The following is a 57,671-nucleotide window of genomic DNA, read 5'->3' on the forward strand; positions in this document are numbered from 1 at the left end:
CGTATTGCTTCCGCTTACGGTAGCGATATTGACCCACTTGCTGCTGTTTCCGGCCCTTCGATAGATCTTGTAGCCGGAAGCATTTGCAGCTCTTTTCCATTTGAAGACGATGCCGGCAGGACTGTTGGAAGTGCCGGATAACCCGGGCGTGGTAAGCTTTACCGTTGTAAGGGACGCGGAACGGAACTGGTATACGGCTGACTGTACTTCATCAGTCTTTTTCCATTCAGCTTTCTGATAAACATACTTCTGGAAAAAGATATACATGTTATAAGTTGCGGCTTTGTTTATTCCTTTGGCAGATCCGATCCGCCATGTAGTATTCTTCCTGTTATCGGTTGGATTTGGTGAAGTACTCCAGTAAACCGGCACCCACTTCACATCTCCGGGCCCGGGATTTGTATTCGTAGTTCCCGCACCGGTCACGGTAAAATTATAATATTTATTCGGAGTAAATTTCAACGGAGAATCCAGCCCTCTGACGACACTTTCTCTGACATCCGGTATAGAAGGTGTATAGGTCGGTGTCGGCGTTACACCGTAATCCGGAGGTGCAGATGTAAGTGTAGGTTCAGGTGTCGATGTCACATTGTAAGCTGGACGAATCCCTCTGGAATTCAGTCTTAACTTTTTCAGTCCGCTAGTTCTGCCATCCGTGCCCAGTACCTTAAGATACAGATCAAATTCTTTCTCTATATCCAGATTCTTAAGATATATCACAAAGCTTCTGTTTGCGGTAACCACCACACGAGAGCTACCCATATCAAGCTTCGGAACAACAGATGTTCCGTCCTTTTTTCTCGCTACAGCTTTGTAGTAGCAGGCTCCGTTTGCATCAACTTTAAGTGTCACATTTACAGAACTGCGGCTTACCCATTTTTCTCCGGTCCATTTTACGTTTATTTTTGGCACCGGTGTTGGTGTCACTGTCAGTTCAGGATCCGCTGTCGGTGGCACTGTCGGTTCCGGACCCGCTGTCGGTGGCACTGTCAGCTCCGGAGCTGACGCTGACATAGCTTCTGCGTTTTCTTCTTCCATACTGTCTCCTGCTTCTTCAGGTATCAGTTCTGTCAATAATACTTCCGGATCATCCTCACTGGAGATTTCTTCTGAAACTCCTTCCTCAGCTCCGCCGAAAGCATCCTCGCTGTTCTCCGCGTTTTCCACATCTTCCATGGTTGCATCGGAAGAGTTATCCACCATTTCCTCAGAAATATCCTCACTGTCTTCTGTAGGCTGCTCAGTATCTCCCACAGGCTCTGTAGTTTCCTCTGCGGAAAACAGCTCCTGGCTGTCCGCAGTATTTTCTGTGATTTCTGCATCACCGCTGCCAAACTCTGCAGCCATACCGGTTGCCGGAAGCACCGTCACACAAAGCGCGGCACTTAAAAAAAGTGCCAGAACTTTTTTCTTCATTTACCTTCCTCCTTTTCTCCGTGAGTTACATATTTGTTATGTCAAGGAGATATTCGCACTCCACACAGTATTATTTTTCAGAAAGTGGGGCTGACTGAAACTTGTACTGTACAGACTGTATCTTATCCGTAGACTGCCATTTGGAATCCTTGCAGGTATATTTGCGGAAGAAAACATACAGATTAAAAGTTCCCTCCTGGTCGATTCCTTCCTTGGAACCGATCTTCCAGGTGCTTCGGATCCGGTTGGAATTCGGATTCGCAGATGTGCTCCAGTAAACAGGCACCCACTTAATGTCTCCGTTTTCCGGATCCTCATTATCGGTACCGGCACCGATAACCTTAAAATCATAAAATGTATCCGGGTAGAATTCCAGAGGAGAATCCAGCCCCTCTACCGTACTGTCCTCTGCCTTTGGTTTGGATGCTTTATGTTTTTTCTCAGAATCTGTTTTTTTCGCCGGGCGGCTGTCCTGATCCAGCTCCATCCGCTTCAGATCACTTAATTTCCCATTCTCATCCTCAATCTGGATATACAGATCAACTGCCTGGTCTGTATCCAGGTCTGCAAGTGTGATCCCGAACTCTTCATCCTCACTGATCAAAACCTCATCATTCACGGTATTTCCGGTCTCGATCTGAGGCACCTGGGGATTTCCGTCTTCCCCCCGCTCTGCCCATTTATAATAGCAGACGCCGTTAACGGCTGACGTAAGCGTTATCTCTGCCTGGGAATAGCTGTCCCATTTAAATCCTGTCCATTGTATTTCTGACTTTTGGGAATCCTTTGTATTGTTTTCTCCGGAACTCAGTTCCAGGTCCTCCACAGTCTGTTCTTTTATGGTGTCACCACTGTTAAATTCCGCTGCCATACAGGTAGCCGGTATCATGGTCATACCAAGAGCTACACTTAAGATCACCACAGGAAGCTTCTTTTTCCATTCTCCTTTCGCATATGTCTTCATTATATAATTCTCCCCTATTGCTTGCAACAGAAAAGAAGCCTGATTTTGCTGTGACATAAAAGGCTCCGGAAACCTGCCGATTTCTCACACAGATTCCCGGAGCCTTCCATTCAATATTCAGTTGTGATAATAAAATCCCCTATCAGAACTCTGGTTCGATCAGTCCGTAAGTATTTCCTTTACGTTTATAAACTACGTTAACCTGCTCTGTCTCAGCATTAAAGAATACAAAGAAATTATGTCCGAGAAGCTCCATCTGTACGCATGCATCTTCCGGATACATTGGTTTGATCCCGAATTTCTTGGTACGGATGATCTTAACTTCCTCATCCTCTTCATAATCCTTATCAAGGTATGCCTTCTGGAAGTTTGTGGATTCCTGCTGCTTGTCAACGATCTTGTTCTTGTATTTACGAAGCTGACGCTCAATTACCTCTTCAACCAGATCGATGGATACATACATATCATTGCTTACCTGCTCGGAACGGATAATGTTACCTTTCACAGGGATCGTTACCTCGATCTTCTGGCGATCCTTCTCAACGCTTAAGGTTACTGAAATCTCAGTTTCAGGAGTGAAATACCTTTCAAGTTTACCAAGCTTGTCCTCAACAGCTGTTTTAAGTCCTTCGGTTACTGCTATATTCTTTCCACTAATAATAAATTTCATGACTTCCATCCCCTTTGCTGTTTTATGTTGCTATTATAACATATTAAATTGAATTTTAACATCACTTTTCAAAAATTTCATAAATTTTTTCCAAATTTATTCGATATATTCCTTCAAAATGTTTTTTTTGTCGTGAATGCGCAACTATTAGAGTATTTCATCTAATTAATTCATTACAAATGTATATCTGCACACCAGTGCCAGAAGATTGATGGGACAAAAGCATCTGCTTCACTATTTGTATATACTATTTCATTTTAGCCAGAGCTTCAAAGGGTATACTTCCGCCAAAAATATCCAAAGCACTGCCAACAGTCACATCCAGTCTGCCCTGACCTGCTTTTCGAAGCTCTTCAATATCTGCCATAGAACCCACACCGCCTGCATAGGTCACCGGATGGGCTGTATACTGTCCCAGAAGCTTTGCAAGCTCTGTTTCCACACCTCGGGCCTTTCCTTCCACATCCACTGCATGGACCAGAAATTCGTCGCAGAAGCTTCCAAGCCTTTCCATCAGCTCCGGTGTCACGATCTCTTCTGTAAATTTCTGCCATCGGTCTGTGACAATATAATATTTGCCATCTTTTTTGCGGCAGCTCAGGTCAAGTACAAGATGTTCTTTCCCTGCAGCATCACGGATCTTCTCCAGATTTTCCCAGGAGATCACTCCGTTTTTAAACACATAGGAGGTTACGATCACGTGGCTGGCGCCAGCCTCCAGATATTCTGCCGCATTCTCCGGGCAGATGCCGCCTCCGATCTGAAGCCCTCCGGGATATTTTCCCAGAGCCTGAAGTGCCTGGGCTTTCGTTGCTTCATAGTTCGGGGAATCCTTTCCGTTCAGAAGGATCACATGACCGCCCTTTAATCCTGCCTTCTTATAAAGCTCTGCATAGAATGCCGCATCCTGCTCTGACACAAAATTTTCTGCCGCCTGATCCCCCTGATCCTTCAGGCTTCCTCCTACGATCTGTTTTACCTTTCCGTTATGTATATCAATGCATGGTCTGAATTTCATAATCCTGTCCTCCATTTTCTTTCCATGCACTGATAATAGCATCTGAAACAGTTTTATGCAATGCTGTGGTAAAATATCTGTTATCTTCCTTCTACCGCATTTCCCACTGCGTTTCCGATATCATCCACTGCATTACCTACGCCGTCGCCAAGGTCCTTTACACTGTCACCCAGCTCACCGGATACAGTTCCGTCATTTTCGTTTCTGTCAGCATCCGCAGCTCCGGGTGCTGCTGTCCCGTTATTTCCATTTCCTGCAGGCGTCACGGTAATATTTCCATCGGACATCTCATTGTTATCCGTGCCGGAATCCTTAATGCTCTCTCCATTGTCCTTCACACCGTCATTGTCTGCTTTTTCTTCCATAGTTTCATCTTCTGCGGCAGTATTTTCGTTTGTATCTTTTTCCTTATCCTTCGTGTTTTTATCTTTTTCATCCACTGTTTCATCCGCATTGTTTACCTCTGTGCCGCAGGCTGTAAATGTACACAGAGACAGGGTAAGCAAAGTACCAAAAAGAATCGCCTTCCATTTTTTCATATGATCTTCTCCTTTTTCTAAAAAATTCTGTATTCCTAATATGGCACTTTTTCCGCTATCCTATTCTGGGAAAAATTTCAAAAACCGCAATTTCATCAAAAAAAGACGGGGTCCGATCTTACACGAACCCCGTCTGTATTACCTGTATTTTATTCTGTTGCGGCTCAATCTGTCAGAATCAGCCGATCACGTCACTCATATCATAACGTCCTGCCGGTTTGCCGGCAAGGAATTTGGCTGCTTCTACAGCACCTTTTCCAAAAATAGCCTTGGAATATGCAGTATGCTTGAACTCGATCACTTCGTCCTGACCTGCAAAAATTATCTCATGCTCACCTACGATAGTTCCACCGCGAACTGCGGAGATACCGATCTCCTTATCATCGCGTTTTTCACGTTTCTGGCTGCGGTCATATACATAATGATACTGATTATCCATAGCTTCATTAATGCTGTCTGCCAGCGCAAGTGCAGTACCACTTGGTGCGTCTAATTTCAGGCGGTGATGCTTCTCTACGATCTCCATATCAAAGCCTGCAGCTGCAAGAACCTTAGCTGCGTCCTGAACCAGCTTCAGAAGTGTGTTGATACCAAGAGACATGTTTGCGGATTTCAGCACTGCTACCTTTCGGGATGTTTCTTCCACTTTTGCAAGCTGCTCCTGGCTTAAACCGGTACTGCATAGAACAACCGGGATCTGGCGTGCCGCGCTGTACTCAAGAAGCTTGTCTGTTGCCTTTGCGGAAGAAAAATCAATGATCGCATCTGCCTCTACCTGACATGCGTCAATATCGGTAAATACCGGATAGCTGTTTTTTCCCTGATCTGCAATATCAATACCTGCTACGATCTCAGCATCCGGATCTTTCTCCACAATGCCGCTGATGACCTGGCCCATATGTCCGTTGCAGCCGTGCATGATGATTTTTACCATAGTATATTCTCCTTTACCTTTCGCTTACAGTCAGATCATTTAGCAAGCTTAAGGCCGAATTTCTCGATCTCTTTTGCAAGAGCTGCCTTTGTGTCCTCTTCCATCTCGCAGAGCGGCATACGAAGCGGCCCTACGTTCATTCCCATAAGGTTCATAGCTGTCTTAACAGGAATCGGGTTTACTTCGCTGAACAGCGCATTGATCAGCGGAAGAGCTTTCAGCTGATCCTCTGTTGCTCCCTTGGTGTCGCCGTCGAAATATTTCATGACCATGTCATGTGTAAACTTCGGTGCAACGTTGGAAAGTACGGAAATAACTCCAAGTCCGCCAAGAGAAAGAATCGGAAGTACCTGATCATCATTTCCGGAGTAAAGCTCAAGCTGTCCGTCTGCCAGAGACATCATCTTGGCGATCTGGGAAAGATCTCCTGTTGCTTCCTTGATTCCGACAATGTTCTTTACATTCTTTGCAAGGTAAGCTGCTGTAGCCGGCTGGATGTTGCAGCCTGTACGGCTCGGTACGTTGTACATGATGAGCGGAGTTTCCGGAACTGCATTGGCAATTGCTGTGTAATGAGCGATAAGACCCTTCTGTGTAGCCTTGTTATAGTAAGGTGTTACAATAAGAAGAGCGTCTGCGCCATAGGAAGCTGCTTCCTTGGACATCATGATCGCTGTCTCTGTACAATTGGAACCTGTTCCTGCGATAACAGGCACACGTTTGTTAACTTTATCAATTGTGAACTTAATTGTCTGAAGATGTTCTCCGTGTGTCAGAGTAGAAGATTCTCCTGTTGTTCCACAGATAACGATGGCGTCTGTGCTGTTCGCAATCTGATCCTCAAGGATCTCCTCAAGTTTCTCAAAATTCACTTTACCGTCTTCATGCATAGGTGTTACGATTGCAACGCCTGTTCCTTTAAAAATTGCCATTTGTCTTCCTCCTTCTTTCTTCTGTGAAATATTACTTATTCCCGTTCCTGGTCAGTCAGCTCTGTTGTTATCGTGGTAATACTATCCACATAGGGCTTCAAAGCATCCGGAAGCCAGCGTCCGGTCATAATTATATGCATACTTTCATCCTTCTGCTTAAGCATATCGATGATCGTCTCAACTGGAGCGATTCCTTTATCCATAAGCCCGAGGATCTCATCCAGCAGCAGAAAATCACACTCTCTGGTAGCAATTACCTTCCGTGCGAAATTAAGGCCATTGAGAATATTGGTTCTCTCTTCTGCCTTTTCCTGCTCACTCAGGTCATTATAGCAGGTGTCCATTTTTTCGAAACGGAAAATCTTGAAATCAAAATTATCCAGTTCCTCAAGGAAATCCAATTCTCTGCGTTCCCTGCCCTTGAGGAACTGTATGATGATCACACTTTTTCCCTGTGTAGCAAAGCGCAGCCCCCGGCCTACAGCCAGAGTTGTCTTTCCTTTCCCGTTCCCGCAATAAACCTCTGTTATTTCTCTTTCCATGATTTTTCCTCTTACTGTTAGTGAAACCGGTAATTCCCCATTTTTCTAATTTTTTTAATATTACCGCAGATTGGCTGGAAATGCAAGTGTTACCTTAATGTTCTCACCACTATTCCAAAATATATCCAATGTTACTCAACATATTCCAATTTACTCACCGAAACTTCATAGGCAATCCTTTTTTCTGTTTCGTTTTCACTAATCCGTTTCATGTACTCCCTGCTCTGGATCCTGCCCCAGATCAGTACATGCCCGCCTACTTCAAAAGCAGAAGCATATCTGGCATTTCTTCCCCAGCATATACATGGTATGTAATCGGATTTTCCGTAAGGTCGATTGACTGCCATCAGAAGATCTGCGATTTCTCTTCCCAACGGTGTTTTTCTGTATACAGGCGGTTTACAAATATATCCGTCCAGAAAGATCTGATTGACCGGCACAGTTTCTTCTTCCTCCCCCACAAACTTCACTTCCCGGGCAAAGACTGAAAGCACAAGCCGGTTTCTCTTTTCTTCATGACGGTTATAGGATCGGAACTGTCCGTGGATCTCGATATATTCTCCCACATAATCCTGTGTGATATCGATCAGCCGCTCAGACACCATCACCGGGATCCTGTCCTCCGAATCGCTGAGACGTTTTACCAGGATATCCATCATGTAAAATCCTTCTCCAAAGACCTGATGGCTGAAAGTAAACCCCGTAGCGATCCGTCCCATAACGGATACCTGATTGTTTTCAATAATTTTATCTGCCATAATAAGTAGCTCTCCTTCCTCTTCGTGTATTTCGTCTATATCAATCTATGTGTATTTGCGGTATAATATGCCTGAAAAATGAAAAACCAAAAATATTTTTTTATGTCTTGTAATCTCACAAAAATGTGATAGACTATAAATTTGGACATCATTTTTAACAAAAAAGATTACTTATATATGGAAAGAAAGGATTTGGATTATATGAAGACCAAGCGTGAAGATGTTCGTAACGTGGCCATTATCGCCCATGTCGATCACGGTAAAACAACACTTGTTGACGAGCTTTTGAAACAGAGCGGTGTTTTCCGTGAGAACCAGGAAGTCCAGGAACGTGTCATGGACTCCAACGATATTGAGCGTGAGCGCGGCATTACGATTCTCTCCAAAAACACCGCAGTTCATTATAAGGATGTAAAAATCAATATCATCGATACTCCAGGTCATGCGGACTTCGGCGGCGAGGTAGAGCGTGTGCTGAAGATGGTAGACGGCGTTATTCTTCTTGTGGACGCCTTCGAGGGTGCCATGCCTCAGACTAAATTTGTACTTCGTAAAGCTCTCGAACTGAACCTGCATGTTATTGTCTGCATCAATAAGATCGACCGTCCGGAAGCACGTCCGGAGGAGGTTGTCGACGAGGTTCTGGAGCTTCTCATGGATCTGGACGCATCTGACGAACAGCTGGACTGCCCATTCCTGTATGCCTCCGCAAAAGCCGGCTATGCAGTTCGTAACCTTGAGGACAAACCTGAGAATATGGCTCCGCTTTTTGAGACCATCCTTGATGCGATTCCTGCTCCGGAGGGAGATCCGGACGGAGATACGCAGGTTCTTATCAGCACCATCGACTACAATGAGTATGTAGGCCGTATCGGTGTCGGTAAGGTTGAGCGCGGAACCATTTCCGTGAACCAGGAGCTGATGCTTCTGAACCATCATGACCCTGACAAACACGAGCGCGTAAAGATCAGCAAACTCTACGAATTTGACGGACTGAACAAAGTTGAAGTTAAAAGCGCTACCATCGGAGCTATTGTTGCAATCTCCGGTATCGCGGATATCCACATTGGAGATACCCTCTGTGCAGGAGACAACCCGGAGTCCATTCCGTTCCAGAAGATTTCCGAGCCAACAATCTCCATGAACTTCCTTGTAAACGACAGTCCTCTTGCAGGACAGGAAGGTAAATACATCACTTCCCGTCACCTTCGTGACCGTCTCTACCGTGAGCTGAACACAGACGTCAGCCTTCGTGTAGAAGACACCGATACAACCGAGTGCTTCAAGGTTTCCGGCCGTGGTGAGCTTCACCTCTCCGTTCTTATTGAGAACATGCGCCGTGAGGGATACGAGTTTGCAGTCAGCAAACCGGAGGTTCTCTATCACACAGACGAGCGTGGACGTAAACTGGAGCCGATCGAAATCGCATACGTTGACGTTCCGGAAGAATTTTCCGGTACTATCATCCAGAAACTCAGCGAGCGTAAAGGTGAGCTTCAGGGTATGAGCACAGCAAGCGACGGAACTGTACGTCTCGAGTTCTCCATCCCCTCCCGTGGACTGATCGGATTCCGTAACGAATTCCTTACCTCCACCAAGGGTACCGGTATCCTGAACACCATGTTTGACGGATACGCACCATACAAGGGAGACTTCCCGTACCGTAAACAGGGTTCCCTCATCGCTTTCGAGGCAGGCGAAACTGTTACCTACGGTCTTTTCTCTGCTCAGGAGCGTGGTACTCTCTTTGTCGGACCTGGCGAGAAGGTTTACAGCGGTATGGTCATCGGACAGAACGGAAAGGCCGAGGATATCGAACTGAATGTCTGCAAGACCAAGCACCTTACCAACACCCGTTCCTCTTCCGCTGACGATGCACTGAAGCTTGTTCCGCCAAAGATCTTAAGTCTTGAGCAGGCCATTGAGTTCATCGACCAGGATGAGCTTCTTGAGGTAACACCGACAAGCCTTCGTATCCGTAAACGTATTCTGGACTCCAGAGACAGAAAACGTGCCGCATTCCGCAAAAGCTGATCGAACCTGGCTATCATTTACTGTTGAGCAGAAACCTTTTACAGTAATTCGGCGCAAAGCCACATAGTGAATGCGGATGCTTTTATCCGCCTGACCTATATTTATATAAACTGCCATATGGGAAGCATTTCCTGTATGGCAGTTTTTTTTCTGCATTTCTGAAAAAAATCACGATAATTTCCGCCTAATTATTCTGAAATTTTAAATAATTTCAAGTTTTTTGATTTCTTATGTTATCACGCTTTACTTTGCTACAATATTTTTGTGAATTTTTTATCAAAATTACTCCGTATTTTTGTGAATTATTCATCGAATTCTCTATTGACGTCTGAAATCAGTTAAATTATAATGTGCGCATGATCATTTGACAAAAGTTTAACGTTAATGTTTTAACCACATGTTGCGTTTTATCTTTTGCCCGCCCTTCATATGTGTGCATGTTTTTTGTCAGTGCTGACAATTTTTTAACATGTTCTTTGTGCACAGTGCTGAATTTCAAAAATTTTTTTTAAGATTTTTCCAATAATTCAGCGTTCCGCAAAGTAAAATTTACAGTATTTTCCCCTAATTTTTTGTTCGTCATTTTGCACATAGCGACAAAATTCAGAATTTGCGTTTTTTTCAGAATTTTGATACTATATCAGTATCAAAGCTGAAAATTCAATCAGATTGAATCAACAACGAAACGCAACGCGGGGACTTACAAAAACTCTGCAGCATCTGCCGGCGAAAAAAGGATAAGCCCGCAGGACCACAGACCATTATCATATGAAAACAGGAGGATTCCACATGGCAAAGAAAGAAACTATCCCTACCATCATCGACACTCCAGAAGCCCTGACCGCGAAAATGGCTGCAATGAAAGAGGCACAGAAGATCTTTGCTACCTACACACAGGAGCAGGTCGACAAGATCTTTAAGGCAGCTGCTACTGCTGCTGACAAGATGCGTATCCCACTTGCCAAAATGGCTGTTGAGGAAACAGGCATGGGTATCATGGAAGACAAGGTTATCAAGAACCATTACGCAGCAGAGTATGTTTACAATGCATATAAGAACACTCAGACATGTGGTGTTGTAGAAGAAGACAAGGCATACGGACTCAAGAAGATCCTGGAACCTGTAGGACTGATCGCTGCAGTTATCCCTACAACCAACCCGACCTCCACAGCAATCTATAAATCTCTTATTTCCCTGAAAACCCGTAATGCGATCATCATCAGCCCGCATCCGCGTGCTAAGAAATCCACTATTGAAGCTGCAAAAGTTGTTCTGGAAGCAGCTGTTGCCGCAGGTGCGCCGGAAGGAATCATCGGATGGATCGATATCCCAAGCCTTGACCTTACCAACATGGTAATGCAGAACGCAGATATCATCCTTGCCACCGGTGGTCCCGGAATGGTCAAAGCAGCTTACTCCTCCGGTAAACCGGCTGTTGGTGTAGGACCCGGAAATACACCTGCCATTATTGATGACAGCGCAGATATCCGTCTTGCAGTTAACTCCATCATCCACTCCAAGACCTTTGACAATGGTATGATCTGTGCTTCCGAGCAGTCCGTAACTGTTCTGGAGAGCATTTATAAAGAAGTGAAGGAAGAGTTCCTTTACAGAGGATGCTACTTTCTTAAAAAAGACGAGATCGAGAAGGTCAGAAAGACCATCCTTATCAACGGTGCACTGAATGCCAAGATCGTAGGACAGAAGGCTGCTACTATCGCTGAAATGGCAGGCGTTACTGTACCGGCTGAGACCAAGATCCTGATCGGTGAGGTTGAGTCCGTTGATATCAGCGAAGAATTCGCACACGAGAAGCTTTCCCCTGTACTTGCCATGTACAAGGCCAAGAATTTTGACGATGCTGTTGCAAAGGCTGCGCAGCTCGTTGCAGACGGCGGCTATGGTCATACCTCTTCCCTCTACATCAACGTAAATGAAACAGAGAAGATGGATAAATTCGAAGCAGCTATGAAAACCTGCCGTATCCTTATCAATACACCTTCTTCCCAGGGTGGTATCGGTGACCTTTATAACTTCAAGCTTGCTCCATCCCTTACTCTTGGCTGCGGTTCCTGGGGCGGTAACTCCGTATCCGAGAACGTTGGTGTCAAACACCTTCTCAATACCAAGACTGTTGCTGAAAGGAGAGAGAATATGCTCTGGATGAGAACACCGGAAAAGGTTTACTTTAAGAAGGGCTGTATGCCGGTTGCTCTTGATGAGCTCGGTACTGTTATGGGCAAGAAACGCTGCTTCATCGTAACAGACTCCTTCCTCTACAAGAATGGCTACACCAAACCGATTGAAGATAAACTGGATCAGATGGGCATCGTTCATACATGCTTCTCTGATGTAGCTCCTGACCCGTCTCTCGCTTCCGCCAAAGCCGGTGCCAAGGCTATGACAGCCTTTGAGCCAGACTGCATCATCGCTCTTGGCGGCGGTTCCGCAATGGATGCCGGCAAGGTTATGTGGATGCTTTATGAGAATCCGGACGCTGACTTCTCCGATATGTCCATGGACTTCCTGGATATCCGTAAGAGAGTTTATACATTCCCGAAGATGGGTAAAAAAGCTTACTTCGTAGCGATCCCAACCTCTTCCGGTACAGGCTCCGAGGTTACTCCTTTCGCCATCATCACAGATCAGGATACCGGCGTTAAATGGCCACTGGCTGATTACGAGCTTCTCCCGGATATGGCGATCGTAGATACCAATAACATGATGAGCGCACCGAAGGGACTTACCCGTGCTTCCGGTATCGATGTTATGACACATGCCATTGAGGCTTATGTTTCCATGATGGCTTCCGATTACACCGATGGTCTTGCACTGAAAGCGATCAAGCTTGTATTTGAGTATCTGCCGCGTGCATATAAAGATGGCAATGACGTAGAGGCCAGAGATCATATGGCTAACGCTTCCTGCATGGCAGGTCTTGCATTCGCCAATGCATTCCTCGGCGTTAACCACTCTCTCGCTCACAAGCTCGGTGCTTTCCACCACCTGCCACACGGTATCGCAAACGCAGTTGTTCTTCTGGATGTTATGCGTTACAACAGTGCTGAGGTTCCGACTAAGATGGGTACTTTCCCACAGTATCAGTATCCGAAGACACTTGCACGCTACGCTGAGATCGGACGTTCTGTAGGTCTTACAGGCAAGAACGATGCAGAAGTATTCGAAAAGCTTCTTGCTAAACTGGATGAGCTTATGAGAACTATCGAGATCCTGCCGACGATCCGTGATTACGGCGTAGATGAGAAACATTTCCTGGAAACTCTGGATGAGATGTCCGAGCAGGCCTTCAATGACCAGTGTACCGGTGCCAACCCGAGATATCCGCTTGTATCCGAGCTGAAAGATATCTATCTGAAAGCTTACTACGGAGAAATGCCAAATAAAGAAAAGAAAAAAGCCAAATAAATGTGGAACATCCTTTTAATGAAACACAGTCGGGAGTCTATTCACTCCCGGCTACGTTTCATTTGCTTATTCCCTCTTACAAAAGATCCCCGATACAGGGCTGCATGAACAGACTGTACCGGGGATCTTTTATTCAACTGCTTGGTAATGATCGTTTATTTCAAGCCATACTCTGCTGCAAGTTTTTTAAATTCAGGAAGAGAATTCACAATTGTCTCATAGGATACACAATATGCAAGTCTCACATAACCGGGGCATGCGAAGGAGCTTCCCGGTACCATAAGGATGTTATATTTCTTACCGGCTTCACAGAAGGCTTTTTCGTCTTCAACCGGAGATTTTACAAAGAGATAGAAGGCACCCTGTGGTTTGATGCACTCAAATCCGCATTCTTTCAGGCCATTATAAAGTGCCTGCCGATTTTTATCATAAGCTGCAAGATCCGTCTTGGCGTCTACACATTTTGCAACTACCTTCTGGATCAGGGACGGTGCATTTACACAGCCAAGTGTACGGTTTGCAATGGTTGCTGCAGAGATCAGCTCTTCGCTTCCGTCTGCCTCATCAGGGATCACCAGATATCCGATACGTTCACCCGGAAGGGAAAGAGATTTGCTGTAGGAATAGCCTACAACAGTATTGTTATAATATTTCGTCAGGTATGGGACCTCCACGCCATCATAAGCCAGCTCACGGTATGGCTCATCGGAGATCAGGTAGATCACAGTTCCGAACTCTTTCTGTTTTGCTTCCAGGATTGCGGAAAGCTTCTTGATCGTTTCTTCTGAATATACAACTCCGGTAGGATTGTGTGGGGTGTTTACGATAACCGCTCTTGTCTTCGGTGTGATCTTCTGCTCAAACTCAGCGAGATTTGGCTGGAAAGTTGTGGTATCTGGAGAGATTTCCACAAGGACACCATCATAATTGCGGACATATGCACCGTATTCCAGAAAATAGGGTGCAAAAACGATCACCTCTTCTCCAGGATTCAGGATTGTTTTCAGGATCACATTCAGTCCGCTTGCAGCGCCGACGGTCATGATCAGATTCTTTGCGGAAAATTTTGTATCGAAACGTCTGTTGAGGGATTCTGCGATGGTCTGGCGTACATCCTCAAAACCTGCATTGCTCATATAGCCGTGAAGAATAGTCGGATCCGTAGTGTTTACAAGCTCGATAATTGCTTCGCGGACGCTGTCCGGTGCCGGTACACTTGGATTTCCGAGACTGAAATCAAAAACCTTGTCTGCGCCGTATTTCGCACGGAGGCGGTTTCCTTCCTCAAACATCATACGGATGGCGGAATTATTTTTTACGTAGGGTTTCATTTTTTCTGATATCATTTTGTGCTCTCTCCTTTTATCCGATTTTACAGGGTTTCATATCATTATTTCTACCATAGTCAGAATCTGTTGTACTGTCTACAATTTTACCCCGTCTTGCTTCAGCGTGTCAATACTTTGTCCAGGTAAAGTGCTTCATATTTCCTATGGACAATGCTAGTGTACCTGTTTGTCTTCCGGTTTCGTTCGCACGATCCATACTGACAACGTGCTTCCCACCAGCGCGATCACGAATCCGGTCAGAACATCTGTCGGATAATGGACACCCAGATACAGTCTGGAAAATGCCACCAGTGCTGCCAGGACTACTGCCGGGATTCCGAATTTCTTCGGAAGCATCCGGAGCATTACCAGAGCAACGGCAAAGGATGCTGTGGTGTGACCTGACGGAAAAGAGAAATCCTTCGGTTTGGTGATCATAGGGATGAGAGCTTCGATTTCCGCAAAAGGCCTTGGTCTTGCCACTATATTTTTGAGAAGCAGGTTGGTAACGATTGCCCCGAAGATCAGGGACAAGGCTGCCGCATAGCCTGTTTTTCTTGTCTTTGGAACAGCAAGAAGAACAACTGCACAGAGGATCCAGAACCATCCTCCGTTTCCCAGAAATGTAACAGATTTCATAAATGGTGTCAGCATATCCATTCTTAAATATCGCTGGATCAGGAGAAGGATTTCTCCGTCCAGCTGTTGTATTGACTGTAAAATATTCATATACCTCTTACTGATCAGACGCTACCGCAATCTGCTTTGCCAGCTGTTCATAGCCATGCAGCTGCCCGGCAGTTTACCTGGTCAGATCAGCTTTCTCCTCTTTCTTTATTTTTCATTTCTTTATTTTTCAGCAGACAGAGCAGCTTTCTTTTATATTTCTGCATCTGCAGCTGTCTGATTTACTTATTATCTATTATACTGTATTTTTCTTGATTTTCTGATAACAAAAGCTAAATATTTTATAAATAAAACGCCCCTGCACTGCCGAAATTTCACACAGTACAGGGACATCTCCTTTCCGTTACTTAAAACTTTCTATATAAACTTTTCTTTTTCTTTCAGGATGGCTGCGCTTTACGCTCCGCGCTCTGCCTCCCGCTCCTTATAATGATGTGCCTCCTCCAGCATCATATCTTTCACCTTCATCAGTCGGATCTGGGTACTTCTCTCGTTCTCATCCAGCTTCATGGTGATGTATTTGATGTTTGCCTGTGCTTCCGGTATGATGACATGCTCCAGGGCATTTACACGACGCCTTGTTTTTTCGATCTCGGAAGCCATAAGCTGACAGGCCTTTTCCACTTCTGCCAGACGAAGCATATCCGGCAGGATGTCTGCCAGGGATTTTACCGCTCCGTCCAGATCACTGGATGTAAAAGCAAAGCCATAGGAATAGATATCGTTAGCATCCGGTGTTCTTGTTTTGTATTCAAAAACAGGAATATCCACACTCATGACATTCTTTTTTCCGGTTTCCAGATAAACTTCCTGCTTGGGAGCCATCAGTGCCGTATTCAGCGTCTCCTCCGACATTCCTGCTTTTGCAATGACAAAATTGGTGTTGGCGCTTCGGATACCGGCTTCTACTTTTTTTCGCAGCTCCATATTCTCCCGTACCAGATCCAGGAACTGTCTCATCAGCTCGTCCCGCTTATCCTTCAGAAGCTTATGGCCACGTACTGCAGTCACCAGCTTCTTTTTCTGCTTCGTAAGCTCCATACGGGTAGGATTCACCTGTGTTGATGCCACAAATCATCCCCCCTTTATACTTTTCCGTAATACTGATCAAGGAATTTGTCATCGATACGTTTCAGCTCGCTTCTCGGAAGAATGGAAAGCAGCTTCCAGCCGATGGCCAGTGTTTCCTCAATATCACGGTTAGCCTGATAGCCCTGGGAAACATATTCCTTCTCGAAAGCATCTGCAAATTTTGCATAAATCAGGTCAATATCGGAAAGAGCTGCCTCACCAAGAATGGTCATCAGCTCTTTGGCCTCTTTACCACGGGCATATGCGGCAAACAGCTGGTTCATGGTGTTTGCATGGTCTGCTCTTGTCTTGCCTTCACCGATACCCTTATCCTTCAGTCGTGACAGAGACGGAAGAACATCGATGGGCGGTGTGATTCCCTTACGGTAAAGCTCACGGCTCAGGATGATCTGTCCCTCTGTGATGTAACCGGTAAGGTCCGGGATCGGATGGGTCTTATCATCCTCGGGCATAGTCAGGATCGGAACCATGGTGATACTTCCTGATTTTCCTTTCTGACGGCCTGCACGCTCATAAAGAGAAGCAAGATCTGTGTACATATATCCGGGATATCCACGACGTCCCGGAACCTCCTTACGAGCCGCGGAAACCTCACGGAGCGCATCCGCATAGTTTGTGATATCCGTAAGGATTACAAGAACGTGCATGTCTTTTTCGAAGGCAAGATATTCAGCCGCTGTCAGTGCCATTCGCGGAGTAGCGATACGCTCAACAGCCGGGTCATTTGCCAGGTTCACAAACAGAACAGTACGATCTATAGCTCCGGTTTCCTTAAAGCTCTCTACAAAGAAGTTTGACTCCTCGAAAGTGATACCCATGGCTGCAAATACAACGGCAAACTGCTCATCTTTTCCGCGTACCTTCGCCTGTCTTGCGATCTGTGCTGCAAGCTGTGCATGGGGAAGACCGGATGCGGAGAAGATCGGAAGCTTCTGTCCACGTACCAGGGTGTTCAGTCCGTCAATCGCAGATACACCCGTCTGGATAAACTCCTCCGGATAGCTTCTGGCCGCCGGATTCATGGGAAGTCCATTGATATCTCTTCTCTCTTCCGGAAGGATCTCCGGGCCGTCATCAATGGGACGTCCCAGTCCGTCAAAAACACGGCCCAGCATATCGCCGGATACACCAAGCTCCATGCTCCGTCCCAGGAAACGTACCTTGCTGTTGGAAAGGTTGATACCCGTGGAGCTCTCAAACAGCTGCACCAGTGCATTGCTTCCGTCGATCTCCAGAACACGGCATCTTCTTGTTTCGCCATCGGCAAGCTCGATCTCACCAAGCTCGTCAAATGCCACATCTTCAACGCCCCGTACCAGCATCAAAGGGCCGGCAACTTCCTGTATGGTCCTATATTCTTTTGGCATTTTACAGGCCCTCCTTTTCCAGAAGTTCTGCAGTCTCTGCTGCAAGCTGGCGGGTTACCTTCTCATACTCTGCTGCCAGCTGATCTTCTTTTGTATATTTATAACGGCCGATCTGCTCACGTACCGGAAGCTTTACGATATCATTGATATCCGCACCCTGTTTCAGCGCATCCAGTCCCGCATCATAAAATGCAAGTACCAGACGCATCATATTGTGCTGTTTTTCCAGAGATGTGTAGGTATCGATCTCGTGGAAAGAGTTCTGGTGGAGGAAATCCTCTCGGATGGAACGGGCTGCTTCCATTTTCAGTCGGTCACCCGGAGAAAGCGCATCCATACCTACCATCTTTACGATTTCTTCCAGCTCTGCCTCTTCCTGAAGAAGGGTCATCATTCTCTGACGGAGCTTCATCCAGTCATTCGCTACATTTTCGTCAAACCATCCGCCAACGCTGTCCAGATACAGAGAATAGCTGGTCAGCCAGTTGATCGCCGGGAAATGACGTTTGTATGCAAGGTTTGCGTCCAGTCCCCAGAATACCTTTACGATTCGAAGTGTAGCCTGGGAAACCGGCTCGGAAATATCACCACCCGGAGGAGATACGGCACCAATAGCGGTCAGAGCGCCTTCTCTTCCATCTTTTCCATTACAGATCACGTGTCCGGCACGCTCATAGAACTGTGCAAGACGGGAACCAAGATATGCAGGATAACCTTCCTCGCCTGGCATCTCCTCCAGTCGTCCGGACATCTCACGGAGAGCCTCAGCCCATCTGGAAGTAGAATCTGCCATCAATGCTACGGAATATCCCATATCACGGAAATACTCCGCAATTGTAATACCTGTATAGATCGACGCCTCACGAGCTGCAACCGGCATATCTGAGGTATTGGCGATCAGAACCGTACGCTCCATCAGAGACTGTCCTGTTTTTGGATCCTTCAGCTCCGGGAACTCGTTCAGAACGTCTGTCATCTCATTTCCACGCTCACCGCAGCCGATATAGACCACGATATCTGCCTCAGCCCATTTTGCAAGCTGATGCTGGATAACCGTCTTGCCGCTTCCGAACGGGCCGGGAACTGCTGCCACACCACCCTTGGCAATAGGGAACATGGTATCAATAACACGCTGTCCTGTTACCAGAGGCTTGGCTGGCGGAAGTTTCTTCTTATATGGACGGCCACGTCGTACCGGCCAGTGTTGCATCAGGGTCAGCTCTTTATCGCCGTCTGCTGTGGAAAGAACTGCAACGGTCTCATCCACGGTAAACTCGCCGGATTTAATTTCCTTCAGAGTACCTTTCATATTGGGAGGTACCATAATCTTCTGTGTAACAACGATAGTCTCCTGAACGGTTCCAAGAACATCGCCGCCCTCCAGCTGATCTCCCACCTTCGCAACTGGAATGAAATTCCATTTTTTATCCCGCTTCAGGGCAGGAACCTCAACGCCTCGTTTCAGGTTGTTGCTGCCTGCTACCTTCATGATGTCATCCAGCGGACGCTGGATTCCATCGTAAATGCTTGTAATAAGGCCAGGACCAAGCTCCACGGAAAGGGGCACCTCCATGGACTCTACCGGTTCTCCCGGACGAAGTCCTGAAGTCTCCTCATATACCTGTATGGAAGCCTCATCTTCATGCATCTCAATGATCTCACCGATCAGACGCTGGCTGCTTACACGAACCACGTCATACATATTTGCATCCCGCATACCCTTGGCAATTACCAGCGGTCCTGCCACCTTCTTAATGGTTCCTCTGCTCATCTGAACCAATCACCTGCTTTCTTGTCACTCATTACTGAAAAGAATATCGGAGCCAACTGCCGTCTCCACGGATTTCTTTACATTTTCGATACCTGCACCTGTATTTCCGGAAATTCCGGGAATCTGAATGATCGCAGGCATCAGCTCCTCACTGTATTTACTGATCTCTGCGGAAAGCTGGGCCGCCAGCTGTTCCGTAATATAAATAACCGCATATTCACCGGCCACCAGACGGTTAAGCTTCTCTTTACCTTCTGCAGGATCCTCCACCGGAAAAGTATCAAGGCCAAGAGCCGCAAACCCGTAAATGCTGTTATAATCACCTAAAACTGCGATCTTATACATACATTTCCCTTGCCCTTTCCCGGATAAACTCTTCCGGAAGGCCGCTGCGCTTTCCGGTGAGAATGATCCGCACCGTCTTGATCTCATTTTCACGGGCAAGCACATAAGCTACCAGCGGTCCCAGTGAAAATGAATTGTACAGCTGAGGGCGGATGGTCTCCATGATCTGGTTATCACACCATCTCTCAAAAGCGGAAGCTGATTCCGCCAATGCCAGAGCTCCGTCCCCATATTTCGTTTCTGCCAGATAACCCATGATCTGATCCATTCCGCTTACTGCCGCGTGGATCAGTCTTTCCTTATCCAGTGTGTCACATTCTGCCATGGCTTTTTTCATAAAGTCCGAACTTTTTCCTGTTTTGCAGGCACGGACTGCGATCCGGATATCTGCTACCGCTACCGTGGATTCCGCATACTGCCGGACGATCTCTTCTTTTGACCGTTCTCCGGCTTTTTTTATGGCATCCAGTGCTGCCCTGTCTACGATAATATCCGCAAGCTGTCCGTCTCTTGTGTGCAAAAAGGTCTCATAGGCTTCTCTTGCCGCTTCCCGCATATCCTCAGGAAAACGATCATATTCCTTATCTGTCAGGAATTTCACCATATCCTCTCCGTCAATGGAACAGTCGCTGAAAAAAATATTCGGCGCTGCCCCTTGCAGGATGCTTGCCTTCACAGCCGCTTTCAGGTTATGGAAAAGATCCTGATAGGAAAGAACAGAAAACACAGATCGGTCCGCTACCAGCGAATCCATGATCTCCCAGATCTTTTCTCTCTCCCGAGAAAGAATGGCGTCCGCACCGGCTGCAGGATCACCGTTTCCCCAGCCCTTCTCTGTAAGGATCTGAAGGCACTGCTGCTCATCCTGACATGCCAGAAGCTGCTCGATCGCTGCCTGATTCAGAAGTCCGGTCTCCAGAACACGTATCCGCGCCACCGCATAGGCATAATCTTCACCAAACATCATTCACGCCCTCCTTTTTGCGATGGTGTTTTACGCAAACAAAATCTTTCTTACCTGATCCAGAAGCTCATCCCGCTTCTCTGCGAACATGGCATCAATGGAACAGTTTTCCTCAATGCCGCCGTATATCAGGATAAAACCTCCGTCTATGTTTCGGGTTTCACCGGAAATTTCCAGCACACCACCCTTTTTCTGTGCCAGGCTCTTTATTTCCTCACGGAAACCTGCCGGCATACGTTCCAGATCCTTTTTTGAAAAACAGATCTCTCCTTCTCTTGGAAGAAGATATTTCTCAGCCATATTCTTAAGGATCCCAAAATATTTTTCTTCATCCAGATTCTTCACACGGTCACAGGCATCTGCGATCACATTTCCGATCAGCTCCTGCTTGGCTGCAAGAACTGCGGTACGCTTCTTCATATCTGCAGCGGAAGCTGTCCGCTCTTCATAGCTTTTCACCTTTGCCCTGGACTGTTCTTCTCTCTGCTGCCGGATCTTATCTGCCTTTTCTCCGGCTTCCCTGAGGATCTCTGCGGCTTTTTTCTCCGCATCACTGATCATAACGGCTGCAGAAGCATCGGCCTCTTCAAGAATCTGGCTTACCATCTTCTCTAATCCTGTCATGCTCTGCCCTCCTGATGAATCAAACCTGAATTCCGCTGACTGCAAGAATGGAGATCAGAAGAGCCAGAATCGCATATGTCTCAACCATTGCAGGGAAAAGCATGGCTTTACCGAACTGCTCCGGTTTCTTGGCTACAATACCGATGGAAGCTACGGAAGTTTTTCCCTGATGGATCGCAGAAAGAAGACCTGCGATAGCGATCGGAAGACAAGCCACAAAGATCATAAGACCGGTTTCCAGGGAAATATCAGCAACACCTCCGCCCAGGATACCAACCTTGGAAAGTGCAAGGAATGCTACCAGCAGTCCGTAAATACCCTGCGTACCGGGAAGAAGCTGAAGAAGCAGAACCTTGGCAAATTTGTCCGGGTCTTCTGTTACAACGCCTGCTGCTGCACGGCCGGCTGTACCAACACCGATGGCGGAACCTATACCTGCAAGAGCTACGGAAATTGCTGCTCCCAATAATGCCCAAATGATACCACTCATAATATTAATCCTCCTTAATATCTACATATTTTGTATTTTCGCGGAAGGGGTGGAACTCTTTTCCTCCGCCCTCAAAGAATTTGCCGAAAAACTCTACGTACTGTAATCGGCAGGTGTGCACGTATGCACCCAGAAGATTGATCAGAAGGTTAAAGATATGACCAATCACAAATACAAGGATAAATACGATCCATCCCAGAATACTGTCTCCCAGCATACTTCCCATCTGGTTCATAACTGATGCGATAACTCCGGTGGCAAGCCCCAGGGCCAGAAGTCTGGAATAGGAAAGGATATCACTGACCCATCCCGTGATATTGTAAAGATCATAGGCTCCAAGCGCCAGCCTCAGGAATGGATTCTTCTTATCTCTTCCTGACATGAAGAGAATTCCCACCGCACCGATGATCGCCATCCATTTTCCGACCTGTATCATTGCCGGTGAAAGGTTCAGATCCATCTGAGAAATAGAACGGAACATGCTGCTTGGGATAAAGATCAGGATCAGTCCCATAAGAAGCAGGAACCAGAGTACTACGTCACAGAAAAAGTCGAGATATTTTTTGTCACGTAACAGCATGTAGCCCTTAAGACCCATTCCCAGAAACATATGAATCAGGCCAAACAGCATGGAGAACACCAGAAGTCGCATTGGCTCATTTAACGGTGCAAACCATACCGGCTTCACCGTGACCGGCCTGTGCAGATATACCTTCGAAAATACATCGATAAAATCTCCGAAATATCCGCCAAACATCACGCCCCAGAACAAAGTGGACAATCCACAGTACATAAAAAGCCGGATGGATTTCTGCATTCCGCTCTCCATCCTGGGGAACTTCAGAAGTACTCCCAGACAGACTGCAAAGACGATCAGTCCATATGCTGCGTCTGACAGCATCAGTCCGAAAAGAAATACATAGCAGGCTGTCATGATCGTGGAAGGATCGATCTCTCCCTTTCCGGGAAGACCAAATGCTGCCAGAACTCCCTCTCCTGCTGCTCCGAATTTGCCGTTCTGAAGGGCAACCGGAACATTTTCTCCCTCAGCATCTTCTGCTTCAAAAACAATATCGTACTTCTCCGTAAGCCGTTTCTCCATTGCAGAAACCTGTTTCTTCGGAAGATATCCTGTCACAAAAAAAGTGCTCTCCGACTGGCGGAGCTGTCCTAATACCTCATATTTCTGTGCACGGATCCGGAAATAATCGGACAAAAGCTGAAGAGAGCTCTTCCTGTCGTGAAGAGCACGTATCTGTTCCCGGATCTGTTCGGACTCTTCCTGAATGCGTACCACTTCATTCTTAAGGTTCTCCAGCTCCTGTGCCGGAACCTCTGATACCAGCTGTGCCGGTCTTGCAAATCCCTGCATCCGAAGCGCTTCTTCCAGTTCCTGTGCCTGTGCTTTCAAGCAGACAACCACCAGGCTCAGCTTACCGGCGTCATTTGAGATTTCCCGAATGTCAAAGGCTTCAAGCTGTGGTGCATCCGCTGCCAGCTGACTGTATACCTGATCCAGAGTTATATTTCCATCAATACTTCCCACAAGTACCGCTGCTTTCGCTGTACCGCCGAAGTTCATCGGAATATCCAGCTTCAGCCATGGAGCAAGAGCTGCTTCCTGCTGTTCTAGCTTAACTGCCGCCGCACTGTTCTCTGTAAGCTTCTTCCGGTATCCCTGAATTTCTCTGGCTGTTCTCAGGATCTCTTCCTGATCCCGGATAGCTTCTTCCTCCTGCTTCCTTCCGATCAACGGTTTCCCTGCCAGGGATGCCAGCATGGATTGCTTTTCCTTCGAAAATTCATCCAGTATTTCGATTGCCTGATCACAAAGGGATGCGTTCTTCTCAAAGATCAGCCGGGCATTCATAGTATCCATCGTCTTAAGCTCCGGATCCAATTCCGCTGCATCGATCTCCAATACTCCAAGTGACTGCAGTTCTTCCAATATGGCCTTACGGTTCTTTTTCATTGCGCAGATACTGATTCGCTGCATCTGCAATACTGCCATTTTCGCACTCCCCCTCTCAGAACAAACTGTCCATTACTGTCTGGATCGCCTGCTCGTGCTTCGACTCCGCTTTCTTTTTCAAAGCTGCAAGCTCTTCCTCCGCCTGTCCAACGACAGTGTTCTCTGTACTGTGTGCACGTTCTTCGGCTGCTTTCATATCAGATGCCGCCTGTTCGCCGGCGGCTGTTTCCGCCTTTCTGATAATATTCTCTGCCTCTTTCTCAGCTTCGCTGATGATACTCTGTGCACGGACGGATGCATCCTTTATCTTCTGCTGTGCTTTTGCCTCCGCCTCTTTCACTGCCTTGATCGTTTCCTGGATCATCTGATCACCGCCTCTCTGCATATCCAAATTGTACCACAATCGCTTTTTCAAAACAATGTTTATTATGCAATTTAACGATAAATTTATTTGTATTGTGTCAAAAAGTCGTCATATATGTTATATTTTTGCCATTTTTTCGCACACTTTTTATTTGTTTATTCTATTCATATTTTTTATTTTTATTCAAAAAAGCCATCAGCCCGATGAAAATGTTTTTTACATCTTCATCAGACTGATGGCTTTCAATTATGAACAGACGGTGAATGCGGACTAACCTATTCACCCGACCTACAGTGGCTATCTGTTCTATTTGTTAATTGTACAGGTAATTTGCAATGTCTTCGCTTTTGATATTCTCAGCATCGATCCATATCGGATCAAGTAAAACCTTCTTATCAATCTTTGTTTCCTTCTTCGGTGCAGTAGACTGAATAGCCGCCCACATGGTCTGATATCCCATCGCATAAGGATTCTGTGAAAGCACTCCCAGTTCTTCCCCTTTCTGGATCGCTTCCTGCTGTTTGCTGGTTGCATCTACGCCTACCATAGCAACTTTATTTTCTCCTGTGTCCTTATTTACCTCCAGAAACATTTCAGAAACCTCGGCATTGGTGCAGAAAACACCATCCAGTGCCGGATATTTATCCAGAACTTCCTTCATGGCTTCCTTCATATCATCAACCTGGTCAGAATATACGGTTTCCACCACTTTAATATCCGTATAATTTGCAATATTATCCAGAAATCCCTTTACACGTTCCTGAGCGCTCTGTGTTTTCTCCTGTGCGGAAAAAACAGCCACATTTCCCATTTTTCCAATGGCGCTGCCAAGCTTATATGCTGCATATTTGCCGATCTGTGTATTGTCTGTTCCACGGAAAGCTCTGACCAGCTTTGTATCACTGACATTGGAATCAAATGCGACCACCGGAATTCCGTTCTCTTTCGCTGCTTCCAGCTGTGCCTGACAGGAATCCATATCTCCGGCAGAAAGACACACTACAGCTGGATTCTCAGCGATCACTGCATCAAGAGTATTGATCTGACTTTCTACGTCCTCTTCATCATCCGGACCCTCAAAGGTCATCGTGATCTGCTTGTCTTTTTTGAAACCATACGCTTCATTTACGTCCTTGACAGCAGCTTCCATTCCTTCTTTTACTTTATTCCAGAACTCGCCTTTTTTGCTTTTGCTGACAACAGCTATTCTGGCACCTTCTTCAATAGAAAGAGTGTCATCGATCTCAGGGATCAACGGGCTTTTTTCTTCTTCCACTTCGGTTGCTTCAGGGGTTTCCTGGACATCTGCTACAATCGGTGCAACAAGCTTTTCTACTTCTTCTTTCTGACAGCCTGTCAGCAGGGTTGCCACAGCCAACAAGGCTGCTGACGCTACTGCAGCTTTTTTCATTGTAATCTCCTCTTCCTCGCTGGTTACTGTTCTTTATCGTCTGCCTTGTCCGTCCACAGTAACTTATACTTTACAAAAATCTTACATTTGGTTACTTGCTTTTTACATTATACACTTTTTCGTATTTCCGTCCAGAGTTTTTACACTTTTTTCACAAAATCCAGAAACGCGCTTCCTTGTGGCTCTGTTTCAAACTTCATCATTTTTCCTGTTCTGGGGTGTTTGAATTCCAGACAACTGGAACAAAGTCCCAGTGATGTACCTTTTTCTCCCGAAGGATTATATTTCCGGTCTCCGAGAAGGGGCAGTCCCTCATGAGAAAGCTGCACACGAATCTGATGATGCCGACCTGTTTCCAGCCTGATCTTAAGAAGTGTCCGGGATTTTCCGTTTATCTCCTGCTGATCCAGAACTTTATAGTGAAGGATCGCTTTTTTTGCTCCCGGTGTATTGGCAGACACCACCTGAGACATGTTGGCTTTTCCATTTTTTTTCAGATAGTCTGTAAGAGTCCCTTCTGAGCTCTTTGCTTTTCCCTCTGTTACTGCCAGGTAATATTTTCCGGCGCCTCCTGCCATCATCTGTTTACTCAAATTTCCTGCTGCTTCGGATGTTTTCGCAAATACAAGAATGCCTTCTACCGGCTGATCAAGGCGATGTACTACTCCCAGATATGGGATCTTTCCCGGTGTTTTTTGTGCCAGATAATTTTTCAGGGCACTTTCCATATCCATTGTTCCTATTTTTGCTGCCTGCACCGGCATTCCTGCTGTTTTTCTGCACACAAGGATCTCTTTGTCTTCATATAAAATATTTTCTTCAATCTGATAATTCCACATATTTTCTCATCTTACTTCCTTTCTCACAGAAGTATAACTGATGATGTTTTTGATGGCAACTGATAAATATAACTGTTCGGAAAAATCTCTGATCGAAAATTTTGCTCTCTGCTCGGATCATATTATTTTATCCAGGACTTTTCGGAACGGTTATATACTTAATATATGCAATCTTATATACACAACGAGACGGTCATCACTTTTTTTACTTTTACAGTTTCCAAAAATGATGACCGTCTCAACACTCTTCGTTATTCAATTTTTCTTCCTCTTCGTTCTTTCGAATAAAGTTTTCTTGTTATACTTATCAATCGAAATCTTTGATTTTATATACTTTATAAAATAATTTCGATTCTCTTTATTCAATTTTGAAATTTTTCTTTTTCAGATTCTCTCTTCTTTTTTATTTCCTGCTCATAAACGACTGATATATGTAAGTATATCTCTTCGATTATTTAGAAAGTTTTATAGATCAGAAATCATTTTTTACGATGTTTGATTTTCTGTTTATCTGAAGAATTTCGGTGGTTATACTTTTTCCTGTTCACTAAACAATTCTGGACTTAACTTCTTAAATTCAAAACCATTTGTCATCTCTGTACTTTGCGATCTGCTGATTCAAATCGACCTATTGGGATTTTCTCCTCTGCAGTTCTTTAAAGTATCCTAGAAAAAAGTTCCTGCCCGATTCTTCTGTTTTTAATATCCTCTCAGATATTCTTCTGATGCAAAGCTTCAATCCATATCCTAATGGTTCTGATATGCATTTCAAAGTATCGTTCTCATCTTCACGTTTGTTCTTGGAATCTCTTCTTTCCAACGAACCGGTGAGTTGAGGGTTTTACTCTTTCGGGAAATATTTCTTTACATATTTCCTGAAATCTTTGTATCAGGTGTGTGACAGTTGTTCAATATGAGTTACCGATTCTATATTACCTGAAATACTGATTTCCTTTTGTTTCTGATTTCTTAAAATATAAGTAAGATTTAAGAGGATCTTATTTATATTTCATAAAAGAAACTTCTGTTTTCTTAAGGTGTATCATATGTGATCTGTATCAGGTCTTTCTTGCAGGAAATTCGGTTCCTGTCACTCTCATATTGATGATGGTGTTTGTTTATGTTCCCACTGGAATCACCTTTTCCTTTCTTCATCCTTCATGTGCATCTATGCTATGAATTGAATGATTTTCTTTTTTGTTTTTCTCTTGTTGTTTTTGATGGTCTTATAATAACATCGTTGCGGGTATTTGTCAATACATTTTTGTGTTTTTATGTTATTATTTTTATTTATTTGTTTTATTAGGTGTTTATATTTTATAATTTGTTTGTAATTTTTATTATTTTCTGTTAATTTATACTATTGTGAAGTTGTGAAGGTAGGATATGTCGCGAACGGACGGCCGTGAAGGACGGGCGGGGCGGGTGAGGCTTCGGAGGTCTAGTGCTTCTAAGGCTGCGGGGATTCTGCTAAAACCGCTGAAAAAATCCCAGAACTCGCTAACGCTCAAACAGCTGGGATTTTTCCAGCAACGCAGCCTCCCCGCGGCCTAAGAAGTACTACGACTCCTGCAGAGTCACCCGCCCCGCCCGTCCTTCACGCCCTGACTTTCGAACATGGAAAATTAGTTAGAAAAGTTTCTGTGTGACTGTATTGGCACTGCAAACATTGCAATGTTTGTACTTTACAATGTTTGCAGGGGATTGAGATAAACTTTATTCGAAAGAACGAAGAAGAAGAAAAATTAAATAACGAAGAGTGTTGAGACGGTCATCATTTGTTGAGCTTTTCTTGATATTTTTACCGGGGCTGGGGTTTGTCTCTGGGAATGTCAGCGTGAGGTGTCCTGTGGGGAGCAGGGGCTTCGGAGTGAGCCTTTGGTCATACTTGGCGGCTGAGGTGACCTGTGGAAAGGTATTCTGCGGATACAGGCCGCAGAATAAGGCCCATCTGTCTGAGCCGGGTACGCATCAGCGTACATGGCGAGTTATGGGCCGGCCTTTTCACAGGTTGCCTCAGACGCTTAGTATGACCAGGCGAAACGACAGCCTCTGCTCCCCACAGGACACCTCACGCGTCCGCATCATCCAAATCCCATAAAAATAAGTATCCACAACCCTAAAAACTTCCCACAACCACACCTCTAAAAGTAAAAAAGCAGACCGGCGACCTCGATCAAAACGGTCACCAGTCTGCAAAACAACACGGAAATTCTTAAATTACTACATTCCGCTCTGCAGCATATTCATGAACACAGCTCCAACGCCTTCACGCTCTACATATGTTCAATCCCTGCATCTATTTACGATTATAATTGATCAGACAACCCTTAAGGATGATCTCTCTCTCATCATCTGTCAGCTCACCCAGAGTTACATCGAACTCCTTCAAAGAATCACCTTCAACAGTATATCCCTTGATCACGTCTGCCTTTTCCTCAACTGCCTTACGGATTCCAGGGAAGAACAGGTAATCACCGTTCTTGAACGGAAGATCTCCGGACGGGATCAGGAATGGAAGCATACCCCAGTTGATCAGATTGGAACGATATCTCTTGGTTGCATACTCATTGGCAATGTTTGCCCAGCCGCCAAGTACCTTCTGGCAGGATGCAGCCTGCTCTCTTGCGGAACCATCGCCAGGTTTCACTGCAAAGATGGTGCTTCCTACACCAAGGTTTGTCTTATCAACATCCGGATAGGATTTATGGATGGTTTCCATAACCGGTTTCAGTTCCGGAACTGCCTCAGCCGGGCACTGACCTGCCTGAATTGCCTTCTGTGCTGCCTGGATCTCTTTTGCACGGCCAACATAAGCCGGATCCTTTCTGGACAGTGTGAACTCTGCAAGTCCAAGCGGATTGGAACGGTAGGAGGATGTCTCACCGGACGGGATCAGCTCGTCAGTGGTAGTAACCGGATCGTGGATCTCGGAAACAACCTTCAGGATCAGGTTGTCTGCAAGTGCAGCCATCTCCGGCCAGTCTTTGATATTCGGTCCAAACTGGATCTCTACGCTTGGATCTGCCACGCCCTTGCTGTCAAATACACGGTTCTCGTAAATAGACTTATCGAAGTAGTATTTATGCTCGGAATAGCTTCCGTCAAACTCCTCTGCTGAGGTAAGGAATCCCTTGTTTGCTGCTGTAGCTGCAATGGAACGTGCATCCATAAGTGCAACCGAAGAGATCTGACCGTTCTGGATCTTGGAGCCTTCACGGTTCGGGAAGTTTCTGGTTGTATGACGGATACTGAATGCATTGTTTGCAGGTGTATCTCCGGCGCCGAAGCATGGTCCGCAGAATGCAGTTTTCACAACTGCGCCTGTTCCGATCAGTTCTGCAAGAACACCATTCTTAGCCAGTTCCATGTAGATTGGAGTACTTGCCGGGTATACACTTAAGGTGAAGGCATCATGGCCGATATTTTTGCCCTTGAGGATATCTGCTGCAGCGCAGATATTCTCGAATCCACCGCCTGCACAACCGGCAATGATTCCCTGCTCAACATAAAGCTTGCCATCAACTACCTTGTCTCTCAATGTGAACGGAATCTTTCCGTCAAGGCTTACCTGTGCTCTCTTCTCCACATCTGCAAGGATATCGTCAAGGTTTGCCTTCAGCTCATCGATGGTGTAGGTGTTACTTGGGTGGAACGGCATTGCAATCATTGGTTTGATCTCACTGAGGTCGATCTCTACACAGCCGTCATAGTATGCAACGTTGCCCGGTTTCAGTTCTTTGTAATCCTCCGGTCTTCCGTGAATCGCATAGAATTCCTCGATCTTCGCATCTGTCTGCCAGATGGAGGAAAGACATGTGGTTTCTGTTGTCATAACATCAACACCGATACGGAAATCTGCGCTTAAGCTGGCAACGCCTGGTCCAACGAACTCCATAACCTTATTCTTCACATAGCCGTTGGCAAAAACCTCGCCGATGATGGCAAGCGCTACATCCTGCGGTCCTACACCCGGACGTGGAGCACCTTTCAGATAAATAGCAACTACTCCTGGCATATTAATATCGTATGTCTGGCAGAGAAGCTGTTTTACAAGCTCCGGTCCGCCCTCTCCCATAGCCATGGTTCCAAGTGCTCCGTATCTTGTATGACTGTCGGAGCCGAGGATCATCTTTCCGCCGCCTGCAAGCATTTCTCTTGCAAACTGATGGATAACTGCCTGATGAGGCGGTACATAAACTCCGCCGTACTTTTTGGCACAGGTGAGACCAAACATGTGGTCATCTTCATTGATGGTTCCGCCTACTGCACAGAGGGAGTTATGGCAGTTGGTCAGTACATATGGTACCGGGAACTTCTCAAGTCCTGAAGCTCTTGCAGTCTGGATGATTCCCACAAATGTGATATCATGGGAAGTCAGTTTATCGAATTTGATCTGAAGTTTCTCCATGTTATCGGATTTATTATGAGCCTTGAGAATAGAATATGCGATGGTATTCTTAGCAGCCTCTTCTTTCGCTACAGGCAGATCAGCCTGGTTCTCGGGAATGATTTCCTGTCCGTTCTGAAGATAAACGCCGGTATCGTAAAGTTTCATTTCGGTTCCTCCAATCTGTAATGATTCTTTTTTTTTTCATAATTTCGTTTATTATAGAGGATTTTTACACATTAGTCAATAAAAGTGAGCACACCTGGTGCATTGTTTTGTATACAAGCGTTATTGTCCTGTGCTTTACTTTCCCTGCAAAATCCGCTATACTGAAGACCATATCGGACGGATATTCATATTCTGCCGGCTGTGGCAGTTTCAATACGGAGGTACTATTTATGTTTCGTTTATGGGGAAAAATATGGAAAGACAATCGCATGCTTCAGGACACCGTTGTCTGTGATGACAGCGATGATACCAGAACCCACAAGATCTTTCACGGACTTGAGGAAATCTGTTATCAGATGGATCTGGGAAATCCTATCTGGCTGGATGCCACAGTGCGGGATTTCAAAAAGCATGATAAGGCCCGTTTTTATCAGGATAATTTCATTGAACATATTGAATTCGACTACCTGGAGATCCAGGTGATCGAGGAAGACTGAATAACATATAAAAGGACGCAGGAAAGCCACGAATGCTTATCCTGCGTTCTCTTTTTTTAAAAATTCCCAATCTGGGAGGTATATTTCAGAAGATCATGCTTACTGCCTTTAATGAAGTTTATGCTCTCAGCCAGGAGAAAAATGTAACGCTCCGTATGGCAGCTTACATGGTTGCGATCAAGAGGATCACCACAGCCGGCAAGCTCCGTGGCGGCCCGATCTCCATGGGGTGATAAGGTATAGCTGATAAATTCCTTATCTTACACAACTGCATACATAAAAAAGCTCTCCGGCGGATACAGAGAATCGTATCTGCCGGAGAGTTTTTTATAAGTATATATTTCGTCAAGCGGATATCCTCAAGTCCCCACCTGCTGCTTATTGCTTTTCGCAATTGAAACAGGAAACTTACTTGATTCGGTTAATCTTCAGCATTTCCAAAGATCATTGCATCCGGTTTCCTTATTCCGGAATATCTTTGTGTACATTTCTGTATTTTCTCAAATATACCGGGATATGTTTTTACTCTGCATTCATAAACTCCCGTATGATCTCCCGCATGATCTCTTCCTCCTCCGGAGAAAGCATCTTGCTGAAGTGGCTTCCGGTAGCAGCCGTCTGACGGATACTTCTGGTGATCTTATCTACGATTTCTTCCTGCAGAACAGGATCCGGCTTTTCTGCGACCGGTACTTCCTCCACCCAGGTACGGACCTGTTCCACATAATCTGCAAGAGAAGCCATCACAAGCTCTTCCTTATAAGAAAAGTCCAATGCCTGACGAAGAAGAAGCAGTACTACCGGCACTGCCGCCCCTATATAAAGATAAAGCATAGACAATCCTTCCCTGTATCCCAGTCTGCTGTTGAGAAAAACAGACAGTCCCAGAAGAAATGTACAAAACAGTGACGGATACCATACAAATCGGTTCATCCGATGCCAGAGCCTGTCCCTTGACTTCCACAGGTTCAGCCATTTTTCTTTGAGATTCTGTAATCGTTGCGTATTTCGGATCATTCTTCGGTAGGTAAGGTTTGTTGCCAGCATCCCCAGACCGCCGATACATCCCATGGATGTCATGACGTAAAGCGGGATGTTCAGCTTCATGATCATCTCCAGCATAAGCCCTCCCTTTTTCACTGCCGCACAGTGCCTGAGCGTGCTTTTGTTCTTTAGCCGCACTGCTCATCGCCTTAGGAATATTATACTTCTATATAACTTAACTGGAAAGAATTTTCGTTCGTCAAATGCTGCCCCTGTTTTTGGTCTTTTTACATTTCCTGCAGTGCTTTGACTACATTTTCAAATTTCATGAAGTGAGAAGCCTTTACGAGGATGGTATCTCCAGGTTTCACATATGTGTTCAGGTTCTTAAGAAGGCTTTCCAGATCTTTTTCCCGGATGACTGTCAGGTCTGGATTGGTCTGAGATGCCTTTTCCGCGATATGGGCTGCAAGTGGTCCTACGCAGATGCATGCATCGATCCTGCACTGACCTGCATGAACGCCTACACCTTCATGAAGTGCAGCTTCATCCGTTCCAAGCTCACCCATATCGCCAAGAATGGCAACCTTTCTTCCAAGTCCGTCCTGAAGAACATCCAGGGAAGCCTTCATGGACATGGGATTTGCGTTGTAGCAGTCATCTACGATCATGAATTTACCGGTCTCGATCATATTGAATCTTCCGCTGACCGGTTCCAGGCTTTCGATGCCATTTTTGATCTGCTCTGCATTCAGTCCGTAAAGTCTGCCCACAGCTGCTGCTGCCAGTGCATTGGATACCATATGACGTCCCGGCATTGGAATATCTACATGAAATGTCTGGAGCTCTCCGTTCTCTGCCATTTTTCCTTTCAGACAGATGTCACAGCTCATTCCCTTCAGGCCACGGCTTTCCACATTTTCACAGGTAACAGAAGCATTTTCTCCGTTTCCGAAAAATACCGGCTGCATGCCGTTGTATTCCTTTACTGTGGAAAGCTTATCATCATCACCGTTAAGTACGATATTTCTCTTCACATACTGAAAAATCTCTGTTTTTGCCTTCAGGACGCCGTCTCTGTCCCCAAGGTTTTCCAGATGGCAGGTTCCGATGTTTGTGATCACGCAGGTGTCCGGTTTTGCGATCTTTGCAAGACGGGTCATCTCACCGAAATCACTGATTCCCATTTCCAGAACTGCGATCTCATCTTCATCACGAAGGCGGAATACTGTCAGTGGAAGTCCCAGCTCATTGTTGAAATTCCCCTGGGTTTTCAGTATACGGTATTTTTCCTTCAGCACAGAGGCAATCACCTCTTTTGTGCTGGTCTTTCCAACGCTTCCTGTGATTCCCACAACCGGAATATCAATCTGCTCCAGATAAAACTCCGCAATGTCTTTTACTGCCTGAAGGGAGGAGCCTACCTGGATATACGGATGATCCGCCCCTTCAAGAGTTCTCTCGGATAAGGTCGCGAGTGCACCTGCTTCCATTACCTGCGGGATAAAACGGTGAGCATCCACACGCTCTCCTACTACCGGTACAAAAAGACCTCCTTTTTCCACCTTACGGCTGTCCGTTGTGATCGCAGTCACTTCCTCCTGAAGTTTTTCCTGCGGGCCGTGGTAAATACCATTGCAGACTTTTGTGATATTTTCCAATGTAAGATTTTTCATGAATAAAATCCTTTCTTTTGCCAGAAACTCCTCCTGTCAACAGGAGGAGTTACGGTCAGATATTTTATTTGCTGTATTTCTTAAAAGAAATGCGGATCAGTTCTTCACAGAGGTCCGGATAGTCGATTCCCAGGACCTTTGCTTCCTGAGGGATCAGACTGGTGGGTGTCATTCCCGGAAGTGTGTTTGCCTCCAGGCAGTACATATCACCGTTTTCTTTCATCATGAAGTCAAAACGTGCATAGCCCTCAATGCAGAGAGCCTTTGCGCCAGCTTCCGCATAATGCTGCATCTTCTCAGTCAGTTCCGGTGAGATCTCAGCCGGACAGGTTTCTACTGTGGAGCCTGCCTGATATTTGTTCTTATAATCATAAAAGCCCTGCTTCGGTGCGATCTCGATGATTGGATAAGCCTTTCCGTCTACAACTGCAACGGAAAACTCACGACCCCTGATATACTCTTCAACAACTACCTCATCTTCATAAGAATAAGCACCATCAATGGCATCCTCATATTCTTTCTGGTTGTTTACAATATAAACACCTACGCTGGAACCACCGCAACATGTTTTTACAACAACAGGAAATTCCATACCAAGATCATGGATGTTTCTTGTACAGTTTTCTTTCAGCATGGAAACGCCCTTCGGTGTCGGTACCTGATCCATGAGAAAGATCTTCTTGGTGAGACCCTTATCCATAGCAAGGGCACTGCTTAAATATCCGGTTCCTGTGTAACGGATCCCCAGAAGATCGAAGGTTGCCTGAACCTTTCCATCCTCTCCGTTGGAACCGTGAAGACCCATAAATACAATGTCTGCTGCCTGACACAATTCCAGTACATTCGGCCCGAAAAAGCTTCTTCTTGTGCGTTTGATCTCTTCGATATCATCATCGAAGCTTCTCATATACTCTGCCGCAGAATCTACCTCATAATCTTTATCTCCAAAGGGCTCATCCCAGTCCACCGGCTCCAGTCCGCAGAAAATATCTACAAGAATGGCATTATGGCCTTTTTTACGAAGTGCCTTGCAGACACCGGTTCCTGTTACGATGGAGATCTCTCTTTCTGTACTGGTTCCGCCTGCCAATACAACGATATTCATACTTTCATCTCCCTTGATGATCTTGTGTTTTCTTTTTTCGTATTCTTTTAATATTTCTTTTAATCTCTTATTCATAAACTACGATTGGTACTCCTACACTAATATTATTATAAATGATTGCCGCCTTATCCTTCGGGGTGTTTACACAGCCATGAGAACCATTTGTGATATAGATCTGCCCGCCATACTGTGAACGCCAGCTTGCGTCATGGATTCCGACTCCTCCGGAAAACGGCATCCAGTATGTAACCGGTGATGCATATCCAGGTCCCTTCAAAACTGCCGGTGAACGCATGGCATCCAGTGCAAAGCATCCGGTTGGTGTGGAATGGCCCTTTCGGACACAGCCGGTAACTACCGGTGTATCTACCAGAAGCTGTCCGTCTTTATAGAATACCATTCTCTGGTTGGTCAGGTCAATCTCTACATATGTATTTCCGATATCATTGGTATCTCTGCAAAGTCCACTGTAAGCATACGCCGGCTGTCTCACTTCTGTAGTTCCTGCAAGAATGGCATTATAAAGCCATTCAGTCTCTGTGGTCTGATCGATAGCCCATCCGTAATCACCGCCCTTGATAGTCTTCTGGCGACCATCGTAGGTGGTAAATGTCCTCGTGCAGCCAAAGGTATCATATTTATATCCCAGGCTGTTCACATAAGCTGCAACCTGATCTTTATTTACTATATAATCTCCGTTTGCGTCCCTGACCAGCCAGTCTTTGATGGTATTTCGGTCAAGCTGTTCCGACCGGTCCGAAAAATCATAGGTGATCACGCAGCTGGTAAGCTTGTTCATCTGGTCACAATCTTTTTTCAGAGCTTCATCGTCTTTATATATCGATGGTTTTTTGTAGCAGTTTTTCTTTTCCAGACTAACTGTTTTGTCTCCTGCGGAAACAGCTGCACGGATCACCTTCTGAACCTTTTTTGTATCCAGGGTCGTTCCTTCTTTTTCCGGCTGGATCTCGTAGGTTTCGCCATTATCCTTAATGCATGCGTCTGCAGGCTTTTCCATATTGTCCTTCTGCATGCATTTCAGATTCTTCACAGCCTCTGTCAGCTTGTTCTGATCTTCATAAGCAGTATCCGTTGCCAGTGTATATTTTTTCTCCTGATTAAAAGCAAGGAACCATTTGTACCGGGCCTGTTTCTTGATCAGCTTTTTGGCTCCGCCATCCGGCTTGTAGACCAGGCCGGCTTCTTTTGCGGTAATACTCTCTTTTCCGTTGTTTCTTGTATCAACGGTAAGAACATATGCCTGCACTTCCTTTGCAAGAAGCTTTTCTGTTTCATCTGCAGTTTTATAGGAGCAGTTAAAACCATTCACCTGAGATCCCGGCAAAAAATGATCTGTAAAATAGTGTACACCATATCCATAAGCCCCTGCTGTAAGGATCAGCAGGATCATGATCAGTGCAATGACCAACTTTTTGCCTGTTTTCATTTTTTCTTTTTCCTCATCCATGAGCTCTCTCCAATAGTTATGACTGCCCGGTATTACGCGTGCTGAAATACCGGGCAGTCTGATGTGATCGATTTATTTCTCCAGAAGTTTTTCCACACTTACAAGCTTCACACAGAGAACAAATACCTCTGCTGCCTTGCCAAGCTCCTCAACGCTTGGGTAACTTGGTGCAATACGGATATTGCTGTCTTTCGGGTCCTTTCCATATGGATAGGTTGCACCTGCTCCAGTCATAACAACGCCTGCTTCTTTTGCTTTGGCAACGATAGCTTTCGCACAGCCTTCCATAGAATCAAAGGAAATGAAATATCCGCCGTGAGGTTTGGTCCACTCACCGATTCCAAGTCCGTTAAGCTCTTTATCCAGTGTTGCGAGAACAAGCTCGAATTTCGGACGAAGGATGTCTGCGTGTTTCTTCATATGCTCATGCAGTCCGTTGATATCTTTGAAGAAACGAACGTGACGAAGCTGGTTCAGTTTGTCGTGTCCGATGGTCTGTACAGTCATGTATTTGCGGAAGTCATCCAGGTTCGCCTTGGATGCAGCAACTGCTGCGATACCGGAACCAGGGAAGCTTACTTTGGAGGTAGAAGTAAATTTATAAACAATGTCCGGATTTCCTGCTTTCGCACACTCATCAAGGATCTCAAGAAGGAAATCCTGATTGTCATCATAAAGATGATGGATGCTGTAAGCGTTATCCCAGTAAATACGGAAGTCCGGTGCAGCCGGCTTCAGATGCGCAAAACGCTTAACTGTTTCTTCGGAATAGGTGTAGCCCTGCGGATTGGAATATTTCGGAACACACCAGATTCCTTTTACTGCCGGATCTTCATTGACATATTTCTCAACCATGTCCATATCCGGGCCTTCCGGAGACATCGGAATGTTGATCATCTCAATGCCGAAAAATTCTGTGATACGAAAATGACGGTCGTATCCTGGTACAGGACAGAGGAATTTCACCTTGTCAAGCTTGCACCATGGTGTATTTCCCATTACTCCGTGGGAATAGGAACGTGCAATGGTATCGAACATTACATTCAGACTGGAGTTACCATAGATGATGATGTTCTCTGGCTCTACCTCTGACATCTCACCGAGAAGTCTCTTGGCTTCCGGGATTCCGTCGATGACTCCATAGTTACGGCAGTCCACACCGGTCTCACATTTCAGATCTGCATCCCCTGCAAGTACTTCCATCATTTTCATGGAAAGATCAAGCTGATCCGGTGCAGGTTTACCACGGGACATATCCAGTGCCAGACCTTCGGCTTTGATCTCGTCGAACTCACGGTCAAGTTCTTTCTTTAAATCGAGTAGCTCTTCCCTGCTCATCTCACAATATTTTTTCATAAGTTTGCTTCTCCTCTTTTTGTGCACAGTTTCATATCTGTGGTTGCTGTGTTTCTTCTGTTAACGATTTCTGTCTGTCAGGAATTCTCTGCAAAATCTCTTCCGCAAAAAACAGCCACAGTTTCACGGAAGCGGGAAGCCTCTGCCCCGGCAGAAAATCTCTGCGTACATTTTAGTATGTAAAAGCGCTGTTGTCAAATCTTTCGTGGAAAATCCTGCACTTCTCTTGCACAGCATTCATTTTTCCTCTATACTGGAAAAAACATTATTATGGCGTTTTTATGGATTCATGTCCCGATCATCCGGATCTGGTACAGTAATCTCCGGAAATGCTATATAAAAATGCTATATATATCTTATAAATTTACTATTATGAAAGAGGTATTGATCATCATGTGGATTGCAGATGGATGGAAAGAATATGAAGTTATTGATACATCAAAAGGAGAAAAGCTGGAGCGCTGGGGGGATTATCTTCTGGTTCGTCCGGACCCGCAGGTAATCTGGGATACTCCCCGCAAAAACCGTGGCTGGAAGCATATGAACGGACATTATCACAGAAGCAGCCGTGGCGGCGGTGAGTGGGAGTTCTTTGATCTGCCTCATCAGTGGGAGCTTCATTACAAGGACCTTACTTTTAATCTGAAGCCTTTCAGCTTCAAGCATACAGGACTTTTCCCGGAGCAGGCTGTGAACTGGGACTGGTTCGGTGAAAAGATCCGCAATGCGGGACGCCCGATCAAGGTCTTAAATCTTTTTGCCTATACCGGCGGCGCTACTCTGGCTGCAGCTGCTGCCGGCGCTTCCGTTACTCACGTGGACGCTTCCAAGGGTATGGTGAACTGGGCAAAAGAGAATGCTGCTGCTTCCGGACTTTCCGGTGCGCCGATCCGCTGGCTTGTGGATGACTGCGTGAAGTTCGTAGAGCGTGAGATCCGCAGAGGAAATCATTATGATGCGATCATTATGGACCCGCCTTCTTACGGCCGCGGACCTAAGGGCGAAATCTGGAAGATCGAGGATGCGATCCATCCGCTGATCAAGCTTTGTACGAAGATCCTCAGCGATGATCCGCTGTTTTTCCTGGTAAATTCCTATACTACAGGTCTTGCACCGGCTGTTCTGACTTATATGCTTGCTACGGAGCTGAAACCCTGGAAGGGTAATGTGGAGTCACAGGAGATCGGACTTCCTGTAACAGAAAGTGGTCTGGTTCTTCCCTGCGGAGCTTCCGGACGGTGGAGCTCCTCCCGGTAGGATAGGGCTGTTGTGGCATCCTTATTAGCTGGCACTTTTTTCGCTGTTGCGAACTACTGTGAGTTGGGGTTTTTCCTTTCGAGGGGACACTTTGGCGTGGGCAGGGTTGCGAGAAGGGGAAGCACTCGGAGTTAGCGAAGGCCGTCTCCCCTTCTCGCGCTCTTCCCCTCCTGGCCACGCCGCTGTTCTGCGTTGTGAAATGTGATTCTGTATTGGCGGGATGATGGATTCTACTGTGTTGGATGTGAAGCGTTGTGCCGATTTTTATCCTTACTATTCAATGGTAATATTCCGCGAGGTGTTTTTTGTGAGCGAAGGTCACAGAAAGCCCGAGACATACCACGCGAATTTATACGATCAGTATAAATTCTGTGCATCACAAAGCGTATTACTGAAAACGGAGTGAACAGTAACTTTTTATCAGGTATCTTTTTGTATTTTCTGATTATTTGTATTGAAACGCTTTTTTGATAGGTCTATAATATAGAAAAAAGGAGCGTGATCTTTATGAGTACGGAAACTACGAAGGATACTCTTCCTTTTACCTGCACGCCGGCTTATGACCGGGATGCCTGTAAGGGATGTGTCTGTTCTACCTGCTATGAACAGGAATTTTGTGACCGGTGCAGCTCCTGTGTAGAGCAGGGACATCGGAAAGAACGATGCAATGCTTATGAGGGAGCCTACAATTACTAACCAAAAAAGGATCTGAAAAAGGCAGAACTATTTGTAAAATCTCGCCTTTTACAGATCCTTTTTATTATTATCCACTATCCAACAGATCGGCACAGCCTCCCCTCCTCAACACCCCGAATCCCGCACCCTGTCAGAACATTCACGCCCACCACAACGCAGAACAGCGGCGTGGCCAGGAGGGGAAGAGCGCGAGAAGGGGAGACGGCCTTCGCAACTCCGAGTGCTTCCCCTTCTCGCAAATTACCGCCTTCCAAAAGGCCGAACCTTTATCCTAAAAATAAAAAAATAAAAACATATAAAAAAAGAGACCGTCAGACCAATAAAGTCCAACAGTCTCAAAAAAGAAAAAAACTCTTTTTATTCTTACACTTTCTTATTTATTCTTAACTTTTTCAAGCATCTCCTCAGCTCTCTCAATCTCACTCTTCTCATCCTTCGGAAGAACAATATTAAGAATAATCGCAAATACCGCTGCCGGAACAATACCGGAACCGCCGAAGATCAGGCTGATCGCCTGTGGCAGATGCACCAGGATCGCTGTATTGGAGCCAAGTCCATAACCAAGACCAAGTGCTACGGAAACGATCGTAACATTTCTCGGTCCGATCGGCCACTTGGTAATTAACTGGATACCGCTGACAACAATGGATGAGAACATCATAACAGCAGCGCCGCCAAGAACGCTCTGCGGCATGATGGAGATCAGTGCAGCAAGCTTCGGGAACAGTCCGCATGCGATCAGGAAGATTCCTCCTGTAGCGATACAGAAACGGTTTACAACCTTATTCATTGCAACCAGACCAACGTTCTGGCTGAAGGATGTGTTCGGAAGCACACCGAACAGTGCTGCGAAGGAAGATCCAAGTCCGTCACACATAACACCACCGGAAAGCTCTTTGTCTGTAGCTTCTCTTCCAAGACCACCCTCTGTGATTCCGGAAATATCACCAACTGTTTCAACTGCAGTTACAATAAACATGATCAGGATCGGCACGATCGCACGTGCGTCAAACACCCATTTTACAGGCATCAGTGCCGGTACCGCAAACCATTTTGCCTGAGCAACCTTGTCCCAGTTGAGAACCCAGGCCTTTGTAGCCTCCACAGTAGCACCTGTGTCATCTACATATGTAAATGTTGTAGGAAGTACCATAGCCATGATACTTACCAGAATGTATCCCACGATAATACCGATGAGGATTGAAGAAAAGCTTGTGAAGCCTTTTGTTCCATGCTTCAGTACAATGATCACGATCAGAACTACAAAGCCTACGAAAAGGTTTTCAAGAGAACCGTAATCCTTTGCGGAGCTTCCGCCACCGAAAGAGCTGATTCCCACACCGATCAGTGAAAGACCGATTGAAAGTACAACCGTACCTGTTACAACAGATGGGAAAAATTTTCTCAAGGGCTTCAGAAAGCTTCCCAGAACAGTCTCAAAAAGACCGCCGATAAAGCAGGCTGCCATGATCGAACCATAGGCAACGACACCATTTCCCATAACTCCGGCAACACTCTGACATACGCCGATGAAGCCTGAACTTGTTCCCATAACGATAGGAAGCTTGCCACCGACCGGTCCGATCGTAAAGACCTGTACAAGTGTAACAATTCCTGCGATCAGCATTGCATTCTGAAGTAATGCAACCTGAAGATCCCCTCCTGCTTCGATCCCGCAGGCAGCTGTGATGATCAGAAGCGGGGTAAGATTACCCACAAACATGGCAAGCACGTGCTGCAGTCCAAGGGGAATTGCCACCTTAAGAGGTGGGCGTCCGTCCAGCTCATAAGGGCTGGCTGTGTTTTTCTCCTGTTTTTCCATAATGAATCCATCCTTTCTTTCCCTATGTCCTGACGATAACATAAAAAAGAAGGCAGTTATACCCACTGCTGAATATAACCGCCCTGTTATCTGTCAGTACACGTATCGTGTCTCTTCTGTTTCGACACTCTTATCTGAACTGTTATTTCAGACTCCTGAAAAACGGGTTCATTATACAGTATCCCAACATCTATATCAAGTGTTAATTAACAAGTTGTTGATTTTTTTGCAGCTTTTTTTGCCTGGCTCTCACTCCAGAGCTCATCGGCCTGTTTTTTCCATACCTCTGCATAGTGATCACACTTTGCACAGAGATGCTCCGCTGTTTCCGGAGACTGAAGATCTGTAGATTTCGCTCCTGCACGTTCAACCATCTTGCGGAGAAGCTCAGGATTTTCAAGCATCGGGCATGGACGAAGCATGTTTTTGTTGAACGGCTGACCCTTGTGATACTCCATAAAGATCGGGCTCTTCAGCGCCTCAAGGAGTGTACATTCTTTAATGTTCGCATTGGAGAAATGAATGAATACACAAGGATCCACATCCCCGTTTGCATTGATATGGAGGTAACGACGGCCACCTGCGATACATCCGCCTACATACTCTGCATCGTTCTGGAAGTCCATAGTGAAGAGAGATTTTGTGGCACGGAATCTGCGGACGCTGTCATACATTTTGATTCTCTGCTCCGGTGTGGGGAGGAGATCTGCTGCTGCATCATTTCCAACCGGCATATAGTGGAAGAACCATGCAAAATAAGCTCCGCACTCGATCAGATGATCAAAATACTCCTCACTGCTTACTGCATCTACGTTTGCGGATGTGTAGCATGTGGAAACACCGAACGGAAGTCCGTGGCTCTTCAGAAGCTCCATAGCATGCATAACCTTCTGGTATACGCCATCTCCACGACGTCCGTCTGTAGTTGCCTCTGTTCCCTCAAGGCTGATAGCCGGAACAAAGTTTTTCACACGGAGCATTTCCTGACAGAATTCTTCGTCAATAAGAGTTCCGTTTGTGAAGGAAAGAAACTCGCAGTCCGGATTCATCTCACAGATCTTAATGAGATCCTTTTTGCGGACCAGTGGCTCACCGCCTGTGTAGATGTACATATAGGTTCCCAGTTCTTTACCCTGTTTTACGATAGAATCGATGGTCTCAAGATCCAGGTTCAGCTTGTGGCCATACTCTGCTGCCCAGCATCCTGTGCAATGAAGGTTACATGCGCTGGTAGGATCAAGAAGAATTGCCCACGGTACATTGCAGTCATTCTCTTCTGATACCTTTTCCTGCGTTGCGCTTCCCTTAAGACTGGCATTTACAATAAAGTTGCGGAAAAATGTCTGGCGTACGCCGGCATCCAGCTGATACATACGAAGGATCAGCTGATACCAGTTGTCCTTTGCCTCGATGGAGTGACGGATCGCATTTCTCTGTCCTGCATACCAGCCATCCGGTGTTACTTTATCAACCATTTCCATGATCTTCGGTATGTTTGTCTCCGGATCCTTCTCAAGATAATCCAGTGCTTTTGTTACGGTAGCTGCGATCGCTGCCTGTTTTGCTTTGTCTACGATTCCCATACTCTATTTCCTCCTATGTTATTATCTAAAGTGATTGGTTATTTTTATGTTTATGTTTAAAGCCGACTCTTGATGATCTTGATCGTCAGAATCCCGACCCATAGATTGAGGATCCCTTCCAGTAAAATGGAAAATCCTACCAACACCATCATCATAGCTGCTGCTTCAAATGGTCTGATAAAAACCAGAACTCCGATCACTCCGGTGACCAATGCGATCAGCAGGATCTGCCACCACAACGCCAGACCGAATCTCTTCGCATCTACAGACATCTGGATCTTAAACAGGGCATCTGCCAGGATCAGGATTCCGAACACGGAAAAAATAAGATCCACTGCGAAATTTTTTCTGGCTATCAGGATCACTCCCACTGCCATCAGCAGGATCCCGAAAGCCAGATCAAACTGAAATGCCAGACAGAAAGCATCTCTCGTGAAATATCCGCTGATCTTAATAGCTCCGTACAGGATCAGCATGATTCCCATAAGCACGCACAGCATTTTTACAGAGCTTTTGGGCCTTGCCATCAGAAAAATACCCAGCACACAGAACAGTAATGACATGACGATGTAGATGTTTTTTACAAGCTTCAGCTGTTTCAGGTCATCCATACGTTCCCTCCTTGATAATTTTTTCTCATTTATTGTACTGAATTATACATCCCTGTGTCGTTTAAAAAAACAGACAAAAAAGAGCCAGTGCCTAAATTTCAGACACCAGCTCAAAATTAACCGTTTCTATACCTTAATAAAATTCGAGGACATTCCTGTTCTACACTAAATGGATATTTTTAATCTTCATTTAGTTGAAATCATAGCTTTTATTTCAGATTTTTGTACTGACTCTCAAGGCTCTTCTCGTAAATATACTCCAGCTTATGCATATCTGACAGGATATCATAATCCATATCATGCCGTAGCCAGTCCAGGATCACTCCCACAAATACACATTTATAATACCGGCTTATAAGATGCCTATCTTCCTGATCCATTTCAAAGTCTCCGACCGCCCTGTTGATCAGCTCCTCCACCACACGCTCTGCGGCATGATCCAGATAATCGGCAAATACATCCCTCTGGATCGAGCGGTACAGATGTATCATGGCTTTTTTGTTCTTCTGAACTGCGTTGACAAGGATTTCCATACAGTCGCTGACTGATTCCGGTACTTTCTGATCCTTCAGAATGTCATTCAGCTCTTCCTTTACCATTGCTTCCACTGCATCCGGAATATCTCTGAAATGGTAGTAAAATGTATTCCTGTTTACTCCACAGCGTTCCACAATGTCCTTTACCGTAATCTTGGACAATGGTTTTTCGTTCATAAGTTCCGTCAGTGTATGCAGTATGATCTGTCTTGTAAAACCTGGCATTTTCTCTCCCCCATCACAAGCTTTCCTCGGGTTATTTCCTTATTATGTCATAAAAATAACATACTTTCAAGCAACAACATGTTCGAAAATGTCCATAAATCCCCGGAGATCTTTCTCCCGATAACTGTCCCATGACCTGGCTGAACAAGGTTTTGTCAGATCTCTTCTTTCTGTTCCTGCACTTTTTTCTCTGGCTGAACATGAACGATTCCCTCCACAACGGTATGGTTTCTGACCTGATTTACCACAATATCCAGGTTTTTCCAGCTGCATCGGAACTGTTCTCCGTCCTCCGGTACACGTTCCAGAACTCCGCAGACAAAGCCGCTGAAAGTATCATATTTTTCTACAGGAAGCTCCACATTTATGACCTCTGCCACATCATCCAGGATCGCTCCTCCCTGTATTTTCCAGATATGTTCTCCTGTCTTCTCAATATCATCCGGCTTCGGCAGATCTGTCCTGTCGTCAATATCTCCCACCAGCGTCTCCACAAGATCATGCAGAGTGACAATTCCTACAAAGCAGCCATATTCATCCAACACTACTGCAAAATAATCCCGTTTTTCCCTCATTTCCCGGAAGATCAGGTTGGCACGCATGGATTCCGGTACAAAAAACGGCGAATAACAGGCATGATGCAGAACAGCTTCTCTGGATCTGTCATCCAGGCGGAAATAATCTCTGGTGTCCAGAATATGGATAATATCATCTTGGTCTTCCCCGCATACCGGATAAAAGGTGTGACGGTTCTCTCTGATGATCCGTTCCCATTCCTCATCAGAGTCTTCCATATAGAGGACAACCACATCTCTTCTGTGTGTACAGATCTCATCTGCCGCAGTATCATCCAGGTCAAAAACATTCTGGATCATCTCGCTTTCTTCCTGCTGGATGCTGCCCTGTTCATTTCCCTCTGTAAGCAGCATACGGATCTCTTCCTCTGTGGCCTGCTCCTCTTTTTCTTCCGGTTTGATTCCCATCAGATACAGCACACCATTGGCAGTTACTGTCAGAAGTGCAGTAGCCGGCCAGACTGCGATCATCGCGATCTTAAGAAGTCCTGCCAGACGCAGAGACAGCTCATCCGGATTTTTCATTCCCAGACGTCTTGGCACCAGTTCTCCGAACAGAAGACTTACATAGGAAAGCAGTATGGTCACAATGATCATGCATACGATCTTCAGAACATTCTGTGGTACATCTATCCCTGACCTTATCAGTGCCTCTGTCATCGGCTGTGCAAAATATTCTGCCGCAAAAGCGCTCTGCAGAAATCCTGCCGTAGTTACCGTTACACGGATCGCTGTCATAAAATGTGCCGGCTGTTCTGTAAGCTTTATCAAAATCTGCGCCCGGTGATCTCCCTCTTCTGCCAGCTCCTTCATCTTCGCTTCATTCATGGACAGAACCGCCATTTCCGCACCTGCGAAAACAGAATTCAGAAAGATCAGGAACACCAGTAAAACAATTGCCTGTATCATATTTTTATTCCCCTCAGTATAGTCGTCCGGAATTATCCCGAACCAATTATAATACAGAAAGCGGACCGTTATCATCCGCTTTCCTGTTGCTTACTCTGATTATTATTACATAAGATAGCATAACCCTTCCGGTCTGTCAAACCATCAACCTCCAACCAGCAATATACTATGATATAAAAAGCAGCAGATACATACAACAGAACGGCCTTTCATCTTCCACTCTGCTGCATGCCTATGAACATCATCGCTGCACGACCTATGTTCACTCTGCTGCTTCCTTTTCCATATGATGTTTCGGAAATTCCATAATGATCTCGGTTCCCTGTCCCGGTTCACTGTTAAGCCACAGCCTGCCGTTCAGAGTTTTTACCCCGTGCTTCACAATGGAAAGGCCAAGGCCGGTTCCGCCGATTTCCTTGGAATGGCTTTTGTCCACCCGATAAAAGCGTTCAAAAATGCGTTCCTGATCTTCCTTCGGAATACCGATCCCTGTATCCCGCACATTCACGCGAACTGCATCCTCGCCATCCTTCAGTCTCACAAAGACCTCTCCACCCCGGCGGTTATATTTGACAGCATTATCGCAGACATTATAGAGAACCTCTTCCATGATCGTCGGTACTGTATCCAGCACTGTACTTCCGCCTTCCATATACATATGCACTTCCTGCTTTTCGGCAGCTTCATGTAAGGTAGAAAAAATATCATGAGTCAGACTGTAAAGATCCAGTTTTTCCCACTGATACGGCAATCCGCCCTCATCCAGACGGGAGATCCGGATCACATCCCCAACCAGACGGATCAGTCTCTGCGTTTCCTTATAGATGCGTCCTGCAAAAACCTTCACATCCTCATCCTTCACAAATCCGTCCTGCATGATCTCAGCAAATCCGGAAATGGAAGTCAGCGGCGTTTTCAGTTCATGGGAAACATTGGCGGAAAATTCCCTTCGCAGCTGTTCCCTTTCTACTTTTTCGGTCACATCCACCAGAAGGATCACCGCACCCTCTGTCTTATTTTCTCTTGTGACAGGATTGGCGATCACCTGAATCTCACTGCCATCCAGACGAAGGATCTTGTTCTCATGCTTTCCTTCAAGGACCTGCCCAACGACACCTCGAAACTCCTCCGAGCGGTTCAGAAGATATACACTTTCTCCTGTTTTGATCTCCTTTACCTTAAGAAGCTTTCCCACACTGGAGTTGATAGAAAGTACCATGGTATAACGGTCGATCACAAGAAGTCCCTCCTGCATGTTCTCCGTGATAATAGAAAATTCTTTCTGCTGTCTTCTGGCTGCCTCAAGCTGCAGACGGATCTGCCGGCTCTGTCTGCCAATCTTGCTGAGAAGCGGCTGTACCTCATCATAGGCATCATTCTCATCCGGATGCTCCAGATCAAGCCCATTAAGAGGTTCCACAACCTTCCCGGAAAGCCTGGATGCAAATACGCCGGACAGGAGCAGCATAAGTATCAGAACTGCAGCAAAAGGCGGAAGCAGCTGCAGGAGCAGCATCCATACAGAAGCCTGGTTACTGGAAACTCTCAGCACATTGCCATTTTCAAGGCGTACTGCATAATACATTGTTTTTTCGGAAAGCGTGGATGACATTCTTTCATCCGCACCTTCTCCGTTGATCTCTGCTTCACGGATCTCCTTGCGATGTCCGTGATTATCCATGCTTTCCACATTTGCCTCATTGTCGTAGATAACTTTTCCACTTTCATCCACATAAGTAATCCTGGAATCCTCATCATTCAGCTTCTTCAGATAATCTGTCCCGGTACTTTCCACGCCTCTGGAAATATACACGGCTTCTTTCTTCAGCTCACCCATCAGCTGTCCCTGAAAATAGTGATAAAGGATTCCCACGACAAATGCCAGTCCCAGTACTGTGATCAGTGATGAAACCAGCATGATATACTTAAATATTTTTTTACTCAAAGCTCAGCCCTTTCCTTTCTCCGAAATCTATATAGCATTTTACAAAAGCAATGTAAAAATAATTATCCGGAAAAAGTTAAATCCTTGTAAATTTCATCACATTATAAAAAGTGCTGTGATATCCTTTCAATACCACAGCACTTTTTTATAATAATGCAACTCTTTGCAATCTGCTCTTACTTATTTCTATTCCTCAACAAAATAGTTATCTGTATGACTGGAACCGCTTCTGTGGTTTCCTGTGATGGAATATTCCACCCACTCTGCAATGTTCACAGCGTGATCACCGATACGCTCGAAATATTTTGCAGCCATAAGGATATCCAGACCGATGCTTGCATCCGGCTTTCCGTTATTCAGGACCTCGGCCAGCTTTTCCTTAATATCATTGAAGGCATCGTCCACCTTATCATCATCGTCAATAACCTTTCTACAAAGCTCAAGATCACCCTTTACAAAGGCATCGATGCTTTCTGTAACCATCCGGACAGTATCCTCTGCCATCTTCCGGATATTAATGATATCTCCGGTAACTGCTTTGTCCTCGATATGCTTGGAAAGATCCGCAATATCTGCTGCCTGGTCACCGATGCGTTCCATATCGGAGATCATCTTCAGTGCTGCGGAAATGGATCGCAGATCTCCTGCTACCGGATGCTCATGAAGAAGAAGCTTCATGCAGAGATTTTCAATCTCTTTTTCCTGTGCATCGATCTCTTTTTCCGTCTCAAAGATCTTGCCAATGAGAGTCATCCCGCCTTCACCCTGAATAGCTTTGGCAGAAAGTGAAATTGCTTTTTCGCAGAGACTTCCCATGGTGATCAGTTCCACGTGAAGCTCTTCCAGCTGTCTTACAAAACGTTCTGACATAATATCAACCAAACCTTCCTGTAATATAATCCTCTGTACGCTTATCTGCCGGCATGGAGAACAGCTTGTCTGTATCCGCAAATTCCACAACCTCACCAAGAAGGAAAAATGCTGTCTTGTCGGAGATACGGGTTGCCTGCTGCATGTTATGTGTGACCATAACAATGGTGTAATCCTTTTTAAGCTCTACTGCCAGATCCTCGATCTTGGAAGTGGAGATCGGGTCCAGGGCAGATGTGGGCTCATCCATAAGAAGCACCTCCGGCTGTACTGCCAGGGCACGGGCAATGCAGAGACGCTGCTGCTGTCCGCCTGACATTCCAAGAGCACTTTTTTTCAGGCGGTCCTTGACCTCATCCCAGATTGCCGCATCGCGGAGAGATTTTTCCACGATCTCGTCCAGCTTTGCCTTGGAACGGATTCCGTGTGTTCTCGGACCGTATGCAATATTATCATAAATGCTCATCGGGAAAGGATTGGGCTTCTGGAATACCATGCCCACACGCTTACGCAGAAGATTCACGTCCATATCTCCGTAAATATCTTCCCCGTCAAGCTCTACCTTTCCTGTGATGGAACAGCCTTCCACAAGGTCATTCATACGGTTTAAGGATTTCAGAAGTGTAGATTTACCACAGCCGCTTGGTCCGATAAATGCTGTGATCTCTTTTTCCGGGATCTCCATATTGATTCCCTTCAGGGCATGAAAGTTTCCGTAATGGAGATTCATATTGTCAATTGAAATTTTTGTATTTTCACTCATGATCGATCATTATCCTTTCGCAATTTTTCTGGCTACCAGACCGGACAGTCCGTTGATAACAAGTACAAATGCCAGAATGACTACTGCTGTTGCAGATGCCTGGTTTACATGAAGTCCCTCACTGGAAAGCACATACATGTGAAGTGCCAGGGTACGTCCGGAACCCATCAGGCTGTTTGGAACTGCCGCAACAGTACCGGAAGTATAAAGAAGTGCTGCAGTCTCACCTACCACACGTCCGATGGCCAGGATCACACCTGCCAGGATTCCAGGAACTGCGGAGGGAAGTACAATCGTAAAAATAGTACGGAGCTTGCCTGCTCCAAGTCCGAAGCTTGCCTCACGGTAAGAATCCGGAACAGATTTCAGTGCTTCCTCAGCGGTACGCATGATCAGGGGAAGTACCATGATCACCATAGTCAGCACACCGGAAAGAAGAGACATGCCCCAGTGCAGTGCAGTTACAAAGAACAGCATACCGAACAGACCATATACGATAGATGGAATACCGGAAAGTGTCTCTGCGGTAATACGGATCAGCTTTACAAAACGGCTGCCTTTTTTTGCATATTCCACAAGGAAGATCGCTGCAAAAATTCCTACCGGAGCGGCAATCGCCAGAGATACCAGTGTCATGATCAGGGTATTGATCAGTGACGGGAGAAGGGAAACGTTCTCTGAGGTATAGGTAAGGCTGAACAGACTTGCATTCAGATAGGGAATACCTTTTACAAGCACATAGCCGATCAGGAAGAACAGCAGTGCAAAAGTGATCACTGCTCCCAGCAGTGTGAGAAATGCCAGGACTCCTGCACCAGGATGTCTTGCATAAGACTTCAGCTGGTCTCCTATGGTAAGTGTATTTCTTTTTTTCATGTTTGCTTCTGCCGCAGGATCTGCGGCTACAGATACGTTAGTTTGCATACTCCGCCCTCCTGTTCAGCAGTGAAAGACTTAAGTTGATGATCAGGATAAATACAAAGAGTACAACTCCTGTTGCGATCAGTGCTTCTCTGTGAAGTCCTGATGCATATCCCATCTCTGTTACGATGTTTGCAGTCATGGTACGGACACCCTGAAGAAGTCCCTTCGGCATACGTGGCTGGTTTCCGGCTACCATGATCACGGCCATGGTCTCACCGATGGCACGTCCGATCCCAAGGACAACGCCTGCCAGGATTCCTGACTTTGCTGCCGGAAGCATAACAAAGAAAATGCTTCTTTCTTTTGTTGCGCCAAGCGCAAGTGAGCCTTCATAGTAGCTTTCCGGAACGCTTCGTACTGCCGATTCCGTAACTCCGATGATCGTCGGAAGGATCATGATTCCCAGAAGGATACATGCTGCCAGCATACTGCTTCCGGTTCCTCCGAACAGCTGGCGGATCAGCGGTACCAGGAGAACCAGACCAAAATAGCCATATACGATAGATGGAACGCCTGCCATAAGCTCAATACCGGATTTCAGTGGTTTATAGATTTTTTTCGGGCAATATCTTGCCATAAATACGGATGTAAAAAGTGCGATCGGAACTCCGATAAGGATTGCTCCTGCAGTTACATAAATACTTGCCACGATCATTGGCAGGATTCCGAATTTATCGTTTGTTGGTCTCCATTCTGTTCCGAAAAGGAATTTTAAGGGACCGATCTTTCCCATTGCAGGAAGACCGTTTGCAAAAAGGAACACACAAATAAGAAATACTGCAAGAACCGATGCACAGGCCGCAATGAGAAAAACGACCTTCATGGCCTTTTCTCCTAAATGATTCATAAGACACCTTTCTCTCTGTTCCAGTGGATATCCACTGTGCTGATATATAACGGAGCGGCTTTCCTGACCTTGTCATGATCGCCGCTCTTTGTAAGATACTTCAATCGTTTTTTATCCGGGAATTTATTTGGTCACGTCTTCCCAGTCTGTGATATCACCTGTGAAGATGGATTTTACCTGGTCACTTGAAAGCTCCTCAAGGTCATTGTCGTTGTTTACGATGACTGCGATACCATCTTTTGCGATCTCTGTAGCTTTAACACCTTTCTCTGTTTCCTCGTCCTTCAGCTCACGGGATGCCATTCCGATATCACATACACCCTCTGTTGCGCTATTGATTCCTGTTGTGGAGTCGCTGACCTGAACTTCTACTGTGATGTTTTTGTTTGTTTTCTGATATGCCTCTGCAAGCTTCTCCATTACAGGTCCTACGGAAGAAGATCCCATAACTACGACTTTGCCTTTTGCATCTCCGGCTTTGTATGCCTCTGCTTTTTCATCTACTTTGATGTAGCCTTCTTTTTCGATGATGTCCTGTCCGTCAGAGCTCATGATGTAGTTGATGAAATCCTGTGCTGCATCGCTGAGCTTGTCGCCTGTTACGATGTTGAACGGACGTGCTACCTTGTATGTATCATCTGCAACGTTCTCTGCTGTTGCCTCTGCTCCGTCGATCTTTACTGCTTTTACTGTATCGTTGAGGGAACCCAGAGATACGTATCCGATAGAGTTCTCATCGCCTGCTACTGTGGTAAGCATTACATCTGTGTTGTTTGTGATGCTTGCTTCCTGTGTTGTCATATCTACTTTCTCGCCGTCTTTTTCTTCTTCGATCCCAAACAGCTCTACGAATGCTCCACGTGTTCCGGATCCGTCCTCACGGGAAATTACGTCGATCGCTCCGGATGGTGCTGCCATTACAACGGTTCCCATTACTGTAGTTCCGATAAGTGCTGCTGTTAAGATACCTGCGATTCTTTTTTTCATGATTTTTTTCTCCTCATTTCTATGATCATTTTTACTTGCTTACTGCTTAAATACAGGTGTTATTATAGAAATGGAAGGTAAAATATAAAATCGCGGTTTTGTAAAATATTAGTAAAAAAATGTGATATAAAAAAAAGCTGCTTGCGCAGCTTTTTTTATATGATATATTCGTCCGCCTTCACGGCTTGCCAGTTCATCAGGTCTTCCAGTGTTATATGATCTACCACACCTTTGATGGCGTCGTCCAGCTTTTTCCAGAGGATCTGGGTGACACAGTTCTCCTCACGGTCACAGATGGCTCCGTTGTCGTCCAGACATTCCACAGGGGAAAGGCTTCCTTCTGTGAGACGAAGGATCATTCCGACCGTGTATTTATCCGGGGTCTGCTGCAGTGCATAGCCGCCCTGAGGGCCACGGACACTGCGGACAAAGCCTGCTTTGTTCAGGATGGAGATGATCTGCTCCAGATATTTATCGGAGATCTCCTGGCGCTTCGCCACATCCTTCAGGCGGATCGGTTTTCCTGTATAATTTGTAGCAAGATCCAACATCAGTCTCAGCGCATATCTTCCTCTTGTAGAAATCCTCATGTAATATTTACCTCCAATATTTCAGTATTCTTCTGATTTATAGCCTTTTGCTCTTTCTGTTATTGTGCAGCTGTTCAGCCGGAAATATTCCTCTGTATTCCATAACCGGCACCCTTCTCTGTGATGCACAGGCAGCTTCCTGTATCTTCTTTCATAGGAAGCAGAATCTGCTTTGCAGACTTTATTCTTTATATTGTTAATAGGTTTTGTTTGTTTTCTCTATTATACCTGAAAAAGCTACAAGATACAAGCAAGTCCCCACACACTGCTTATTGCTTTTCGCGGGACCTTACCAGTGAACAGTAACCACAGCCCCACAGAGTGCTTACTTAATTCAATGAAATCAAGAATAAAACCGGCGCTCCGGCAGCCTGCTTGGACAGGCATTCAGGAGCGCCGTAAATAATCCCGCAGAATCACGCTTCGGGGCAAAAGAAGCGGTCTTCGGATCGATTATTTTGTAAACAGTGGTGTGGAGTAGTAACGGTCTCCACTGTCCGGAAGAAGTGCTACGATCACTTTCCCCTTGTTCTCCGGGCGTTTTGCAAGCTGGATCGCAGCATAGAGAGCTGCACCGGAGGAAATTCCTGTAAGGATTCCCTCTTTCTTGGTAAGGAGTTTGGATGTTTCAAATGCATCCTCGTTCTCTACCGGAATGATCTCGTCATAAACCTTGGTGTCAAGTGTGTCCGGAACAAAACCTGCGCCGATACCCTGGATCTTATGCGGGCCTGCTTTTCCCTCAGAAAGTACAGGAGAAGTTGCAGGCTCAACAGCAACTACCTTCACATTCGGGTTCTGGCTCTTCAGGTACTCACCTGTACCGGTGATCGTTCCGCCTGTGCCGACACCTGCCACAAAAATGTCTACCTTTCCGTCTGTGTCATTCCAGATCTCAGGACCTGTTGTTGCCGCATGTGCTTTCGGGTTAGCCGGGTTCTCAAACTGTCCTGGAATGAAGCTTCCCGGAATCTCCTTGGCAAGCTCTTCTGCCTTGGCAATGGCCCCCTTCATTCCCTTGGCTCCGTCTGTGAGAACCACCTCTGCACCATATGCCTTCAGGATGTTTCTTCTCTCAACACTCATGGTCTCCGGCATGGTGAGGATCGTCTTATAGCCCTTGGCAGCTGCGATGGCTGCAAGTCCGATTCCTGTGTTACCGGATGTTGGCTCGATAATGGTTGCGCCTGGTTTCAGGACACCTTTCTGCTCTGCATCCTCGATCATTGCCTTACCGATTCTGTCCTTAACGCTTCCTGCCGGGTTAAAATACTCAAGCTTGGCAAGTACTGTAGCCTCAAGTCCCTCAGATTTCTCTACGTTCTTAACCTCTACAAGCGGTGTGTTTCCGATCAGTTCCAGTGCGCTTCCGTAAATTTTACCCATGATGATATCCTCCTTATTTCCTTTATGTCCATTTCCTTATTTCCTAGTAACTATATATGTTTTCTGTGATTTGATTGAATTATATCATAGTACAGGGATTTGTCAATACATTTCAGCCAAAAAACGCAGGAATTTTTCTCCGGAAAAACCCCTGCGCTTCATATAATTTCATTTATTCTTTTTTAGGATTTTTACAAGCAGATGCATAGTCAGACGGATATTCATATTCTTTATTTTTCAGATTCTGTTAATGTAATATCCCCATCGCTGCATTCCACATTTAAAGTCGGTGCTGAAGCACCGGCCTTGTTCTCATAAACAGAGGTGTCTTCCTCATTGTCGGTTTTTCCCCTGGAAAGCCCCTCCGTGTCCACATCTCCGTCTGCAGCTTTCAGATAAATATTGGTTTTCTCTGCACTGCCGTTCTTCATTTCTACAGAAACATCACCGCAGGAGCTATTGATCTTCATATCTCCGTTAAAGCTGCTGTTGTCTATCTGAATATCTCCGTCGCTGAGAGCTATCTGCCCATCTGCAAGCTCTGCCTTTTTTATGGTCACATCTCCGTTTCCGGATTTCAGCTGCATGTTATCTGTACATTGAAGTTCTTTTACATTCAGATCCCCGTCGGAAAGCTTTGCATCAAACTTTTCGAACTCGCCCTTATCCAGCATCAGATCTCCACTGAGAAGTTCCAGGGTCATTTCTTTACACAAAAGCTGATCGGCAGCAAGATCCCCGTCGGAAAGCTGAAGCTCCGCTTCGGAAAGCTGTGCCTTCTCCGGAATATAAAGAACCACCGTATTCAATGCATCTTTCTTTTCTGTCAGATCCGCATGTGTAGAGAATATCCCCAGATCATAGGTTATATAATAACTTCCACTGCCGCCTGCAGGCTCCTCAAGCGTGAGCTCTCCATCCTTATCCTTCCAGGTCAGAGGATTTTTCCTCCCGTTTTTCTCAAGCTTATATTCCATATAATAATGGTCATCATCTGAGGTACGGATATCCAGATCAAAATCCTCAAAATCCACATTCAGCTTCGTAAAATCATCAATCTGTTCTTTTTTCATTACTGTAAGATTTTTACGACTGGAAGAATTTCCTCCGGATACATACATATGATCTGAAGTATATGTGAAATCTTTTCCCCCTGCAAAATATCCTGCTGTGGAAAGAACAACTCCCGCTACACAGAGTGCTGTACCTGTCATCAGCACTGTTTTTGCAATCTTATTCATTTTTATGCACCTTCTTTCTTGCAAGTCTGTTAACCAGACGGCCGATTCCCATTGCACACCATTTACATATATATATGGTAAGTACTCCAACGAGGATTCCCGCACCTGCCATCAGAAATCCACTGCCGACCATCATGCAGGCTGCTGCCAGAGATCTTGCGATCAATGTCACGCCGAAACCTGTGAGCACGATACCTCCGGCAATTGCTGATACACCTGTAACTGCCATGGAAAAGATCACTGCTGCGATGACAATCACCACTGCTGCCAGTACTGCAAGGCCTGCAAACAGCAGCGCAATGCTCACCGGCGATGCACAGATCACCAGAAATGCGAGAAGAATGATCTTTCCGGGGGAACGCTTCTTTCCTGCGGATGTACTGTACCCTGTTGTACTCAGGTTTCCTGAATCTGTCCGGCTATGTGCATGGGAGCTCTCTCCGTAATATGAACCTGCTGCCGGCAAAGCTGCTGTTTTTTCCTCGGTGATGTCTTTACTGTCACCAACACTCTCCTGTAAAAGGTTCAGAAGCAGTTCCCTTGCCGCCTCTTTAGGCTGTCCCAGTTCTTCCATAACCTGCTGTTCATTCTCAGGTCCAGCCTCATCGAAGTATTCCGAAAAATACTCAATGGCATTGTCATAATCTTCTTTTGGAAGCCGCTTCAGATATTTCTTCAGCTGCTCCATATACTCTTTTCTTGTCATTTTCGAAGTCTCCCTTCCACAATATCGTCTATAGTATCGCGGTATTCTCTCCACTCTTTCCTCAAATATTCCAGCTGCTTCCGTCCGTCTTCTGTGATGGAATAATATTTACGTTTCCGTCCCTGAAATTCCTCTGAATAAGTTGTCAGATAACCATCCGTCTCCAGTCTGCGAAGGATCGGATACAATGTGGATTCCTTGATAGAAGCTACCATCTTCACTGTCTGGCTGATCTCATATCCGTAAGAATCCTGCTGCTCTACAACAGAAAGGATCAGGCATTCCGTCAGCACTGCAGACACCGGATAATAATACATAGGCACACCTCTTTATATAATTATTTTATATATAAAATTTTTATATATAATTATTTTACATATATAGTACCACACTTTTTCCTGTTGTCAAGCACAATTTCGCAATTGCTTTTTCCAGACTCCTTCTTTATAATATTTACAAATGTAAACACCTACCAAGAAAGGACGTAATTCTATGAAAAAAAAGCCTCATTTGATGGCAATCGTCCTGTTTCTGACGGGTCTTATCTGTATTGGACTGCTTTTTGGCCTCAGCTATAAAACCTACCGGAAGATCGATGCCGTTGACCAGAAAATGGCCTCCGTGATCAAACCGGTCCAGAAAAAGCAGAAATCCATGAAAGAGGATATCGAACTTTATACAGCTAAGATCGAAAAGAAACAGGCAACCGACAAATACCTGCAGCAGCGGGCACAGACAGAAAAAGCTGTCAAAAACAACACCGGTGAACATGAACGGGCACCGGAAGCTGAAAACAGTCAGAAAACGACCAAACCCTCTGTTTTCAATGAAGCCGGTGGTGAGGGATTCACCGATGGCGGTAATGATACCTCTTCTGCTTCCAACGGCCATATCATCGGGATCGATCCCGGACATCAGGGCGAAAATGTTGATATGAGTGCCACAGAGCCGAACGGCCCCGGTTCCTCCACCATGAAGGCCAAGGCTTCCACCGGAACCAGAGGTTCCTTCAGCGGTCTCCCGGAGTATCAGCTGAACCTGGATGTTTCTCTTCTGCTTAAGGATAT

General features: G+C 45.7%; 51 protein-coding genes (2 of these 51 cut by a window edge). 7 read left to right on the forward strand and 44 right to left on the reverse strand.

The genetic code is table 11. The annotated features are described in order from the left end of the window. The 9 genes from NE638_RS04790 to NE638_RS04830 form a co-directional block, all read right to left on the reverse strand. A protein-coding gene (locus tag NE638_RS04790; RefSeq protein ID WP_118608876.1) for a fibronectin type III domain-containing protein crosses the window boundary here: on the reverse strand, positions 1-1,416 show its 5' portion. The gene continues 396 nt to the left of window position 1, outside the view; the window shows 1,416 of its 1,812 coding nt (coding positions 1-1,416); its start codon is at positions 1,414-1,416; its stop codon lies off the left edge, out of view. 70 nt (positions 1,417-1,486) lie between these two features. Beyond that, positions 1,487-2,380, reverse strand: a complete 894-nt coding sequence (locus tag NE638_RS04795) for a hypothetical protein (protein ID WP_118608877.1) — start codon at positions 2,378-2,380, stop codon at positions 1,487-1,489. Positions 2,381-2,522: 142 nt separating this feature from the next. After that, on the reverse strand, positions 2,523-3,050 hold the full coding sequence (hpf, locus tag NE638_RS04800; protein ID WP_015526242.1) for a ribosome hibernation-promoting factor, HPF/YfiA family: 528 nt from the start codon (positions 3,048-3,050) through the stop codon (positions 2,523-2,525). Between the two features lie 247 nt (positions 3,051-3,297). Further along, entirely contained in the window at positions 3,298-4,068 is a 771-nt protein-coding gene (gene hisA / locus NE638_RS04805) for a phosphoribosylformimino-5-aminoimidazole carboxamide ribotide isomerase (protein ID WP_015526243.1), read from the reverse strand. Positions 4,069-4,148: 80 nt separating this feature from the next. After that, a complete protein-coding gene (locus tag NE638_RS04810) occupies positions 4,149-4,607 on the reverse strand; it encodes a hypothetical protein (RefSeq protein ID WP_021652687.1) in 459 nt (152 codons plus the stop codon). Positions 4,608-4,785: 178 nt separating this feature from the next. Further along, entirely contained in the window at positions 4,786-5,541 is a 756-nt protein-coding gene (gene dapB, locus NE638_RS04815) for a 4-hydroxy-tetrahydrodipicolinate reductase (protein ID WP_015526245.1), read from the reverse strand. Between the two features lie 35 nt (positions 5,542-5,576). Next, the gene (gene dapA, locus NE638_RS04820; RefSeq protein WP_015526246.1) at positions 5,577-6,473 is read right to left on the reverse strand and encodes a 4-hydroxy-tetrahydrodipicolinate synthase; all 897 of its coding nucleotides are present in this window, start codon (positions 6,471-6,473) and stop codon (positions 5,577-5,579) included. Positions 6,474-6,508: 35 nt separating this feature from the next. Further along, complete coding sequence (locus tag NE638_RS04825; RefSeq protein ID WP_015526247.1) at positions 6,509-7,015, reverse strand: cob(I)yrinic acid a,c-diamide adenosyltransferase; 507 nt, start codon at positions 7,013-7,015, stop codon at positions 6,509-6,511. 131 nt (positions 7,016-7,146) lie between these two features. Continuing rightward, positions 7,147-7,773 carry a single-stranded DNA-binding protein gene (locus tag NE638_RS04830; RefSeq protein ID WP_015526248.1) on the reverse strand — a complete coding sequence of 209 codons (627 nt, stop codon included), beginning with the start codon at positions 7,771-7,773 and terminating at the stop codon, positions 7,147-7,149. Positions 7,774-7,974: 201 nt separating this feature from the next. Here NE638_RS04830 and typA point away from each other — a divergent pair, with 201 nt between their 5' ends. Beyond that, the gene (gene typA / locus NE638_RS04835; RefSeq protein WP_044962244.1) at positions 7,975-9,807 is read left to right on the forward strand and encodes a translational GTPase TypA; all 1,833 of its coding nucleotides are present in this window, start codon (positions 7,975-7,977) and stop codon (positions 9,805-9,807) included. Positions 9,808-10,596: 789 nt separating this feature from the next. Next, on the forward strand, positions 10,597-13,233 hold the full coding sequence (gene adhE / locus NE638_RS04840; protein WP_118608878.1) for a bifunctional acetaldehyde-CoA/alcohol dehydrogenase: 2,637 nt from the start codon (positions 10,597-10,599) through the stop codon (positions 13,231-13,233). Positions 13,234-13,388: 155 nt separating this feature from the next. On the opposite strand, the gene NE638_RS04845 is transcribed toward adhE, so the two are convergent. The 14 genes from NE638_RS04845 to NE638_RS04910 all read right to left on the reverse strand — a co-directional run bounded on the left by NE638_RS04845 (position 13,389) and on the right by NE638_RS04910 (position 31,045). Beyond that, positions 13,389-14,579, reverse strand: coding sequence for a pyridoxal phosphate-dependent aminotransferase (locus tag NE638_RS04845; protein WP_118608879.1), 1,191 nt, complete (start codon positions 14,577-14,579; stop codon positions 13,389-13,391). Positions 14,580-14,735: 156 nt separating this feature from the next. Then, positions 14,736-15,290 carry a phosphatase PAP2 family protein gene (locus NE638_RS04850; protein ID WP_118608880.1) on the reverse strand — a complete coding sequence of 185 codons (555 nt, stop codon included), beginning with the start codon at positions 15,288-15,290 and terminating at the stop codon, positions 14,736-14,738. A gap of 354 nt (positions 15,291-15,644) precedes the next feature. Continuing rightward, positions 15,645-16,319, reverse strand: coding sequence for a V-type ATP synthase subunit D (locus tag NE638_RS04855; RefSeq protein WP_021975777.1), 675 nt, complete (start codon positions 16,317-16,319; stop codon positions 15,645-15,647). A 14-nt stretch (positions 16,320-16,333) separates the two neighbouring features. Then, entirely contained in the window at positions 16,334-17,707 is a 1,374-nt protein-coding gene (locus tag NE638_RS04860; RefSeq protein WP_015526254.1) for a V-type ATP synthase subunit B, read from the reverse strand. 1 nt (position 17,708) lies between these two features. Next, entirely contained in the window at positions 17,709-19,478 is a 1,770-nt protein-coding gene (locus tag NE638_RS04865; RefSeq protein ID WP_173745844.1) for a V-type ATP synthase subunit A, read from the reverse strand. 24 nt (positions 19,479-19,502) lie between these two features. Continuing rightward, the gene (locus NE638_RS04870) at positions 19,503-19,823 is read right to left on the reverse strand and encodes a V-type ATP synthase subunit F (RefSeq protein WP_173741227.1); all 321 of its coding nucleotides are present in this window, start codon (positions 19,821-19,823) and stop codon (positions 19,503-19,505) included. Further along, on the reverse strand, positions 19,816-20,787 hold the full coding sequence (locus NE638_RS04875) for a V0D/AC39 family V-type ATPase subunit (protein WP_118752864.1): 972 nt from the start codon (positions 20,785-20,787) through the stop codon (positions 19,816-19,818). The genes NE638_RS04870 and NE638_RS04875 overlap by 8 nt, the downstream gene beginning before the upstream one ends. Positions 20,788-20,817: 30 nt before the next feature. Then, entirely contained in the window at positions 20,818-21,411 is a 594-nt protein-coding gene (locus tag NE638_RS04880; RefSeq protein ID WP_173745845.1) for a V-type ATP synthase subunit E, read from the reverse strand. Between the two features lie 19 nt (positions 21,412-21,430). Continuing rightward, complete coding sequence (locus NE638_RS04885) at positions 21,431-21,901, reverse strand: V-type ATP synthase subunit K (RefSeq protein ID WP_022427342.1); 471 nt, start codon at positions 21,899-21,901, stop codon at positions 21,431-21,433. A gap of 4 nt (positions 21,902-21,905) precedes the next feature. Next, complete coding sequence (locus NE638_RS04890) at positions 21,906-23,912, reverse strand: V-type ATP synthase subunit I (RefSeq protein WP_015526260.1); 2,007 nt, start codon at positions 23,910-23,912, stop codon at positions 21,906-21,908. Positions 23,913-23,928: 16 nt separating this feature from the next. Continuing rightward, positions 23,929-24,237 carry a V-type ATPase subunit subunit G family protein gene (locus NE638_RS04895; RefSeq protein WP_022427344.1) on the reverse strand — a complete coding sequence of 103 codons (309 nt, stop codon included), beginning with the start codon at positions 24,235-24,237 and terminating at the stop codon, positions 23,929-23,931. A gap of 313 nt (positions 24,238-24,550) precedes the next feature. Further along, positions 24,551-25,648: a substrate-binding domain-containing protein gene (locus NE638_RS04900; protein WP_161209355.1), complete on the reverse strand. Its 1,098-nt coding sequence runs from the start codon at positions 25,646-25,648 to the stop codon at positions 24,551-24,553. A 140-nt stretch (positions 25,649-25,788) separates the two neighbouring features. Continuing rightward, the gene (locus tag NE638_RS04905; RefSeq protein ID WP_092069748.1) at positions 25,789-26,487 is read right to left on the reverse strand and encodes an RluA family pseudouridine synthase; all 699 of its coding nucleotides are present in this window, start codon (positions 26,485-26,487) and stop codon (positions 25,789-25,791) included. Positions 26,488-28,786: 2,299 nt separating this feature from the next. Beyond that, positions 28,787-31,045 (reverse strand): hydratase, encoded by a 2,259-nt coding sequence (locus NE638_RS04910; protein WP_173745846.1) that lies wholly within the window; start codon positions 31,043-31,045, stop codon positions 28,787-28,789. 230 nt (positions 31,046-31,275) lie between these two features. On the opposite strand from NE638_RS04910, the gene NE638_RS04915 reads away from it, so the two are divergent. Together NE638_RS04915 and NE638_RS04920 are read left to right on the forward strand one after the other, a co-directional pair. Beyond that, entirely contained in the window at positions 31,276-31,542 is a 267-nt protein-coding gene (locus tag NE638_RS04915; protein ID WP_015526267.1) for a hypothetical protein, read from the forward strand. Positions 31,543-31,574: 32 nt separating this feature from the next. Continuing rightward, positions 31,575-31,775 carry a hypothetical protein gene (locus NE638_RS04920; protein WP_021651433.1) on the forward strand — a complete coding sequence of 67 codons (201 nt, stop codon included), beginning with the start codon at positions 31,575-31,577 and terminating at the stop codon, positions 31,773-31,775. Between the two features lie 289 nt (positions 31,776-32,064). Here NE638_RS04920 and NE638_RS04925 read toward each other — a convergent pair whose 3' ends face one another. The 5 genes from NE638_RS04925 to NE638_RS04945 form a co-directional block, all read right to left on the reverse strand. Next, complete coding sequence (locus tag NE638_RS04925; RefSeq protein ID WP_022427348.1) at positions 32,065-32,664, reverse strand: hypothetical protein; 600 nt, start codon at positions 32,662-32,664, stop codon at positions 32,065-32,067. 149 nt (positions 32,665-32,813) lie between these two features. Further along, positions 32,814-34,202: a UDP-N-acetylmuramoyl-tripeptide--D-alanyl-D-alanine ligase gene (locus NE638_RS04930; protein ID WP_118608885.1), complete on the reverse strand. Its 1,389-nt coding sequence runs from the start codon at positions 34,200-34,202 to the stop codon at positions 32,814-32,816. A gap of 64 nt (positions 34,203-34,266) precedes the next feature. Then, on the reverse strand, positions 34,267-35,307 hold the full coding sequence (locus NE638_RS04935) for a D-alanine--D-alanine ligase family protein (RefSeq protein WP_044961514.1): 1,041 nt from the start codon (positions 35,305-35,307) through the stop codon (positions 34,267-34,269). 67 nt (positions 35,308-35,374) lie between these two features. Then, complete coding sequence (locus tag NE638_RS04940; RefSeq protein ID WP_118608886.1) at positions 35,375-36,775, reverse strand: L,D-transpeptidase family protein; 1,401 nt, start codon at positions 36,773-36,775, stop codon at positions 35,375-35,377. Positions 36,776-36,847: 72 nt separating this feature from the next. After that, the gene (locus NE638_RS04945) at positions 36,848-38,131 is read right to left on the reverse strand and encodes a hypothetical protein (protein WP_021651427.1); all 1,284 of its coding nucleotides are present in this window, start codon (positions 38,129-38,131) and stop codon (positions 36,848-36,850) included. Between the two features lie 393 nt (positions 38,132-38,524). Here NE638_RS04945 and NE638_RS04950 point away from each other — a divergent pair, with 393 nt between their 5' ends. Continuing rightward, positions 38,525-39,388 carry a class I SAM-dependent methyltransferase gene (locus tag NE638_RS04950; protein WP_092069884.1) on the forward strand — a complete coding sequence of 288 codons (864 nt, stop codon included), beginning with the start codon at positions 38,525-38,527 and terminating at the stop codon, positions 39,386-39,388. 507 nt (positions 39,389-39,895) lie between these two features. Continuing rightward, on the forward strand, positions 39,896-40,084 hold the full coding sequence (locus NE638_RS04955; RefSeq protein WP_015526276.1) for a hypothetical protein: 189 nt from the start codon (positions 39,896-39,898) through the stop codon (positions 40,082-40,084). 373 nt (positions 40,085-40,457) lie between these two features. Here NE638_RS04955 and NE638_RS04960 read toward each other — a convergent pair whose 3' ends face one another. From NE638_RS04960 to NE638_RS05035, 16 genes are all read right to left on the reverse strand, one after another. Further along, a complete protein-coding gene (locus tag NE638_RS04960; RefSeq protein WP_022426900.1) occupies positions 40,458-41,906 on the reverse strand; it encodes a uracil-xanthine permease family protein in 1,449 nt (482 codons plus the stop codon). A gap of 206 nt (positions 41,907-42,112) precedes the next feature. After that, on the reverse strand, positions 42,113-43,489 hold the full coding sequence (locus tag NE638_RS04965) for a radical SAM protein (protein ID WP_021652466.1): 1,377 nt from the start codon (positions 43,487-43,489) through the stop codon (positions 42,113-42,115). Positions 43,490-43,545: 56 nt separating this feature from the next. Continuing rightward, positions 43,546-44,100, reverse strand: a complete 555-nt coding sequence (locus NE638_RS04970) for an HdeD family acid-resistance protein (RefSeq protein WP_015526279.1) — start codon at positions 44,098-44,100, stop codon at positions 43,546-43,548. Positions 44,101-44,309: 209 nt separating this feature from the next. Continuing rightward, a complete protein-coding gene (locus tag NE638_RS04975; RefSeq protein WP_092069733.1) occupies positions 44,310-44,861 on the reverse strand; it encodes a TetR/AcrR family transcriptional regulator C-terminal domain-containing protein in 552 nt (183 codons plus the stop codon). Positions 44,862-45,016: 155 nt separating this feature from the next. Continuing rightward, entirely contained in the window at positions 45,017-46,345 is a 1,329-nt protein-coding gene (locus NE638_RS04980; RefSeq protein WP_242872553.1) for a hemolysin family protein, read from the reverse strand. A gap of 262 nt (positions 46,346-46,607) precedes the next feature. Next, positions 46,608-48,290 carry a sensor histidine kinase gene (locus NE638_RS04985; RefSeq protein ID WP_330603375.1) on the reverse strand — a complete coding sequence of 561 codons (1,683 nt, stop codon included), beginning with the start codon at positions 48,288-48,290 and terminating at the stop codon, positions 46,608-46,610. Positions 48,291-48,476: 186 nt separating this feature from the next. Next, positions 48,477-49,160: a phosphate signaling complex protein PhoU gene (phoU, locus tag NE638_RS04990; protein WP_022427023.1), complete on the reverse strand. Its 684-nt coding sequence runs from the start codon at positions 49,158-49,160 to the stop codon at positions 48,477-48,479. 4 nt (positions 49,161-49,164) lie between these two features. Next, positions 49,165-49,923 carry a phosphate ABC transporter ATP-binding protein PstB gene (gene pstB, locus NE638_RS04995; RefSeq protein WP_021652472.1) on the reverse strand — a complete coding sequence of 253 codons (759 nt, stop codon included), beginning with the start codon at positions 49,921-49,923 and terminating at the stop codon, positions 49,165-49,167. Between the two features lie 9 nt (positions 49,924-49,932). Further along, complete coding sequence (gene pstA / locus NE638_RS05000) at positions 49,933-50,847, reverse strand: phosphate ABC transporter permease PstA (protein WP_173745847.1); 915 nt, start codon at positions 50,845-50,847, stop codon at positions 49,933-49,935. After that, positions 50,837-51,694 carry a phosphate ABC transporter permease subunit PstC gene (pstC, locus tag NE638_RS05005; protein ID WP_021652474.1) on the reverse strand — a complete coding sequence of 286 codons (858 nt, stop codon included), beginning with the start codon at positions 51,692-51,694 and terminating at the stop codon, positions 50,837-50,839. The genes pstA and pstC overlap by 11 nt, the downstream gene beginning before the upstream one ends. 123 nt (positions 51,695-51,817) lie before the next feature. Further along, on the reverse strand, positions 51,818-52,681 hold the full coding sequence (locus NE638_RS05010; RefSeq protein ID WP_021652475.1) for a substrate-binding domain-containing protein: 864 nt from the start codon (positions 52,679-52,681) through the stop codon (positions 51,818-51,820). A 155-nt stretch (positions 52,682-52,836) separates the two neighbouring features. Then, complete coding sequence (locus NE638_RS05015) at positions 52,837-53,271, reverse strand: RrF2 family transcriptional regulator (protein ID WP_044962087.1); 435 nt, start codon at positions 53,269-53,271, stop codon at positions 52,837-52,839. 453 nt (positions 53,272-53,724) lie between these two features. Then, positions 53,725-54,657, reverse strand: a complete 933-nt coding sequence (gene cysK, locus NE638_RS05020; protein ID WP_015526291.1) for a cysteine synthase A — start codon at positions 54,655-54,657, stop codon at positions 53,725-53,727. A 230-nt stretch (positions 54,658-54,887) separates the two neighbouring features. Further along, positions 54,888-55,898 (reverse strand): DUF4097 family beta strand repeat-containing protein, encoded by a 1,011-nt coding sequence (locus tag NE638_RS05025; protein WP_173745848.1) that lies wholly within the window; start codon positions 55,896-55,898, stop codon positions 54,888-54,890. Next, a complete protein-coding gene (locus NE638_RS05030; RefSeq protein ID WP_173745849.1) occupies positions 55,891-56,604 on the reverse strand; it encodes a DUF1700 domain-containing protein in 714 nt (237 codons plus the stop codon). The genes NE638_RS05025 and NE638_RS05030 overlap by 8 nt, the downstream gene beginning before the upstream one ends. Beyond that, positions 56,601-56,921, reverse strand: coding sequence for a PadR family transcriptional regulator (locus tag NE638_RS05035; RefSeq protein ID WP_015526294.1), 321 nt, complete (start codon positions 56,919-56,921; stop codon positions 56,601-56,603). Before NE638_RS05035 ends, NE638_RS05030 begins: the two co-directional genes overlap by 4 nt. Before the next feature lie 175 nt (positions 56,922-57,096). Between NE638_RS05035 and NE638_RS05040 the strand changes: the two genes are divergently transcribed. After that, positions 57,097-57,671, forward strand: the 5' portion of a protein-coding gene (locus NE638_RS05040) for an N-acetylmuramoyl-L-alanine amidase family protein (RefSeq protein ID WP_244094800.1). The gene runs 448 nt beyond the window's last position; 575 of the gene's 1,023 nt are visible here — the first part of the coding sequence; its start codon is at positions 57,097-57,099; its stop codon lies off the right edge, out of view.

The sequence above is a fragment of the Blautia sp. MSK.18.38 genome (genome assembly GCF_024460535.1).
GTDB lineage: Bacteria > Bacillota > Clostridia > Lachnospirales > Lachnospiraceae > Blautia_A > Blautia_A fusiformis.

Excerpts from the sequence above, each read along its gene's own strand:
- NE638_RS04920 (WP_021651433.1), top strand. The coding sequence starts at position 31,575 with ATGCTTATCCTGCGTTCTCTTTTTTTAAAAATTCCCAATCTGGGAGGT.
- NE638_RS04975 (WP_092069733.1), bottom strand. The coding sequence starts at position 44,861 with ATGCCAGGTTTTACAAGACAGATCATACTGCATACACTGACGGAACTT.
- pstB (WP_021652472.1), bottom strand. The coding sequence starts at position 49,923 with ATGAGTGAAAATACAAAAATTTCAATTGACAATATGAATCTCCATTAC.
- NE638_RS04810 (WP_021652687.1), bottom strand. The coding sequence starts at position 4,607 with ATGAAAAAATGGAAGGCGATTCTTTTTGGTACTTTGCTTACCCTGTCT.
- typA (WP_044962244.1), top strand. The coding sequence starts at position 7,975 with ATGAAGACCAAGCGTGAAGATGTTCGTAACGTGGCCATTATCGCCCAT.
- NE638_RS04860 (WP_015526254.1), bottom strand. The coding sequence starts at position 17,707 with ATGCCAAAAGAATATAGGACCATACAGGAAGTTGCCGGCCCTTTGATG.
- NE638_RS05030 (WP_173745849.1), bottom strand. The coding sequence starts at position 56,604 with ATGACAAGAAAAGAGTATATGGAGCAGCTGAAGAAATATCTGAAGCGG.
- dapA (WP_015526246.1), bottom strand. The coding sequence starts at position 6,473 with ATGGCAATTTTTAAAGGAACAGGCGTTGCAATCGTAACACCTATGCAT.
- NE638_RS04865 (WP_173745844.1), bottom strand. The coding sequence starts at position 19,478 with ATGAGCAGAGGAACCATTAAGAAGGTGGCAGGACCGCTGGTAATTGCC.
- NE638_RS04955 (WP_015526276.1), top strand. The coding sequence starts at position 39,896 with ATGAGTACGGAAACTACGAAGGATACTCTTCCTTTTACCTGCACGCCG.
- NE638_RS04830 (WP_015526248.1), bottom strand. The coding sequence starts at position 7,773 with ATGGCAGATAAAATTATTGAAAACAATCAGGTATCCGTTATGGGACGG.
- NE638_RS04895 (WP_022427344.1), bottom strand. The coding sequence starts at position 24,237 with ATGATCCAGGAAACGATCAAGGCAGTGAAAGAGGCGGAGGCAAAAGCA.
- hisA (WP_015526243.1), bottom strand. The coding sequence starts at position 4,068 with ATGAAATTCAGACCATGCATTGATATACATAACGGAAAGGTAAAACAG.
- phoU (WP_022427023.1), bottom strand. The coding sequence starts at position 49,160 with ATGTCAGAACGTTTTGTAAGACAGCTGGAAGAGCTTCACGTGGAACTG.
- NE638_RS04825 (WP_015526247.1), bottom strand. The coding sequence starts at position 7,015 with ATGGAAAGAGAAATAACAGAGGTTTATTGCGGGAACGGGAAAGGAAAG.
- NE638_RS04980 (WP_242872553.1), bottom strand. The coding sequence starts at position 46,345 with ATGATACAGGCAATTGTTTTACTGGTGTTCCTGATCTTTCTGAATTCT.
- NE638_RS04935 (WP_044961514.1), bottom strand. The coding sequence starts at position 35,307 with ATGAATATCGTTGTATTGGCAGGCGGAACCAGTACAGAAAGAGAGATC.
- NE638_RS05025 (WP_173745848.1), bottom strand. The coding sequence starts at position 55,898 with ATGAATAAGATTGCAAAAACAGTGCTGATGACAGGTACAGCACTCTGT.
- pstA (WP_173745847.1), bottom strand. The coding sequence starts at position 50,847 with ATGCAAACTAACGTATCTGTAGCCGCAGATCCTGCGGCAGAAGCAAAC.
- pstC (WP_021652474.1), bottom strand. The coding sequence starts at position 51,694 with ATGAATCATTTAGGAGAAAAGGCCATGAAGGTCGTTTTTCTCATTGCG.
- NE638_RS04905 (WP_092069748.1), bottom strand. The coding sequence starts at position 26,487 with ATGTGGAATTATCAGATTGAAGAAAATATTTTATATGAAGACAAAGAG.
- NE638_RS04880 (WP_173745845.1), bottom strand. The coding sequence starts at position 21,411 with ATGACAGGATTAGAGAAGATGGTAAGCCAGATTCTTGAAGAGGCCGAT.
- NE638_RS04970 (WP_015526279.1), bottom strand. The coding sequence starts at position 44,100 with ATGGATGACCTGAAACAGCTGAAGCTTGTAAAAAACATCTACATCGTC.
- NE638_RS04960 (WP_022426900.1), bottom strand. The coding sequence starts at position 41,906 with ATGGAAAAACAGGAGAAAAACACAGCCAGCCCTTATGAGCTGGACGGA.
- hpf (WP_015526242.1), bottom strand. The coding sequence starts at position 3,050 with ATGAAATTTATTATTAGTGGAAAGAATATAGCAGTAACCGAAGGACTT.
- NE638_RS04870 (WP_173741227.1), bottom strand. The coding sequence starts at position 19,823 with ATGTATAAGATCGCAGTTTTAGGTGATTATAACAGCATTTACGGGTTT.
- NE638_RS05035 (WP_015526294.1), bottom strand. The coding sequence starts at position 56,921 with ATGTATTATTATCCGGTGTCTGCAGTGCTGACGGAATGCCTGATCCTT.
- NE638_RS04850 (WP_118608880.1), bottom strand. The coding sequence starts at position 15,290 with ATGAATATTTTACAGTCAATACAACAGCTGGACGGAGAAATCCTTCTC.
- cysK (WP_015526291.1), bottom strand. The coding sequence starts at position 54,657 with ATGGGTAAAATTTACGGAAGCGCACTGGAACTGATCGGAAACACACCG.
- NE638_RS04795 (WP_118608877.1), bottom strand. The coding sequence starts at position 2,380 with ATGAAGACATATGCGAAAGGAGAATGGAAAAAGAAGCTTCCTGTGGTG.
- NE638_RS04900 (WP_161209355.1), bottom strand. The coding sequence starts at position 25,648 with ATGAAAAAAGCTGCAGTAGCGTCAGCAGCCTTGTTGGCTGTGGCAACC.
- NE638_RS04890 (WP_015526260.1), bottom strand. The coding sequence starts at position 23,912 with ATGGCAGTATTGCAGATGCAGCGAATCAGTATCTGCGCAATGAAAAAG.
- adhE (WP_118608878.1), top strand. The coding sequence starts at position 10,597 with ATGGCAAAGAAAGAAACTATCCCTACCATCATCGACACTCCAGAAGCC.
- NE638_RS05010 (WP_021652475.1), bottom strand. The coding sequence starts at position 52,681 with ATGAAAAAAAGAATCGCAGGTATCTTAACAGCAGCACTTATCGGAACT.
- NE638_RS04910 (WP_173745846.1), bottom strand. The coding sequence starts at position 31,045 with ATGAAACTTTACGATACCGGCGTTTATCTTCAGAACGGACAGGAAATC.
- NE638_RS04915 (WP_015526267.1), top strand. The coding sequence starts at position 31,276 with ATGTTTCGTTTATGGGGAAAAATATGGAAAGACAATCGCATGCTTCAG.
- NE638_RS04875 (WP_118752864.1), bottom strand. The coding sequence starts at position 20,787 with ATGTTTGGTGAAGATTATGCCTATGCGGTGGCGCGGATACGTGTTCTG.
- NE638_RS04940 (WP_118608886.1), bottom strand. The coding sequence starts at position 36,775 with ATGGATGAGGAAAAAGAAAAAATGAAAACAGGCAAAAAGTTGGTCATT.
- NE638_RS05015 (WP_044962087.1), bottom strand. The coding sequence starts at position 53,271 with ATGAGGATTTCTACAAGAGGAAGATATGCGCTGAGACTGATGTTGGAT.
- dapB (WP_015526245.1), bottom strand. The coding sequence starts at position 5,541 with ATGGTAAAAATCATCATGCACGGCTGCAACGGACATATGGGCCAGGTC.
- NE638_RS04945 (WP_021651427.1), bottom strand. The coding sequence starts at position 38,131 with ATGAAAAAATATTGTGAGATGAGCAGGGAAGAGCTACTCGATTTAAAG.
- NE638_RS04845 (WP_118608879.1), bottom strand. The coding sequence starts at position 14,579 with ATGATATCAGAAAAAATGAAACCCTACGTAAAAAATAATTCCGCCATC.
- NE638_RS04930 (WP_118608885.1), bottom strand. The coding sequence starts at position 34,202 with ATGAAAAATCTTACATTGGAAAATATCACAAAAGTCTGCAATGGTATT.
- NE638_RS04885 (WP_022427342.1), bottom strand. The coding sequence starts at position 21,901 with ATGAGTGGTATCATTTGGGCATTATTGGGAGCAGCAATTTCCGTAGCT.
- NE638_RS04925 (WP_022427348.1), bottom strand. The coding sequence starts at position 32,664 with ATGCTGGAGATGATCATGAAGCTGAACATCCCGCTTTACGTCATGACA.
- NE638_RS04965 (WP_021652466.1), bottom strand. The coding sequence starts at position 43,489 with ATGGGAATCGTAGACAAAGCAAAACAGGCAGCGATCGCAGCTACCGTA.
- NE638_RS04950 (WP_092069884.1), top strand. The coding sequence starts at position 38,525 with ATGTGGATTGCAGATGGATGGAAAGAATATGAAGTTATTGATACATCA.